Below are 57,671 nucleotides of genomic sequence, written 5' to 3'. Positions count from 1 at the left end.
CGGTGCGGGACGCCCCCGAGCTGCGTGGCCGTCCAGTGATTGTCGGCGGGGGGAACCGGGGTGTGGTGCTCTCCGCGACCTACGAGGCTCGGGCCTTCGGGGTGCGCAGCGCCATGCCGATGGCGCGGGCCCGCGGGCTGTGCCCCACAGCGGTGGTCGTCCCCGCCGATCACGGCCGCTACCGCGAGGTCTCCCGCGCGATCATGGACGTCTTCCGGGACGTGACGCCGCTGGTCGCGCCGATCTCCCTGGACGAGGCGTTCCTCGACGTGGGCGGCGGGCGGCGGCTGTTCGGCACCCCGGTCGACATCGCGCGGGCCATCCGCGGCCGGATCGCGACCGAACAGGGCCTGACCTGCTCGGTGGGGGTGGCGCCGTCGATGTTCGTCGCGAAGATCGCCTCAGCCCGGTGCAAGCCGGACGGCCTGCTGGTGGTGCCCCCCGACGAGGTCCTCGCCTTCCTGCACCCGCTGCCGACCGCGGCGCTGTGGGGGGTCGGGCCGCGGACGGAGCAGGCGCTGACCCGGTTGGGGATACGCACGATCGGCGACATCGCGCGCACGCCCGCCGACACGCTGCGGCGCGCCCTCGGAGCGGGCGCGGGCGGCCACCTGCACGCGCTCGCGCACGGGCGGGACGGCCGCCGCGTCGAGCCCGACGGCGTCGACGTGTCCGTCGGCGCCGAGGAGACCTTCTCCGCCGACCTGGCCGACCCCGAGCGGCTCGCCCGGGAGCTGCTCCGCCTCAGCGGGCGCGTCGCGGCCCGCCTGCGGGCCCGGGGCCAGGCCGCCCGCAAAATCTCGATCAAGGTCCGGCATGCCGACTTCAGCACCGTCACGCGGGCTCGTACCCTCGCCGAGCCGACCGACGTCACCTGGGTGATCTACCGCACCGCGGGCGAGCTGTTCGACGAGCTCAGGGCCACATCCCGCCCGCTGGTGCGCCTGCTCGGGGTGCGGGCGGCCCGGCTGTCCGCCGCCGGGCGGACGAGCCACCAACTGGCGTTCGACGAGCGGCCGTCAGGCTGGGCCGAGGTCGACCGGGCCACCGACGGCGCCCGCCGGCGGTTCGGGGAGGAGTCCGTCCGGCCCGCGTCGCTGCTGCCCGACCGCCCGCGGCGCCCGGCTCCTCCCCGTGAGTGGGGGCCCGGCCGAGTGTGAATCCGGTGTCCTGGAAGGCTCGAACGCCCCTGGAACGGCCGCGGCCACGATCACCGAACGGCATGATCGTACGATGAGCATGGCATGAACCCCGCTGGCCCGGGCAGGAGCCCAGTACGCCGAATAGCTCTGGTCGGAGTGGGTTCGAACCGGCTTGGACACAGCATGACCTGTTGCCTACCGCCTCGGCCCCGCACATGCCTATTCTTGGGTGTCAGGTTCCGTCCGGCGGGCCTGAAGGTCGTGGGAGGAGCGTCGATGCCGCTCTCGGAGAACGAGCAGCGCCTACTGGAGCAGATCGAGCGCGCTCTCGTCGAGGACGATCCCAAGTTCGCGAGCACGGTCCGGTCGACGAACCCCAGGACCTACCTCCTGCGGCGCGTGCGGCGCAGCGGGGTCCTGTTCGCGCTCGGTCTCGTCGTCCTGGTCGTGGGTGTGGTCCTCAACCAGGTACCCCTCACCGTGATCCTGGGGATCCTGGGGTTCCTGATGATGCTCTTCGCGGCACTGCGGGGGGCGGCCGACCTGCGTCGGATCAGCGGCCGGGGCAATGACGTCGGTCGTCGCCCGCACGGGTCGAAATCCAGGCCCGGTTCCGGCGGCCGGTCGCGCCCGGCGCGGCAGTCGTTCATGGAACGGGTGGAGGAGCGGTGGCGCCGCCGCTGGGAGGACCGTCCCTGATCGGGACCGCTCCCGGAGCCCGGCCAGGCTGAGCCCGGCGGTGAGCCGATCTCAGCCTGGTGGCTCACACGGGTTCTCGCTCGAGCCCGGTCTCGCTCGAGCCCGGTCTCGGCCGGGCTCGGGCTGGCGCGATCTCAGGCGGGCGGCTGCGGCGGGTGTGTCCGCCCGCCGGCGGAGGCACCGACCCCGGCCTCTTGGTCGTCGTCGGCGCCGTTGTCCGGCGGGTCACCGGCCCGGTGCCGGATGCGCCCGAGAACATCGCGCACCGGGATCTCCCGCGCCCGCTGCATCATCGACGGCGGGGCCACCGTCGCCATCGCGCGGCGGCCCCGGGGCGCGACCGACCACAGCACCCGGCGGGCCAGAGCCAGGTCGGCCAGGACGTCCACGCCCGGATCGGGCGCGGCCATCCTGGCGGGGGCGTAACGGGCCCGCTCCTGGGCCATTGCCATCCGGATCAGGGCCTGCCGGGCGGCGTCGACCTCCGCCGACCCGGCTTCGGGGCCGGCCTCGAGGTAGGCGATGAGCCGCTGCGCGCCCGAGCGCGGTGAGTCGCTCGTCCGCAGGTGGATGCCGAGGTCGGCGGCCACGTCGACCAACTCGGCCCAGGCCGCGTGCACGCGCGCGACTGCCTCGGCGTCCTGGCGGTCGGGGCCACCCGAGCCCATCCGGCGGCGCCGCAGCGCCACCCTGGACAGGGCCGGGATGCTGAGCAGGACCAGGATCCCGAGACCCAGCCCGACCCAGGGCAGCCAGGAGGGGGGGAAGGCGTCCTTGTGGGTGCCCGCGGCCTTGTCGTCGGCCTCGGCGGTCAGCTCCTCGGCCGCCCCGCCCTGGTCGTCGGGGACGGGCACCGCGCTCGGCGTCGGCTCGACGGCGACATCCCCGTTCCCCTGGGGGACTTCGGCCGGGTCCGGGCCGGTGGTCGGCTCGGTCGTCGACGGGGCGTAGTCCGGGGCCGGGGTCGCGCCGTCCGAGCGGCGGGTCGGCTCGAACGGGAGCCAGCCCAGGGTCGGGAACCAGACCTCGGGCCAGGCGTGTGCCTGCTTGTTGGTGATCACCCAGGTGCCGTCGGCAGCGCGGGTGCCGTGCGTGAAACCGATGGCCACCCGGGCGGGCAGCCCCAGCATCCGCACCAGGACGGTCATTGCGGACGCGAACTGTTCGCAGTACCCGCGCCGGCTCTCGAAGAGGAACTCGCTGAGCGCGCCGTCCTGGACGGTGGGTGCGCCGTTGAGGTCGTAGGTGAACTCCGAGCCGCGCAGGAAGTTCTGGATGGCGAGGACCCGGGCGTAGCCGGTGCTCGCGCCGGTGGTGATCTGGGCGAGCAGTGTCCGCAGCCGTGGGTCGACGTCCGGCGGCAGCTGAGTGACGACGTTCATCGACTCGGGCACCGGGCCGGTGGCGGCGGCGATCTGCTGCGCGGTGGGGTCGGGGACCGCCGCGCTGACGGTGTAGCGCAGCCCGGCGGTGGAGGTGCGGGTGGAGAAGACGGTGCCCGTCGGTTCGGCGAGGCGCCAGTCGCCGGCGAGCCCGCCGAAGTCGGTGGGAATGCCCGGCACGGGCAGGTAACGCTCGGCCATCTCGCCGGAGACCGCCACCGACGCGGTGGTCGAGATCGTGCGGACGCCCCGTTCCGGTCCGGGCAGGCCCTCGCTCACCCGGGCTTCTTTCGTCGCGTTCAGGGCCCGCAGGGTGAAGCGCTGGCCGTCGAAGTTCTCCAAAGCGGTGAGTCGCAGATACTGCGGATTGTCCGTGGTGACGCGCAGGAGCGGGATCTCGCGGTCGTCATGGAGCTGCTGGGAGAGCGAGACGATCGGCTGCACGACGCTCGCCGAGCTCGGGCCGTCGCCCGAGCGCCTGCCGCCGCCGTTGTCGATCACTCCGTGCCCGTCCAGGGAGGGCACCAGCAGTGGCACCGCCGCCGCGATCACCAGCGACCCGACGGCCACCCGGGCACCGAGTGATCCCAGTCCGTTGCGGATGACCCGGGGGGGCCGGTCACCGACCGGGTGGCCCCACCGGGTCACCATCCGGTTGCCGTCCAGCAGCATCAGCGCGACGAAGCCGACCGAGGCGAGGACGAAGGGAAGCGTGCCGACCCCGGCCGGCAGGACGGCGGCCGGCACGACGAACAGGCCGAGCAGCGGCAGGCCGGCCAGCGGGGGCCGGTCCACGACCACCACGATCAGGTCGACCGCCATGACGACCAGGTACACGGCGACGAAGACCAGGACCACCAGGCCGGGCCGTTCCGGCACCGGCACCGCGAGCTCGCCGATGTCGTGCTTGCCGGCCAGCGCCAGCTCGCGCAGCGCCGTCACGGTGGACGGCGTCGGGATCACGCCAAGCAGGGCGGTGTCCCGTGCGCTCACCCTGGTGAGGGTGGTGAGCAGGCCGATCAGGCTGAGGCAGATGCCGGTGGACGCCGGCAGCCGGAACAGGGCGCCGAGCAGCCGGCCCAGCACCGCGGTGCTCACGGCGACCGCCGTCGCGATCAGGACGGGGCCGAACCACCAGCCGAACCCGTCGAACAGCGGGGCCAGCGCGGCGCTGGCGAGTAGACAGGCCATCCCGCCCAGCGCGGCGGAGAACGGCCGTGGGGTCACCATCCGCGACCATTCGGTGGGGGGCCGCCTCCCGTGGTGGCGGGGGTCGCGGGCTCGTGGGGGGAGCCGGGCCGGTACAGCGGGCCGGTCGCGGTCGCGGGCGGGGGTGGTGTCGGGTCGGCGGGGGCCCGGTCCGCCCCACCCTCGGCGGGCGCCGCGCCGCGGCGGGCGTCCCGACCATGCGAGCCGCCGCCCGAGCTGCCGTTGGGCGAGCTGCCGTTGGGCGAGCTGTAGTGGGGGGAGTCGCTGTGGAGCGAGCCGCCGTTCGGCGCCGCGCCGGCCCGGCGGGCGGAGGCGTCGTGGTCCGCGCGGGGGGCGGACCCCGCGTGGGCGGCCGGACCGGTGCCCGACACGGACCCGTACGACACCCGCGCCATGCCGCCGACGGCGTTCCCGACGGCGAACCGGCGCCCGGCCGACGCGCCCGGACGGAAGATCTGCGGCCAGGTGTCGGCGAGGCGGGCCCCGGCACCCGCGACCAGGACGGTCCAGCCGTGCCTGGTCAGGGTGTGCCGGGTGACCTCCAGGTCGCCCCCGGCCGCCGGGGAGGCGCCCCAGCCGGCGAGATCCACCAGCACCGCGATGGCCGGGGCGTTGCGCGGCCGGGCACCCGCGATCATCGAGGCCGTCGCCTGGTCGGTGCGTCCGAGCACGACGACGACCATGCCGGAGTGCTCAGCCGAGCGCAGACTGGCCAGCGCCGGGCTGAGGGTGGCCGACGGGGTCGGCGCGATGACCGCCAGCTCGTCGAGCAGCGCGCCGACGGCGTTGCCGGGACCGGTCGCCGCGACACCGGTGTCGGCGATCAGCCGGACGCCGTAGCCGCTGCGGGCGAGGTTGACCGCGATCGAGCCGGCCGCGCCGACCGCCCAGGAGAAGGGGTCGTCCCGGTCCATCTCGGGCCAGGCCGTGTGCCGGGTGTCGAGCAGCACGGTGGCGGCGCCGGTCAGCGGCTGCTCGTCGCGGCGCACCATCAGCTCACCCAGCCGGGCCGTGGTCTTCCAGTGCACCTTGCGCAGATCGTCGCCGGAGCGGTACGGCCGTGTGGTGGAATCGTCCTCACCCGCCCGTGCCGACGAGCGGCGTACCTCGTTGTTCAGCGAGGACGAACCGACCAGCGGCGTCAGCGGCAGGCGCTCCAGGGCGGGCGCGACGATCAGCTCGTCCCGCCCCCGGAAGCTGCGCTCCAGCTCGCACAGGCCGAACGGGTCGGTCAGCCGGATCGTGAGCGGGCCGACCTGGTACCGGCCGCGGACCCCGGCGCGCAGCGGGTAGGAGAGGTCACGGGAGCCGCCCGGCTCGATCTGGTCCACCACGAAGCGCGCGCGGAGGCCGAGGTTGGGGGTCGTGTCCTCGACGAGCAGCACCGAGGACGGCAGCCGGGAGACGTTGTCCAGCCGGATCCGTACCGAGACGGTGTCGCCCGCGGTGACCCGCGGCGGCTCCAACCGGCGGGTGCAGGCCAGCCGGTAGCGGGTCCGCGCGACGAACCCGGCCGCGAACAGCGGCAGCGCGACAAGCAGGGCACCGACCGCGAGGAGGTCCTGCTCGCCGATGACCGCTGCCGAGGCCACGCACGCCCCGCCCGCGGCGAGGAACGAGCGGCCGCGGACCGTCAGCCCGCGTACCGCAGCGAGGAAGTCGCGCACGTGTCTCTAACGGCCACGTCGCGAGGGACGTGCCGGGTCCTGCCGGGCGATCGGGATCCGGGCGATCAGGTCGGTCACGATCCGGGCCGCGATGTCGTTCGTCGGCTCACCCGACAGCATGATCTCAGGATGCAGCAGCAGGCGGTGCGCCAGCACCGGGCCGGCGACCGCCTGGACGTCGTCCGGGAGCACATAGCCGCGCCGGCTGACCGCGGCGTGCGCCCGGGCCGTACGGATCAGGTGCAGCGTGGCCCGCGGGGACGCGCCCAGCGTGATCTCCGGGTGCCGCCGGGTGGCCCCGACCAGGTCGACGATGTACTGGCGGACCTCGCCGGAGACGTGCACCGAGCGCACCGCGTTCGCCAGCTTGGCGACCTCGGCCGCGGTGGTGACCGGGACGACGTTGGTCAGCGGGTCGCTCTGGCCGTGGTTGTCGAGCATCGCCAGCTCGGCGCCGGGCGAGGGATAGCCCATCGAGACCCGGGCGGTGAAGCGGTCGCGCTGGGCCTCGGGGAGCGCCCGGGTGCCGTCCATCTCGATCGGGTTCTGGGTGGCGACGACCATGAACGGGGCCTCGAGGCGGTAGGTGACACCGTCCACGGTCACCTGCTGCTCCTCCATGCATTCCAGGAGGGCCGACTGGGCCTTGGGCTCGGCCCGGTTGATCTCGTCGCCGACCACGATGTTCGCGAACACCGGGCCCGGCCGGAACTCGAAGTCGCGGGTGCCCTGGTTGTAGACGCTGACGCCGGTCACGTCGCTGGGGAGCAGGTCCGGAGTGAACTGGATCCGCCGCACCCGTGCGTCGATCGAGCGGGCGAGGGCCTTGGCGAGCATGGTCTTGCCGACGCCCGGCACGTCCTCGATGAGGAGGTGCCCCTCGGCGAACAGGACCACCAGAGCCGTGCGGACCACATCCGACTTGCCGTCGATGACGGTCTCCACCGAGCGGCCGATCCGGTCGGCGACCTCGGACAGATGATCGATCTCGCCCGCCGGGTCGCGCCAGCGCAGTACTCCCGGCTCCGTCACCACGGTGCGGGCCTCCTTCGGATCGCGTGTCCCGGTCGTCGCCCCCGGTGCGGGGATGTCGTGCGCGGGGGCACCGTCGCCGCCCTGGACGCCGCCCCCGGAAGCAACCCCGGAACAGCCCGGACATCATCCTGACGCGGAGCACTCCCCCACGAGTGTGACATCCATAAGGGGGGGTCCGGGAGGACTGGTCGGTGATGGCCGCCGTTGCGGTTGTGGCCGTGGGCTGCGGCCCGGTCGTCCGTACCCGGGCGAGGGGTCATTTGTTCCCTTTTTCGCCGCCTGACTGTCGTGTATCAACCTGGTTTGCGGCGATTTATACCAGCCTCCCTACGGAGCGCTTACCGCCCCCGAGCCCGGAGTGGGAGCGGTGGGGTGGAGCGGGGTGTCTTGGGGGTGTCGGGTGGGGGGGAGTGGGGTAGAGTGGCGCGCAGTGGGGGTGGGGAGCTCGCGGGTAGCCGCCGGCTGGTGAACCAGTCGTCGTCTGATGGTCACGGCGCGTCTCTCCGGGCCTGGCGGGGAGGCTCCGGTGTTTCTCGGCAGCCACACGCCGCGGCTGGACGACAAGGGGCGGCTGACTCTGCCTGCGAAGTTCCGCGAAGAGCTGGAGGGGGGGCTAGTGATCACGAAGGGGCAGGAACGTTGTCTCTACGTGTTCCCCTTGGCGGAGTTCACCCGCATCAGTGAGTCCCTCCGTACCGCTCCGGTCACCGCGAAGGCGCTTCGCGACTACAGCCGCGTCTTCTTCTCGTCGGCCTCCGACGACGTCCCCGACCGCCAGGGGCGGATCACCATTCCGCCGCCGCTGCGGGCGTACGCGGGGCTGGTCCGCGAGTGCGTGGTCAACGGCGCCAACACCCGGGTCGAGATCTGGGACTCCCAGCGTTGGGACACCTACCTCGCCGACCAGGAGGAGACCTTCGCCGAGCTGTCGGAGGAGGTCCTGCCCGGAGTCATCTGAGTCGTCGAAGGCGTCGCGTCACCATCCGGTCGTCTGTCGAGGTCTCCCCCCGCTCCCACCGGACACCACTTCCCCGGCGTCCGGCGGATCGAGCGGGGCGGGACCTGGGTGTACGACTCTTCCGGCCGTTCCCTTCCCGATGGCCGCCGGGGACGGCGTACCYGCCAACGCACCGGCGTGCCCGCCCGCATATCCGAAACACCAGATCCGACGAGCGGCCGAGGGGTTGGCAGTGGACGTCACGCACACGCCGGTGCTGACCGAGCGCGTGATCAAGCTGCTTGACCCCGCGCTGCGCCGTCCCGGCGCGGTCGTCGTCGACGCCACTGTCGGGCTGGGCGGTCACTCGCACGCGCTGCTCGAGGCCTTCCCGCAGGTCCACCTCATCGGTCTCGACCGGGACACCACCGCCCTCGAGCACAGCCGGCGCCGCCTCACCGGCCTGGGTGACCGCGTCGGCCTGAGTGACCGCGTCGACCTCGAGCACGCCGTCTACGACCAGCTGCCGGACGTCCTCGAGCGGCTCGGTGTGCCGTCGGTGGACGGTGTCCTGTTCGATCTCGGCGTCTCGTCCATGCAGCTCGACCTCGACGAGCGCGGCTTCGCCTACTCCCGGGACGCCCCGCTGGACATGCGGATGGACCAGGAGCGCGGCCCCACCGCGGCCGACGTCCTCAACAACTACGACGTCGACGCGCTGACCCGGGTGCTGCGGGAGTACGGCGAGGAGCGGTTCGCGCGCCGCATCGCCCGGGCGGTGGTGACCCAGCGCCAGGCCGCGCCGTTCACCACCTCCGCGCGGCTGGTGGACCTGGTCCGCGACTCCATCCCCGCGGCGGCGCGCCGCACCGGAGGTAACCCGGCCAAGCGCACCTTCCAGGCGCTGCGCATCGAGGTGAACTCCGAGCTCGAGGTGCTCGAGCGCGCGGTGCCCGCCGCCTTCGACGCGTTGGCCGTGGCGGGCCGCCTGGTCGTCCTCTCCTATCACTCCCTGGAGGACCGGCTGGTGAAGCGGGTGCTGATGCCGCGCTCGGTGCCTTCCGTCCCGCCGGACATGCCGGTCATCCCGGATGACGCCCGGCCGACGCTGCGGTGGCTGACCCGCGGCGCGGAGCCGGCTTCCGACACGGAGATCGAACAGAACGCGCGCGCCGGGTCTGTCCGGCTGCGCGCGGCGGAACGCACGGCGGCCGAACCGGGCCGCGCGCACAACCCGACCGGAGGTGTCCGATGACCGCTCCCGCGAACCCGCTGCCCCGCGGTCGCGCCCGTCCGGGTCATCACACGTCCGGCTCCGAGTACCACGCGACAGACCACGACGTGGCCGCCTACCCGGGCGCCGCGCACGACGCCGCGCACGACGGCACCGCGTACGCCTATGACGTGGCCGCGTTCGAGAGCACCGGCTACGACGACACGCCCTACGAGAACGCGCCCTACGACAGCGCTCCCTACGCGGACGCGCCCCACGAGGACGCGCCGTACGGCGCGTCCGGCTACGGCGACCCCGTTTATGACGACTCCGCATACGGCGGCGTCAATTACGGCGATACGGCCCCCGGCGAGCCGGCGGCCGGCGACCACACGCTCGGCGAGCCTGTGGCCGGCGAGCCCGCGTTCGGCGATTCCACGGCCGGTGACCTCGCGGATGCCGGGTCGCCCGTCGGGGAGCCCGCGTACGCCGACGAAGCCGGACGCCGCGCCGACCCGTCTGACGAGGTGGCCGTGCCCGGCCGTGCCCGTCGCCGGCCGGTCGCCGCCGGCGTGGGCGCGGTAGGCGCCGGAGCGCCCGCCCGCTCGTCCAGCGCGGCCCGTTCGTCCAGCGCCGCGCGTACGACCGCCACGCGCACGACCGGCGCGCGCACGACCGCGGGGCACACCGTCCCGTCCCGGCCCGGCGGCGCGCGCTCGGGCACGGGACGGACAGCCACCGGACGATCGGGAACGGGCCGGTCCGGTGCGGGACGTCGGCCGTCCGCGATGGCGGTCGGCGCGACCACGGTTCCCCTGCTCGACTCACCGCTGCGGCGGGGAGCGCGGCCGGGGCTGTCGGTGCTGCGGGTGCCCGCGCGGTCCACGGCGCCGCGCGGGCCGTTCGTGGTGCTGCTGCTCGTGCTGATGGGGGCGGGGCTGCTGTCGCTGCTCCTGCTCAACACGGCGCTGATGGAGAATTCCTTCCACGCCGACGAGCTCGAGCGGCAGTCCACCGAGCTGACCCGGCAGGAGCAGCAGCTGTCGCTCAAGCTCGACGAGCAGTCCGACCCGGGGCAGCTCGCCGCCCGCGCGAACCAGCTCGGGATGGTGCCCGGCGGCGTTCCCGAGTACCTGCCGGCCAACGCGCCGCTGCCGCCCAGGGCGCGCGTCCTGACCCGGGACGCGGGCAGCGGCATGCTGCTCGTCGTGGTCCCGGGCCCGTCGGCGGCTCCGGCCGGCGCCGGCGCGGCGACGGACTCCGCGGCCACCCAGTCCGGCGCCTCGGCTCAGTCGGGCGCCTCCGGCGCGGGTGGCACGTCCACCCAGCCCGCGGCTGGCGGCGAGGCGGCGGCTGGCGGCGAGGCGGCCGCGTCCGCCGCCGATCCGCAGGCCCGTACCGGTACCGACGGAGAGGCGGGAGCCGGTCAGTGAGCCAGACGACCCGCGGTCCGTCCTCCGGCCGCGGTCGGAACCGACTCCGTCTCGTCACGAACCCGCAGCCGGGGAGCCCGGACGCGCGGTCCGCGCGCCACGACGGTGACGACCTGCTCGATCCGTCCGTGCGCCGGTTCTCCGGCCGTGACCCGGACGGTGGCCGCGGCCGGGTGACCCCACCCCCCCGCGGCGGCGACCGACGTGGTGACGACCGGCGCGGCTACGACGCTGCCCGGCCTCGAGACGACCGGCGCCAGGACGCCCGCCGCCGCGACGACCGCGACGACCGCGACGACCGCGACGACCGCGACGAGCTTGACGAACAGACCTGGGACGACGACGCCGCTGAAGCCACGGAACGGGCGGCGCGCCGTCCCCGGCCCCGCCCCGCCGCGGCCGGACGGGAGCGCCGGGCGGCGACGGCCCGGGCGGGTCGGTCGTCCCCACGGGTGTCTCCGCTGCGCAGCGCGGCCGCCGGCTCGGCGACGCCACGTGAGCAGCTCCGCCGGGACCAGGCCGCCCGCGCCACATCCGCCCGTACGACCTCCGCCCGCGGAGCGGCCGGCCGGCGTAACCCGACCCGGGGGGCGGCCAGCCGGACGACGTCCGGGCGGGTCCCCCCCGTCCGGCGCCCGCATCCCTCGAGCGGTGGGGCGGGCCGCAACCGGGCCACCTCGATCCGCCGCGGCCTCGGGGGCACGCCGCCGCGGCCGCCGCGGCCGTTCGTCCTCGCCAGCCCCCGCCGCCGGGTCCGGGTGTCGGTGGTACTGATGATCGCCGTCCTGGTCGTGATCGCCGGCCGGCTCGCGCAGCTGCAGGGCTTCGCCTCGTCCAACTACGCGGAGCAGGCCGAGCAGCAGCGGCTGCGCAAGTCCGTCCTGCCCGCCGACCGTGGCATGATCACCGACCGGCACGGCGACGCGCTGGCGCAGGACGTCGAGCGCCGGGCCGTGTACGCGGACCCGTGGCTGATGAACGAGGCCCAGGTCGTCGACGCGGCGCGCAAGCTGGCCCCGCTGCTCGGCGAGTCCGAGAACACGCTGCGCAAGAGCATGACGTCCAACGATCCCCAGGTGCGGTTCGTGTACCTGGGCCGTCGCCTCGACCGGGCGGTCGGGGACGAGGTGGACAAGCTGGGCCTGCGCGGCATCGGCGTCCTCCCCGAGCGGGGGCGCTGGTACCCGTCGCTGACCCTGGGCGCCAACTTCGTCGGCTTCACCAAGCTCGGCGAGAACGACGCGATCGTGGGCGCCGGCGGCCTGGAGCTGGCCTACGACAGCGTGCTGCGCGGGACGGACGGGCGCCGCCAGATCGAGGCCGACCCGTCCGGGCGGGAGATCCCCTCGGCGCAGAGCGTGGAGAAGGACCCGGTCAGCGGCTCCACACTGCGCCTCACCATCGACAACTACATCCAGTGGGACGCCCAGAGCGCGATCGCCGAGGCGGTGCGGACCTCGGAGGCGGACGGCGGCACGATCGTCGTGATGAACCCGAAGACGGGTGACCTGCTCGCGATGGCCGACGCGCCCCAGTTCGACCCGAACAACATCACCTCCCGGGACATCGACGCGATCGGAAACCGCTCGACCGGCCAGGCCTTCGAGCCCGGCAGCGTCAACAAGGTCATCACCATGGCCGCGGCACTGGACCGGAACCTGATCGAGACGACGACCCCGATCACCGTGCCGCCGTCCATCGAGCGGGGCGGGGTGACGATCACGGACTCGGAGCCGCACGGCACCGAGCACCTCACCGCGGCCGGCGTGCTCGCCCGGTCCAGCAACATCGGGACGGTGCTCGTCGCCGAGCGGGTCGGCAACGACAACCTCGAGCAGATGATGCGCGCGTTCGGGCTCGGCAAGGCGACCGAGGTCGACTTCCCCGGTGAGGCCGCCGGCATCCTGCCGCCGGCCGCGGACTGGTCGGGCAGTCAGGCCGCGACCATCGCCTACGGCCAGGGCACCTCGGCCACGGCCCTGCAGATGGCGTCGGTCTACGCGACCGTGGCGAACGGCGGCATGCGGGTCGCCCCGCGGCTGGTGGACGCGATCACCGGCCCGGACGGGGTCACACGGCCCACCCCGCGGGCGCCCGAGCGCCGGGTGGTCTCCCCGGAGACCGCCTCCACGCTCACCCGCATGCTCGAGGCCGTCGCGACGACACAGGGCACCGCCCCCGCCGCCGAGGTCGCCGGGTACCGGGTCGCCGGCAAGACGGGCACGGCGAAGCGGTACGACCCGGTCAACGGCGGCTACGACGGCTACGTCTCGACGTTCATCGGCTTCGCCCCGGCCGACGACCCCCAGGTCGTCGTGGAGGTCGTGCTCGACCACCCGCGCAAGGGCTTCTACGGCGGCGAGGTCGCCGCGCCGGTGTTCAAACGGGTGATGAGCTTCGCCCTCACCACGCTGGGCGTGCCGCCGCCGGGGACCAGGCCCGAACCGCTGGTGCTCGACCTCGACCGCTGAGAACGGGCGAGAGCACCGAGGACGAGCAGGAGCACCGCGGACGGGGAAGGCACCGCGGACCGGGGAGAGCGTCGTGGACGGGCGAGCGCGGGACGTCGCGCGCCCGTCCACGACGGGGGCCGGGGGCCGGGAGCCGCCGCCGGTTTGGCCCAGGCTGTCCCGACACCTGCGCGTCGGCCCGGTGGACCACCGCCGTCCACGGCGCCCGTGCGGATCCCCCGCCTGCCCGCCCACTAAGGTCGTCCCCGTGACCACCCCGGCACTACGTCCGGCAGCGCCGTCACCGCGGTCGCTCACCGCTCTGCCCGACGTCCTCAGATCCATCACCGTCGCGCCCGGTCCGTCGGGCGGGGCGGCCCTCGCCGGTGTCGTCCTCACCGGCGTCACCCACGACTCGCGCGCGGTGCTGCCGGGCGACCTCTACGCGGCGCTGCCCGGCGCGCACGTGCACGGCGCCGACTTCGCCGCCGGTGCCGTCGCCGCCGGTGCCGTCGCCGTCCTCACCGACCCGGTGGGCGCCGCGACGCTGTCCGGCCGGCTCGCGGTGCCCGTGCTCGTCACCGACGACCCGCGCCGCGACCTGGCGCCGGCCGCCGCCTGGATCTACGGCGACCCGTCGAGCGCGCTGACCCTGCTCGGGGTCACCGGCACGAACGGCAAGACCACCACCGCCTTCCTCCTGGACGCCGGCCTGCGCGCCGCCGGGTACACCACGGGCCTGCTCGGCACGGTGCAGACCCGGGTCGCCGGAACGGTGGTGCCCTCGGTGCGCACGACGCCCGAGTCCGGCGACCTGCAGGCGCTGCTCGCGACGATGGTGGAGCGGGGCGTCGGGGCGGCGTCGATGGAGGTGTCGAGCCACGCGCTGGCCCAGCACCGGGTGGACGCGCTGCGCTTCGCCGGCGCCGCCTTCACCAACCTCAGCCAGGACCACCTCGACTTCCACCCGACGATGGAGGACTACTTCGCGGCGAAGGCGGCACTGTTCGAGCCCGCCCGCAGCGCGGCCGCCGTGGTCTGCGTCGACGACGACTGGGGCCGCCGGCTCGCGGCGCTGCGCCCGGACGCGCGCACCTACTCGGTGACCGGCCGCCCGGCCGACTGGTGGCCGGAGGACGTCGTCGCCGGCCCGGCCGGCAGCGTGTTCCGCGCGCTGGGCCCGGACGGCGCGAAGGCGGACCTCTCGCTCGCCCTGCCGGGCCGGTTCAACGTCGCCAACGCGCTGGGCGCCCTCGCGCTGCTGGCCGCCGTCGGTGTCCCGCTGGAGGCGGCGGCCGAGGGCATCTCGTCGCTGCCGGGGGTCCCGGGGCGGATGGAGCGGATCGACGCCGGCCAGCCGTTCCTCGCCCTCGTGGACTACGCCCACACCCCCGACGCGGTCGAGACGCTGCTCGCCGCCGTGCGCCCGATCGTGACCGGGCGGGTGGTCGTCGTCCTCGGCTGCGGTGGGGACCGCGACCGCGCCAAGCGGCCGCTGATGGGCGCGGCCGCGGCGCGGCTGGCCGACCTGGCCGTGTTCACCAGCGACAATCCCCGGTCCGAGGACCCGGCGCGCATCCTCGAGCAGATGCTGGCCGGCGCCCGCGGCGCCCCTGGAGCGGGCGAGATCGTCGTGGAGCCGGACCGGGCGAGCGCGATCGCGCTCGCGGTCGGCGCCGCCGGGCCCACCGACGCCGTGATCGTGGCCGGCAAGGGGCACGAGAGCGGGCAGGACGTCGCCGGTGTCGTCACGCCGTTCGACGACCGCGAGGTGCTGCGCTCCGCGCTGCTGGCGGCGGCGAGCCGATGATCGCGCTGACTCTCGCCGAGGTGGCAGCCGCCACCGGTGGCCGGCTCACCGCCGGCGCGGACCGGTTGACCCCGGTCACGTCGGTGGTGATCGACTCCCGTCAGGTCGGCCCGGGCGCGCTGTTCGTCGCCCTGCCCGGTGAACGGGTGGACGGGCACGACTTCGCCGCCGGCGCGGTCGCGGCCGGCGCGGTGGCCGTCCTCGGCGCCCGGGAGACGGGCGTGCCCACCGTCGTCGCCGCCGACCCGGCGGCGGCGCTGGCCGCGCTCGCCGCGCACCTGCGTGACCTCGCCCCGGCGACCGTGGTCGGGGTGACCGGCTCGGCCGGTAAGACGACCACCAAGGACCTGCTGGCCGACCTGCTCGGCCGGCTCGGCCCGACGGTCGCCGCGGTGGGCTCGTTCAACAACGAGATCGGCCTGCCGCTGACCCTGCTGCGCACCGAGCCCGACACCGCGTTCGTGGTGCTGGAGATGGGCGCCCGCGGCATCGGGCACATCGCGACGCTGTGCGCGGTGGCCCGCCCGCACGTCGGGCTGGTACTCAACGTCGGGTCGGCGCACGTGGGGGAGTACGCCGACGGGCGGAACGGCATCGCCGCGGCGAAGGGCGAGCTCGCAGAGGCGGCCACCGGCCTGGTCGTGCTGAACGCCGACGATCCGCTGGTGGCGGCGATGGCCGGCCGCGCCGGCGTCCAGGTGGTCACCTTCGGCCGCGTCGCGGCGGCGGACGTCCGCGCCGAGCGCGTCGAGGTGGGCGGCGACGGCCGGGCCGCGTTCGACCTGCTGGCCGGCGGGGAGCGCCACCGGCTGCGCCTCGGCCTCGTCGGCGCGCACCAGGTGGCCAACGCGCTGGCCGCCGCGGCGGTGGCGACATCACTCGGCCTCGCGCCGGCCGAGGCCGCGGCGGCGCTCGAGGAGGCCCGCCCGCGCAGCCGCTGGCGGATGGAGGTGACGACCACCGCGGACGGCGTGGTCGTGCTCAACGACTCCTACAACGCGAACCCCGAGTCGATGCGCGCGGCCCTGACCGCGCTGATGGACATGCGGGGAGCGGGGCGGGCGTGGGCGGTGCTGGGTCCGATGGGCGAGCTCGGCGCCGACGCGGAGGCCGCGCACGACACCCTGGGGCGGCTCGCCGCCGGGCTGGGCGTGTCACGGCTGGTGGCGGTCGGCGCCGGGGCGCGCCGGGTGCATCAGGCGGCGGAGCACGAGGGCGCCTGGGCCGGCGAGTCGACCTGGGTGCCCGGGGTGGACGAGGCGCTGGCGCTGCTGGCCGCGCAGGTCCGCCCGGGTGACGTGGTTCTGGTGAAGGCGAGCCGGTCGTTCGGGCTCGAGCGGGTGGCCACGGGGCTGACCGCGGATGGTGGGGCCGGCCCAGCGGGCCGGCGGGACGGCGCCGCCGGCGCCGCGATCGAGGGGATCGAGAACACGTGGAACACGGTGGGACACTCCGGCGAACCAGGCGTGCGCGGGTGACGCTCGCGTGAGAGGAGTTCTCTTCGCGGCACTGGTCGCGCTGGTCATCTCCCTGCTCGGCACCCCGTCGGTGATCCGCTTCTTCCGGCGGCAGGGCTACGGGCAGGAGATCCGTGAGGACGGGCCGTCGAGCCACCTGACCAAGCGCGGCACGCCCACCATGGGCGGCACCGTCATCATCCTGGCCACCCTCGCCGGGTACTTCGTCTCGCACCTGGTCACCGGCATCGGCTTCACCGCCTCGGGCCTGCTGGTCCTGATGGTGATGACGGGCCTGGGCCTGGTCGGCTTCCTGGACGACTACATCAAGATCCGCAAGCAGCGCAGCCTGGGGCTGACGGCCCGGACGAAGTTCGCCGGCCAGGCCGCGGTCGCGCTGGCGTTCGGGCTGCTGGCCGTCCGGTTCAAGAACGACAGCGGGCTGCTGCCGGGCTCGACGTTCATCTCGGTCGTGCGCGACACCGGGTTCTCGATCGGCCTGATCGGCTTCCCGCTGCTCGCCTGGATCATCATCGCCGCGACCTCGAACGCGGTGAACCTCACCGACGGCCTGGACGGCCTGGCCGCCGGCACGTCCGCGATGGTCTTCGGCGCCTACGTGGTGATCTCCTTCTGGCAGTTCGGCAACGTCTGCGAGGCCGGGGCGCTGACCGAGGGCTGCTACTACGTGCGCGACCCGCTCGACGTCGCGTTGGTCTCCGCCGCCGCGATGGGGGCCTGTTTCGGCTTCCTGTGGTGGAATGCCAGCCCGGCGAAGATCTTCATGGGGGACACCGGCTCGCTCGCGCTCGGTGGGGCGTTCGCCAGCATCGCGATCGTCAGCCGCACCGAGCTGCTGCTGTTCGTGCTGGGGGGCCTGTTCGTCATCGAGACGCTGTCGGTCATGATCCAGGTGGCGTTCTTCAAGGCGACGAAGAGACGGGTGTTCAACATGGCGCCCATCCACCATCACTTCGAACTCGCCGAATGGCCGGAGACGACGGTGATCATCCGGTTCTGGATCGTCTCCGGCCTGGCCGTAGCGTTCGGCCTGGGCCTTTTCTACGCCGAGTATCTTTCCCACGGGGGCGGTTGACCATGAGTACTTCCGCCACACCGGTGCCCGCGGGCGCGGTGCTCGCCGGCGCTCAGGTCACGGTCGTCGGAGTGGGCGTCTCCGGCGCCGCGGCGGCCGGTGCGCTGGCGGCCCGCGGCGCCCGGGTGGTCGTGGTGGACGCGGCCGACGGCCCGGGCCAGCGCGCCGCCGCCGAGCGGCTGCGGGCGGAGGGAATCGAGGTCCGGCTCGGCGGCCTGCCGGCCGAGGCCGGGGCGGCGTCGCTCGTCGTCACCTCGCCGGGTGTCCCACCGGACACGCCGCTGCTGCGGGCGGCGGAGGCCGCCGGGGTACCGGTGTGGGGCGAGGTGGAGCTCGCCTGGCGGTGGCGCGGGCTGTCCCGGTGGCTCGCGGTCACCGGCACGAACGGCAAGACCACCACGACCGAGATGCTCGGCGCGATGCTCGTCGCCGGGGGGCGGCGCGCCACCACAGCCGGCAACATCGGCACGCCCATCGTGGCGGCCGTCGAGACCCGGCCGCCCTACGACGCGCTCGCCGTCGAGCTGTCCAGCTTCCAGCTGCACTACACCTCCACCGTCGCCCCGCGCGCGGCGGTGATCCTCAACGTCGCGCCGGACCATCTCGACTGGCACGGCGGAGCCGACGCCTACGCGGCGGCGAAGGCGCGGATCTGGGCGGCCCCGCACACCGTCGCCGTTGGCAACGTGGACGACCCCGTGAGCCTGGAGCTGCTGTCGCGGGCGCCGGGCCGGCGGGTCACCTTCGGGCTGGACCCGAACGCCACCCCACGGCCCGACCTGACCGTCGTGAACGGGTACCTGGTCGACCGGGCCTTCTCCGGCGGGCGGCTGATCGCCGTGGCCGATCTCGGCGCGGCCGGCCGCTCACCCGGGCGGCGCCCGCCCGCCACCGGCATCACCGGCGGCAGGGTCGGCGGCGCCGTGGCGGGTGGCACCCGGGCCGGCGCGGCCGGGACCGGCGACGGGCCGGGCCCGTTCGGCGGCGGCCAGTTCCGGGACGACCGCTTCCCCGGCTTCGCCACCGGCACTGAGCTGGGATCGCACAACATCGCCAACGCGCTGGCCGCCGCCGCGCTGGCCCGCGCCGACGGGGTGGACCCGGCGGCCATCGGCGCGGCGCTCGCGTCGTTCCGGCCCGGCGCGCACCGCAACGTCACCGTCGGCCGGCGCGGCGGCGTCCGCTACGTCGACGACAGCAAGGCCACCAACCCGCATGCCGCCGCGGCGTCGCTGCGCGCCTACCCGTCGGTGGTGTGGATCGCGGGCGGTCTGAACAAGGGCCTTGAGTTCGACGATCTCGTTGTCTCGGCCCGTCACGGGCTGCGCGCGGTGGTCCTGATCGGCCAGTGCGCCGACGAGGTGGCCGCGGCTCTCGCCCGACACGCCCCCGATGTCCCCGTGGAACGGGCCGCGGGCATGGACGATGCGGTGGAGGCCGCCGCGAAGCTCGCGGCACCGGGCGACACCGTGCTGCTGGCGCCCGCGGCGGCGTCGATGGACATGTTCCGTGACTACGCGGAGCGCGGCGACCTGTTCGCCGCGGCCGTGCGAGCGCGGGGAGGCTGACCGCCGGCGCTCTCCCTCCCAGCGCGGCACCGGAGAGGGGGAGCGTGAGTGAGCGCATGACGGGTGCGCGAACCACCGGAACGGGGACGGCCGTCGCCGGGTCGAGGCCCGCGGGGAGCACCGGCCCGGGAACGACCGGCGCGGGCGGGGCCGGCGCGGCGGGCTCCGAGGCCGCCACCGGCGCGGGCGGCGCCCGCGCCGCCGGCGGGCTGCGCCCCGGCACCGGCGGGCCGGAGGCCACCGGGGCCAGGCGGGGCTGGGTCGGCGACCCCCGCACGCCCGTCCTCGACCGCCCGCTGGCCTCGTACTACCTGCTGCTCTCCTCCGCCGGCCTGTTGCTGCTGCTCGGCCTGGTGATGGTGCTCTCGGCGTCCGCCCCGCGGTCCTTCCAGGACTTCGGCTCGGCCTACACGCTGTTCCTGCGGCAGGCGACCTGGGCCGGCATCGGCATCCCGCTGCTGCTGGTCGCGAGCCGCCTGCCGATCCGGGTCTTCCGGGCCGCCGCCTACCCGTTGCTGGGCATGACCGTCCTGCTGCTGATGGCGGTGCTCGTCCCGGGGATCGGGCACGTCGAGAACGGTTCGCGGCAGTGGATCCCGATCGGCCCGTACACCCTGCAGCCGAGCGAGTTCGCCAAGATCGCCCTCGTGCTGTGGTGCTCGGACGTCCTCGTCCGCAAGCGCCGGCTGCTGGTCAACTGGAAGCACCTGATCATCCCGGTGGTGCCCGGCTTCCTGTTCGTCGACCTGCTGCTCATGCTCGAGCCCGACCTGGGCGGCTCGATCTGTGTCACCGTCGTCCCGCTGGCGGTGCTCTGGGTGATCGGCACCCCGCTGCGGATCTACGCCGGGCTGCTCGGCGGCATGGTCGCCGGCGCCAGTGTCCTGGCGATCAGCGCGCCGTACCGGCTGGAACGACTGATGTCCTTCCGGGATCCCTTCGCCGACCCGAACAACACCGGTTTCCAGGCCGTCCACGGCATCTACGCGCTGTCGTCCGGTGGCTGGTGGGGGGAGGGGCTGGGCGCCTCCCGGGAGAAGTGGCCGGATCTGCTGCCCGCCGTGCACACCGACTTCATCCTCGCGATCATCGGCGAGGAGCTCGGGCTGCTCGGGAGTCTGGTGACCGTCACGCTGTTCGGCGTGCTGGGCTACGCGGGCCTGCGGATCGCGCACCGCGCCGACGACCTGTTCATCCGGCTGGCCGCCACGGCGGTCACCGCCTGGATCATCGCGCAGGCCGTGGTGAACATGGGCGCGGTCGTGGGAATCCTGCCGATCACCGGGGTGACCCTGCCACTGGTGTCCTTCGGTGGATCGGCGCTGCTGCCGACGATGGGCGCGCTGGGCATGCTGCTGGCCTTCGCCCGCCGCGAGCCGGATGCCGTCGTCTACCTCGCGGCGCGCGCCGAGGCGCGCCGCGCAGGGCGTGTGGGGCGCGCTGGTCGGGGGTGGCTGCGCCGCCGCCGCGCCGCGCGGGCCGAGACTCCCGAGGCGGCGGTCTAGAACGGTCGAGCTCGGCCCCCCGGAACGGCGGTCCGAGCGGCCGCGCCGAGGCGTCCGTGTGGTCGGCCGATCCGCCCGCGTGTTCGGCCGACCATGTTGCGTGCGCGCCGCCGCGATGTGGAATCGTCAGGGCCGATGTTGCGAAGTGTGCTGCTCGCCGGCGGCGGAACTGCCGGCCATGTGGAACCGGCCCTCGCGGTCGCCGACGCGTTGCGCGCGGACGACCCCAGGATCCGGGTGACCCTGCTCGGTACCGAGACCGGGCTGGAGGCGAAACTCGTCCCGGCTCGCGGCTACGAGTTGGCGACCGTGCCGAAGGTACCGATGCCCCGGCGCCCCTCGCCGGCGCTGCTCACGGTGCCGAAACGGCTGGCCGCCGCCGTCGGCGCGGCGCGCGCCACGCTGCGCGAGGTGCGGGCGGACGTCGTGGTGGGCTTCGGCGGCTACGTCGCCGTGCCCGCCTACGTGGCCGCGCGCCGTTTGGGGGTGCCGATCGTCGTGCACGAGGCCAACCCGCTGCCCGGCCTCGCGAACCGGCTGGGGGCGCGGCTCACGCCGTTCGTGGCCACCTCCTACCCCAGCACCCCGCTGCGCGGGTCCACCCTCACCGGGATTCCGCTGCGCGCGGAGATCCTCACCCTGGACCGCTCGGGGCCGGCGGCGCGCGCGGCGCGGGCCCGCTACGGCCTGGACGCCCACCGCCCGACCCTGCTCGTCTTCGGGGGGTCGCAGGGCGCCCGCTCGCTGAACATCGCGATGGTCGGCGCCGCGCGGGAGCTGACCGGCTCGGGCGTGCAGGTGTTGCACGCCACCGGGCCGAAGAACTACGAGGAGGTCGCCGCCGCGCTGCCCGCCGGGCTGGCCGCGCCCTACCGGGCGGTGCCCTACCTGGACCACATCCCCTCCGCCTACGCGGCCGCCGACATGAGCCTGTGCCGCTCCGGCGCGATGACGTGCGCCGAGCTCGCGGCGGTCGGCCTGCCGGCGGTGTACGTACCGCTGCCGCACGGCAACGGCGAGCAGCGCCGCAACGCGCTGCCGACGGTGGAGGCCGGCGGCGGGCTGCTGGTGGACGACGCCGAGCTGAGCCCCGGCTGGCTGGCGGCCAACCTGCTCCCGGTGCTGACCTCGGCAGAGCGACTGGGGAAGATGTCCGCGGCCTGCGCCGGCACGGGCCACCCGGACGCCGCCCGCGCGATCGTCGCGATGATCCGGCTGGCCGAGCCGACCCGCAGGCGGGCCCGGCCGAGGCACGCGGCGAACTGAGCGACCGTGGCCAGCGCCTCCCCGCCCACGCCGCGCCTGAGCCCGCCGCGCCTGAGCCCGGCGCGCGTGGGTCCGACGCACGCCCGCGCGCGGCACTGCGGCAGGATGGCCACGTGACGGCGCGAGATCTCCCGGAGGGCTGGCGGCGGGTCCACCTCGTCGGCATCGGCGGGATCGCCATGAGCGGTCTGGCGCGGCTGCTGGTCGCGCGGGGCGCGACAGTCACCGGCAGCGACGCGGTCGAATCCCGGCGGCTGGCGTCGCTGCGCGCGCTCGGCATCCCGATCACGGTGGGCAACGGCCCGGACAGTTTCGACGCGTCGCGGCTCGACGGGGTCGAGCTCGTCGTCGTCGCGCCCGCGGTGCCGACCGACGACCCGGAGCTCGCCGAGGCGCGCCGGCGCGAGCTGCGCGTGCTGACCCGCTCCGCCGCGCTCGCCGGGCTGATGGCCGGGCACCGGGGCGTCGCGGTCGCGGGCTCGCACGGCAAGACCACGGTGGCGATGATGCTCACCGCCGCCCTGCAGGCCTGCGGTGAGGACCCGACATTCGCGGTCGGCGGTGATCCGGGCGAGGCCGGTTCGCACACCCACGCGGGCAGCTCCGAGCTGATGGTCGTCGAGGCGGACGAGGACGTCGGCGCGTTCTGGCAGCTCCAGCCGTACGGCGCGGTGCTGACCGGGGTGGCCGCCGAACATCTCGACCACTACCGGACGATGCCCGCGCTCGCCGCCTCGTTCGCGACGTTCCTGCGCCGGGTCGACCCGGGCGGCTTCCTGGTCGCCTGCGTGGACGACACGGCCGGCTGGGCGCTCGCCACGGCGGCGGCCGATCACGCCGACCGGTGGCGCCGGGCCGGCGGCCCGGACGGGCGCCCGGCGGACGCCGCCGCGCACAGCACCACAGGCGGGCAGGGCACCGCGGGCGCGGGCCGGCCGTGGCTGACGGGGTACGGGTTCGGGCCGTCGGCGGACGTCCGGCTCGTCGCCGAGGAGATCTCGATCGCGGGCACCAGCGCGGAGGTCGTCGTCCATGGCGTCCGGCTGGGCCGGCTGTCGCTGCGGGTCCCCGGCCGGCACCACCTCCTGGACGCCGCGGCGGCCCTGGCCGCCGGGATCGCCCTGGGCGCCCCACCGGCCGGCCTGCTGGCCGGGCTGGCCGAGTTCGCCGGGGTCCGCCGCCGCTTCCAGCCGCTCGGGTCGGCGGGCGGGGTGCGGGTGGTCGACGACTACGCCAACCACCCGGACCGGGTGGCCGCCGCGGTCGAGGCGGCGCGGGCGGCTGCCGGCGGCGGCCGGGTCGTCGTCGCGTTCCAGCCGCACCTGTACAGCCGCACGGCCCTGCTCGCGGACCGGTTCGGTGCCGCGCTGGGCTCGGCCGACGCGGTCGTGGTGATGGACGTCTACGGCGCCGGGGAGCAGCCCGAGCCGGGCGCGGGTGGTGCCCGGGTCGCCGCGGCCACCCGGGCCGGGGCGGCGCGGGTCGTGTACGAGCCGTCGTGGTCGGCCGTCCCGGGCGTGCTGATGGATCTGGCGCGGCCGGGCGACCTGGTCATGACACTCGGCGCCGGCGACGTGACGCAGGTCGGCCCGGAGCTGCTGCGCCTGCTGGCCGAACGGTCGGCCCTGCCGGGCTGACCCAGGCCCCCAGCCCCGGTCTGATGATCCATCGCAGAAGTGTGGCGGCTGGGTGAGTCCATGGACTCACCCAGCCGCCACACTTCGTCTCGAAGCGCTGCCGGCCGGGGGCGGTCAGCGCAGCGCGGCGAGGACGACGACCGGGATCTCGCGGGTCGTCTGTTCCTGATGGGTGCGCAGCCCCGGCATGCCGTCCACCAGCGCCGCGTACAGGCGCTCGCGCTCGGCCCCGACGGCGGTGGACGCCTCCGCGTCGAACCGGTCGGCGTCCAGCTCCACGGTGACCTTCGGGTGCGCCAGCAGGTTCCGGTACCACTGCGGGTGCGCCGCGGCGGCCATGTTCGTGGCGTAGACGACGAGGCGCCGGGTCGGGACGTCCCGCTCCGGGCCGTCCGGCCTGGCGTTCAGGCTGTCCGGCGTGGCGGGCGGGCCGGACGGCGTGGCGTGGGGGCCGTCCCGAGTGACGTTCGGAGCGTTCGGCGGGGCGTCAGGGGCGCCGTGCGCCGGGTGGCCGTCCACGACGTAGCCCAGCGGGGTGGTGTGCGGGCGTCCGGTGCGCTCGCCGACGGTTGTCAGCAGCAGGAGCCGGGAGCCGGACAGGGTCTTCTCCAGCCTGCCGCCGTTGGCCCGGTACTCGGCGATCACCGCCTGGTTGACCACCCTGAAGTCGAACCCGCGGCTGCGCGGGTCTCGAGTTTCGGTCATCGTCGGTCCTCACCCTTGCCGTCGGGGCACCCGCCGGGAGGGGGGAGTGTTCGTTCACCGGAGAATGTCACGCGGCGCAGTCAACCACCGACTCCGCTCACTGCCCCGCAGGGTCAGGCCGGCAGGCCCGTCGCGTCCTGGTCGCCCGCCCGGCTGCTCCCGGAAAATGCGTCGGTGCCGCCGGCGGCGAGCAGGTCCAGCAGGCGCGGGCCGAGCGTGGTGATCGTTCCGGCGCCGAGGGTGAGCAGCATGACGCCGTGCGTGCCGCCGGCCGCCGCGTCGCCGAGGTCCCCGCGGCCGCCGAGATCGGCGAGGTCGGCGACGAGCCGGCCCGGCAGGTCGGTCCAGGCCACGTAGCCGGCGGCGGCCGGCCGCCTGATCCGCCCGGCGAGGTCGGACGCGTGCAGGCCCAGGTTGTCGGTCTCGCGCGCGGCGTACACGTCGGTCACGTAGACGCGGTCGGCGTCGCCGAAGGCCGTCGCGAAGTCGTCGAGCAGCGCGGCGAGGCGACTGAACGTGTGCGGCTGCGCGACCGCCCAGACCTGCCGGCCGGCGGCGCGGTCGCGGGCCGCGCGCAGGGTGGCGCGGATCTCGGTCGGGTGGTGCGCGTAGTCGTCGACGATCTCCACGCGGGTGCCGCCGGGCGCGCTCGCCCGGCCCACGACGTCGAAGCGTCGGGCCGCGCCCGCGTACGTCCCCAGCGTCCTCAGGGCGTCCGTGGGCGGCACCCCCAGCTCGGCGGCCGTGGCGAGGGCGGCGAGGGCGTCCAGGGCGATGTGGGGGCCGGGCAGCGCCAGGGTGAGCTCGCCGACCCGGTTCCCGTCGCGCAGCACGGTCGAGGTGGAGCCACCGCCGGGCAGTGGGACGTAGTCCACCGCCCGCCACGTCCGCCCGGGGGCGAAGCCGTAGTCGACCACCCGGGCCCGCGGCGCGTCGGCGCGCCGGTCGGGCTCGGCCCGCCGGTCGAGTTCGGCGAGCACCGCGGCGACGCCGGGATGGTCGCCGCAGACGACCAGCCGCCCGCCCGGGCGGACCCGGGCCGCGAAGTCGGCGAACACCGCGCGCACCGAGGCCTCGTCCGGGAAGAGGTCCGGATGCTCCCACTCGACGTTGGTGATCACCGCGAGCTCCGGGTCCAGCCCGGCGAACGCGCCGCCGTACTCGTCCGCCTCCAGGACGAACACGTCGCCCCGTCCGGTCACGGCGCTGCCGCCCAACTGGGCCACATCGGCACCGATGACCGCGGTCGGGTCGACGCCGCCGGCCGCGAGCACCAGGGTCAGCATCGCCGCGGTGGTGGTCTTGCCGTGTGAGCCGGCGACCGCCACGAGCCGGTAGGGCGCGGTCAGCTCCGGCAGCCAGTCCGAGCGCCGCCGGACGGGGATGCCGAGCTCGCGGGCGGCGATGATCTCCGGGTGGTCGTCACGCAGCGCGCTGGAGGCCACGACGACGTCCGCCGCGGACAGCTCGGCGGCCAGCGCCGCCGCGTCGGCGGCGGGACCGACCCGGACGGGGACCCCCAGCTCACGCAGCATGGCGACCCGCGGTGAGTACTCCTGGTCGCTGCCGGAGACCTGGCCGCCGGCGGCCAGGTGGATCTGGGCGAGGGGTGACAGCCCGGCGCCGCCGATGCCGAGGAAGTGGACCCGCCGGGCCCGCTCGGGGCGGTCGCGGGGATCGGGGACGACGGGCGGCGGCGCGGCGGCCGGGCCTGCTGGGGCGGCCGGGGCGTCGTCGGAGTGCGGTCCGGTCACGCCACGCAGTACACACCACAGGGCAGGGGTTCGGCGGAGGTGCCCCGGGCGGGCCGGGACCGGTGTGACGAAGGGGACGCGAATCCCATCCGTGTGACGCGCCGCCAGCGTCCTTGACCACCGACGAAGCCGTGCCTACTGTCCGATCCACAGTCGGAAGTTGACATAACTGTAACCGTCTAGCTGACGGTGAAGGTTGAGGCTGCTCGGCTGCTTCCCCGCTCCAATCGGTCGTAAGACCGCGGGCTAACGGAGCCGGGGAGCCCCCCTGCTCGCCCACCGACGCCGCTGGAGGACCGACACCGCATGGCAGCCCCCCAGAACTATCTCGCGGTCATCAAGGTCGTCGGGATAGGCGGAGGCGGCGTAAACGCCGTCAACCGGATGATCGAAGTCGGGCTAAAGGGTGTCGAGTTCATCGCCATCAACACCGACGCCCAGGCGCTGTTGATGAGCGATGCCGACGTCAAGCTCGACGTCGGCCGTGAACTCACCCGTGGCCTGGGGGCCGGTGCCGACCCGGAGGTCGGCCGCCAGGCCGCCGAGGATCACCGCGAGGAGATCGAGGAGGTCCTCAAGGGGGCCGACATGGTCTTCGTGACCGCGGGTGAGGGCGGTGGCACCGGCACCGGTGGTGCTCCCGTCGTCGCCAACGTGGCCCGCTCGCTCGGCGCGCTGACGATCGGTGTGGTGACGCGCCCGTTCACCTTCGAGGGCCGCCGCCGCGCGACCCAGGCCGACACGGGCATCGACACCCTCCGCAATGAGGTTGACACCCTCATCGTCATCCCGAACGACCGCCTGCTCGCGATGACCGATCGCGACATCAGCGTCCTGGACGCCTTCCGCAGCGCAGACCAGGTGCTGCTCTCCGGTGTCCAGGGCATCACCGACCTCATCACCACCCCTGGTCTGATCAACCTCGACTTCGCCGACGTCAAGACGGTCATGTCGCACGCCGGCAGCGCCCTGATGGGCATCGGCCGGGCACGGGGTGACGACCGGGCCACGGTCGCCGCCGAGCAGGCCATCGCCTCCCCCCTGCTGGAGGCCAGCATGGACGGCGCACAGGGCGTCCTGCTGAACATCTCCGGTGGGTCCGACCTCGGTCTGTTCGAGATCAACGCCGCGGCCGAGCTGGTCGCCGACGCGGCCCATCCCGAGGCGAACATCATCTTCGGTGCGGTGATCGACGACGCCCTCGGCGACGAGGTGCGGGTCACCGTGATCGCCGCCGGGTTCGACACCGTGCAGGACCGACGGACCCGCACGCTCGCCACCCAGCGCCGACCACCGGGGCCGGGCGGCGCGGCCGGCGGCCCGCCGCAGCCGGGGGCCCCCGGCCAGCCGGCGGCCCAGCCGGGCTCGGGCGGCGCGCCGAACACCACGGCGCTGCCGCCGATCCCGAACGTGCCGGCGCCGCCACGGCCCGCGCCGGCCCACTCGACCTACCTGCCGCCGACGAGCCAGCAGGTCGGGCACTACGTGCCGGACCCGCTGCCCGACGACCGCGCCCCGAGCCAGGCCGGCGCGCCGGCGGTCGGGTCCGCCGGCGACCAGCGGCCCATGGGCGGGCCGCCCCGCCGGGAGCACCCGGACACGGTCGGGGAGGGCGGCTACGCCCGCTCCGCGCCGGCTGCCGGCGCCCCGGGTACCGGGCACCCTGCTCCCGGGCACGCTGCTCCGGCCCACGCCGCGCCGGCCCATGCCGCCGCGGCCCAGGGCATGCCCCGCGCCGGGCTCGGGCACGCCGGGGCCGCTCCCGGCGGGGCCCCGGGCGCGCCGGGAGCGGCCCCGGCCGGCGGGGCTCCGCCGCAGGCCGGGCGCGGCCCGGAGCCGGCTCGTCCCGGCCCGCGCCCGACCTACCCGCCGCGCCGCCCCGTCCGCCCGGTGGCCGACGACGACGAGCTGGACGTTCCGGATTTCCTCAAGTAGGCGGCGATGCCCGTCCTGGTGACCTCGCGTGACGGCGGCACGAGCATGCCGCCGTACGCGGGGCTCAACCTCGGTGACCACGTGGGTGATGATCCGGAGGCGGTCAGCGTGAACCGGCGGCTGCTCGCGTCCCGGGTCGGCCGGCCGGTCCAGTTCATGCGGCAGGTGCACGGGGCCCAGGTGAGCCTGGTGCGGGCACCCGGACCGCCGCCCGAGGCCGACGCCATGGTCACCGACGCCGCCGGCGTCGCGCTCGCGGTGCTGGTGGCCGACTGCGTGCCGGTGATGTTCGAGTCGCCGGCGGCGGTCGGCGTCGCGCACGCCGGCCGCCAGGGGATGGCGGCGGGCGTGCTGGCGGCCACCTTGAAGATCTTCGACGAGCTCGGCGTCGACCGCTCGTCGATCGACGTCACGCTGGGCCCGGCGATCTGCGGGCGGTGCTACGAGGTGCCCGCGGACATGCGCGCCGACGTCCAGCGGCGGGTTCCGGGCAGTGGGTCGGAGACCCGCGCGGGCACGCCCGCGCTGGATCTCCGGGCCGGGCTGCGCGCCCAGCTGGCGACGGCCGGCGTGGGCCGTGTTGTGCTGTCCGATCGTTGCAGCGCCGAGTCGGGGGATCTCTACTCGTACCGCCGCGACGGGCGGACCGGGCGGTTCGCCGGCCTCGCCTGGCTGCCATGAGCGGCCTCGAGCGCGAGGTGGACCCGCGCCGGCTGGCCGAGTTGCGCGAGCGGCTGACCGTCGTCCGTGACCGGATCACCGTGGCGGCCCGGGACGCCGGCCGCGACCCGGCGGAGCTGACCTTGATCGCCGTCAGCAAGACCCGACCCGCCGAGGACGTCCTCGCGCTGGTCGCGCTGGGTGTCCGCCACTTCGCCGAGAACCGCGAGCAGGAGGCCGGGCCGAAGACCGAGGCCGTCCGGCTGGCGCTGGCCGCCGCCGCGGCGGGCGGCTCGGATGAGCACACGATGTGGTCCGATGATGACCGTTTCCGGGAATCGAGTCCATTGGCCGACACGTCGGGGGCATGGCGTCCATCACGTGTGGATCAGGGTCCGACCCTCGGGCCGGCCGCCGGGCCCGATGTGCCGGTCTGGCATTTCGTCGGCCAGCTCCAGCGCAACAAGGCCCGGGCTGTGGCGGGCTGGGTGCACTGCGTGCAGTCGGTGGACCGAGCGCGACTGGTCGAAGCCCTTTCCCGGGCGGCAACGGCACGTGGTCGTCAGATTTCAGTGTGCATACAGGTCAATCTGGACATTACGGAGCCCGTCGGTGCACCGGGTGCACCCGCGGCGCGAAATGCCCTGTCTACCAGGGAAAGCGAGCCCACCGCCGGGGCTGTGGACGGTGCTCGCGGCGGGGCCCTGCCCGCGGACGTACCGGCGCTCGCCGAGCTCGTCGCGGGCTCCGAAGGGCTTGTTCTGACGGGTGTGATGGCTGTCGCGCCACGCGGAGCACCCGCCAGGCCGGCCTTCGCCCGACTCCGTGAGGTAGCCGACCGACTTCGTTCCGAACATCCCGCGGCGACGCTAGTCAGTGCAGGGATGTCCGGTGATCTCGAGGATGCGGTCGCGGAGGGCGCGACACACCTTCGGATCGGCACCGCTTTGTTCGGTGAACGGCACGGTGTCCCTTAGAGTCGCGCCCATGGGGCTCGGTCGCAGGGCGATGGTCTACCTCGGGCTCGCCGAGGAGGACGAGGACTATCTCGACGACGACTATGACGACGGCGGTCACGACGCCGTCCGAGGCGCCGTCCGGGACGATCGGCGGGCCACGCTCGACCCGGTGCCGATTGACCGGTCGGTCCGCCGGATCGATGCACGTGAGGAGCCTGTCGCCATGCCGCGACGCCCACCGGTGGAGCATCTGCGACCCCCCGTGCCGACGCCGATGCGCCGCGTAGCGCCCGTCGAGGAGCCCCGGCCATACCGGATCACGACGCTCCAGCCGCGTAGCTACAATGAGGCCCGTCAGATCGGTGAGGAGTTCCGGGACGGGACTCCCGTTATCATGAACCTCACCGAGATGGACGACGTCGACGCCAAGCGGCTGGTCGACTTCGCCGCAGGGCTGATCTTCGGGCTCCGTGGCGACATCGAGAAGGTGACCAACAAGGTCTTCCTGCTCTCGCCGCACAACGTCGAGGTCACCGAGACAGACAAGCGACGCATCCGCGAGGGTGGGTTCTACAACCAGTCGTAGTAACCAGTCGTAGCCAGGGCAAGATCATCCAGTAGGGTCGTCACCACTTCCCCTCGTCCTCCCGGGAGAGAGCACCATCAGCGCACTTGGAACTCTGCTCTTTTGGGTGCTGACGGCCTACCTGCTGCTCCTGATCGCTCGGTGGGTCATCGACCTGGTGCTCGCGCTGAGCGGCTCCTTCCGGCCGACCGGCCCCCTGGTCCTGCTCTTCGAGATCGTGTACACGGCGACTGACCCTCCGTTGCGATTGATTCGGCGGTTCATTCCGCCGTTGAGGGTAGGTAGCGTTGCGCTTGACCTCGGGTTCCTGCTTCTCTTCATAGTGATCGTCGTTTTGCAGAGCTATGCGCAGAGGCTGTGACTGAGGTCGTGTGCACACCGCGAGTGCGGGCAAGGCAGACTGCCCGCAGACCGCCCTCTCTTCGGGGAGCGGCGATGCCGCACGAGGAGGCAACGTGGCGCTGACACCGCAGGATGTTCAGAACAAGGTCTTCAGCCCGACGAGGTTCCGCACGGGCTACAACGAGGACGAGGTCGACACCTTCCTTGATGAGGTCGAGGCCGAGCTGACGCGACTGCTCGACGAGAGCAGCGACCTGCGCAGGCAGCTCGACGAGGCCCGCCGGTCCGGCGGTGGCGGTCCCGGTGTCCCGGCACAGATCCTCGACGAGAACCAGCAGCTGCGCCGCCAGCTCGAGGAGTCCCGCCGGCAGCTGGCGCAGGCGCAGGCGCAGGCCGCGCAGGCGGCCCAGGCCGCCCGCGAGCGGCCCCCGATGCCCGCCGGCCCGCCTGGCGCGGGTCCGGGTGGTCCGGGTGGTCCGGGTGGTCCGGGTGGTCCGAATGGACCCGGCGTGCCCGGTGGTCCGCCGGTGTCCGGTGGCCCGACGGCGGTCATGCCCGCGCTGGTCGGCGGGGGCGGTCAGGCCCCGGCCCGCACGGGCCCGGGCGCCGGTGGCCAGAACGACGCCGACATCGAGCAGCGCGTCGCGCGGACCCTCGTGCTCGCCCAGCGGACCGCCGACGAGGCGCTGCGGGAGGCCCGCGCCGAGTCGGAGCGGGCCCGCCGCGAGGCGCGCGCCGACGCCGACCGGATCCTCGGTGAGGCCCGGGCGCACGTCGCCGAGCAGCTCGGTGGGCTCGAGGACGACAAGCGCCGCCTCGAAGGCCAGGTCGAGCAGCTCCGCGCCTTCGAGCGCGAGTACCGCACGCGGCTGCGCGCCTACCTGGAGATGCAGCTGCGTGACCTCGACGGCATGCCCACACAGCCGGCCGTCGGGCCGGGCATGCCGGCGCGCCCCGGGCTCAACCCCGGCGCGCCGACACCCACCCCGGCCCCCGCGAGCGTCGGCATGGCGCAGACCGGTGGCGGCCAGCCGCCTCAGCCCCAGCACGTGGGAGCGCAGGCGTTCCAGGGCGGCCCGCAGATGGGCGCCGCGACGCTGGCGCGGGAGAGCAACGGTCACGGCGGGCGCCCGGATCTCGACCCGGGCCGCCGCGACGCTCCGGGCATGCAGGAGTTCTAGGCCAGCATGGTGATGATCAGCGGCGCCCTGGTGGTGATCGCCGCGGTGCTGGCCGTGCTCGGCCTGTTCGGCGCGGCCACCTGGTCGTACACGTCACTGATCGTCGTCTGCCTCGCCGCGGTGCTGCTGCCCGTCGCGGCTGTGCGGCGCGCTGGGAAGAAGACGCCAGCCTAGCCCTCGCTGCGCTGCGCTGCGCGGAACCACGGCTGTTGCCGCCGCGCCCGCGCCGGCGGGGTCTCCACCGGCGCGGGCGAGAAGTTCGGGTGGCCGTCAGCCAACCGTCGGCGGCGCGGGGGCCGTCCTGGTCAGCGCGAAGGTCAGGCCGAGCTCCGCGGATGATCCCCGGTGCCATGCCGGCTCCGCCGTCTGCTCGACCGGTGCCTCCTGGAACACTGTGGCCAGGATCTCGTCGGCGACGGTCGCCGCGTGCTCACGCAACGCTGCCGCCGTCTCCTCCTTGGCGGCGGCCCAGCGCAGCTCGACCCGGTCGGTGATCTCCAGCCCCGCGGCCCGCCGCGCGTCCTGCAGGACGCGCACCACGTCGCGGGCGAGCCCGGTCCGGGCCAGCTCCGGGGTGACGGTCAGGTCGAGGGCGACCGACAGGCCCGACTCACTCGTCACCGACCAGCCCTCACGCGGCGTCTCGGTGACGATCAGATCCTCACCGCCGAGCTCGATGCGCTCGCCGTCCACGGTGACGGTCAGCCGGCCGTCCACCGGTGCCCCGGCGGTGGTGACGGCGGCGGCGACCGCCTTCGTGCGGTTGCCGAAGCGCCGTCCCAGCGCCCGGAAGTTCGGCTTCACGCTGATGTCGACGAGGTCCGAGGTCGCGGCCTCGACGGCGACGACGTTGAGCTCCTCGGCGATCTGCGCGTGCAGCTCCGCCGAGAGGTCGTCGAACGCCGAGGAGCCGACCACCGCGCGCGGCAGCGGCTGACGGGTGCGCAGCCCGCTGGCGGCCCGGGCCGCGCGGCCGAGCTCGACGATCCGGCGCACGAGGTCCATCCGCTCGGCCAGGCCCGGCTCGACGAGGTCCGCCGGCAGCTGCGGCCACGAGGCCAGGTGCACCGAGTCCGGGGCGCCGGGCAGGATGCCGGCGAACAGCCGGGACCACAGCCAGTCGGTCAGGAACGGGGTGAACGGCGACATCACCCGGGTCAGGCCGTCCAGGCAGGTGTAGAGGGTGGCCAGCGCGTTCGGGTCGCCCGCCCAGAAGCGGCGGCGGGAACGCCGGACGTACCAGTTCGACAGGTCGTCCACGAAGCGGGCGATGCGGCGCCCGGCGCGCAGCGCGTCGAAGCCCTCGAGGGCGGCGTCCACCTCGGCGACGGTGTCGGCGAGCTCGGAGAGCGCCCACCTGTCCAGCACCGGGCGTTCGGCCGGGGCCGCGGCGCCCTCGCCCGACCCGTCGGCGCCGGTCGGGCGCCAGTCCGCCGCGCCCGCGTAGAGCGCGAAGAACGACGCGGTGTTCCAGTAGGTGAGCAGGATCTTGCGGACGATGTCCTCGATCGACTCGTGGCTGACCCGGCGGTCCGACCACGGTGAGCCGCCGGCCAGCATCAGCCACCGGACGGCGTCCGCCCCGTGCCGGTCGAACAGGTCGAACGGGTCCAGCACGTTGCCGACGTGCTTGCTCATCTTGCGGCCCTCGGCGTCGAGCAGCAGGCCCAGGCACAGCACGGTCTCGTAGGACGACCGGTCGAAGACCAGCGTGCCCACGGCCATGAGCGTGTAGAACCAGCCCCGGGTCTGGTCGATCGCCTCGCAGATGTACTGCGCCGGGTACTGCTTCGCGAACTCGTCGGCGTTGCGGTGCGGGGCGCCCCACTGGGCGAACGGCATCGCGCCGCTGTCGTACCAGACATCGATGACCTCGGGCACCCGCCGGGCGGTCTCCCCACAGGTGGGGCACGGCAGGGTCACGTCGTCGACGAACGGGCGGTGCGGGTCGAGCGTCGAGTGGTCCGTGCCGGTCAGCTCGGAGAGCTCCGCCAGCGAGCCGACGCAGGTCAGGTGGGACGGGTCGGCCTCGCACCGCCAGACGGGCAGCGGGGTGCCCCAGTACCGGTTGCGGGACAGCGCCCAGTCGACGTTGTTGCGCAGCCACTCGCCGTAACGGCCCTCGCGGATGCGCTCGGGGTGCCAGTCCGTCCGCGCGTTCTCGGCGAGCAGGCGCTCGCGGACGGCCGTCGTGCGGATGTACCAGGACGGTAGCGGGTAGTAGATCAGCGGCGTGTGGCAGCGCCAGCAGTGCGGGTAGCTGTGCGTGTAGGTCGCCGCCCGCCACATCAGGCCCCGCGCGGTGAGATCCGCGGACAGTGGCGCGTCGGCGTCCTTGAAGAACAGCCCGCCGACCAGCGGCACGTCGGGCAGGAAGCGCCCGTCCGGCCCGACCGGGTTGACGACGCCGAGGCCGTTGGCGCGACAGACCGCGAGGTCCTCGGCGCCGAAGGCGGGTGCCTGGTGGACGAGCCCGGTGCCGTCCGTGGTCGTCACGTAGTCCGCCAGGACCACCGAGTGCGGGCGGGCGGACGTCCCGGCGCCCCGGCCGACGGCGGTCTTCCCCGCTGCCTCCTCGAAGCGCTCCAGCGCGATCAGCTCGAACGGCCGGGCGTAGCGGGTGCCGGCGAGCTCGGCGCCGGTGAAGCGCTCGACCACCTCGGCGCCCTCGCCCAGGGCCGCGGTCAGCAGCGGCTCGGCGACGACGAGCAGTTCACCGCCGGCGGCCCGGGCCAGCACGTAGCTGACCTCGGGATGGACGGCGACCGCGGTGTTGGAGACCAGCGTCCACGGGGTGGTCGTCCACACCAGCAGGTGCGCGCCGTGCTCGGCCAGCCCGTGCGGGCCCTCGACGACCGGGAACCGCACGTAGACCGACGGGTCGTCGGTGTCGCTGTAGCCCTGGGAGACCTCGTGGTCGGACAGCGGCGTCTCGTCCCGGGGGCAGTACGGGGTGACCCGGAAGTCCTCGACGAGCAGGCCCTTGTCGAAGATCTGCTTGAGGGACCACCAGACGCTCTCGATGTACGAGGTGTCCATCGTCCGGTAGGCGCCGTCGAGGTCGACCCAGTAGCCCATCCGCTCCGTCATCGCGGAGAAGTCGGCCACGTGGCGCAGGACGGACTCGCGGCACCTCTCGTTGAACTCGGCGATGCCGTAGTCCTCGATGTCGCTCTTGCTGGTGAAGCCGAGTTCCTTCTCGACGGCGAGCTCGACGGGCAGGCCGTGGCAGTCCCAGCCCGCCCGGCGGGGCACGTGGTAGCCCTTCATCGTCTTGTAACGGGGGAAGAGGTCCTTGAAGACCCGCGCCTCGACGTGGTGGGCGCCCGGCTTGCCGTTGGCGGTCGGCGGGCCCTCGTAGAACACCCACAGCGGCCGGTCTGCGCCGGCCTGCAGCGAGCGGTGGAAGACCTTGGAATCCCTCCAGCGCTCCAGCGTCTCGCGCTCGAAGGCCGGAAGGTCGACCCGCGCGGGCAGGGGGCGGAAGGCGGGCGTCGGGGCGTCGGGGGTACTCATCGTGGCTGGTCTCCGTCGGCGGTGGGGCACTCCGGCGGAGGGACGACACCTCGCCGCACACCGGCATGGGCCGGTGGCGGCACGAGGTACCGCGGTACCACCCTCCTTGCGCGCCCGGGTGCGCTCCGCGATCTCTCGTGGACGGCGACCGGGCGGCCACTCTTGTCATGCGGCGGCGGCCGGATCTACTGGGGGCTCACAGCCCTGTTCTCCCGGCGGCTCAGGGTGATCTTCACGGCGCGCTGGCCACCGGGCTCGCACCGCCCCCGGCTCGCTGCGACTGCGCCTGCCGCTACTCGTCCCGTCAAAGCCTTTCCGCGCTTCCAGCGTAGCCGACGGCCAACGGTGATCGCGGCCGCGGACCGCCGGCGGATCACCGGCACCCGTGCCCGGCACCGGACGGGCACTCAGGCCGGGTCTCGGGTCGCGTCTCGGGCCGGTGGCCGGCCGGCGGGCGGATGACCCGTGAGATCGCACCCGTACAGTGGTGTGTGTGGTGGCCGAGCCGGGGATGGACAAGGGCGTCCCGTACAGGAACACCCAGTACGGGAGCACCGTGAACGCCGGTGCGGCGGGAGTGGGTGCCCCGGGTGCCGCCGACGCGGGCGGCGGCGCCCCGAGCGGTGACGCCGCGGTCAAGCCCGGCCGTGACCGCCTGGTCACCTCGCACCGTGCGGTGCTCGTCGTCGCGCTGACCTCGCTGTGTCTGATCGTCCTGGACATCGGCACGAAGCTGCTGGCCGTCGCCCAGCTCACCGGGCGCGCCCCGATCGAGATCATCCCCGGCGTGCTCGACCTGCGCCTGACCCGGAACTCGGGGGCCGCGTTCAGCCTGGCCGGCGGGGCCACGGTCATCCTCAGCCTGATCGCGCTGGCGGTCGTCGCGGTGGTCGTGGTCACCGCCAGGCGGCTGGCCTCCATCGGGTGGGCGTTCGTCTTCGGCGCGATGGTCGGCGGCGCGCTGGGCAACCTGATCGACCGGCTGTTCCGCGCCCCCGGGCCGCTGCGCGGGCACGTCGTGGACTTCGTCCACATCCACCACTGGCCCATCTTCAACGTCGCCGACTCGGCGATCGTCTGCGGCGGAGTGCTCGCGGTCATCCTCTCCCTGCGCGGCATCGGCCTCGACGGCACGCGCCTCTCCGCCGCCCCGCCACCCGACCCCGGGTCAGCGGAGCCGGCCGGACCATCCGGTCCGGCGGGGCCGAGCCACGCCGGCGGTCCCGGGCCCGGTGACGCGTGAGCACGGCCGACACCGACCGGCGCTCGCTGCCGGTCCCCGACGGCCTCGACGGCATCCGCCTGGACGCCGCCATCGCCCGCATGTTCGGCCTGAGCCGCACGGCCGCCGCCGCGCTCGTTGACGACGGCCAGGTGAGCGTCGACGGCCAGGTCCGCGGCCGCTCCGACCGGGTCAGCGGCGGCGCCTGGCTGGACGTAGCCCTCCCCGCCCCGCCCCGTCCGCTCACGGTGGAGCCCACCCCGGTCGCGGGCCTGCGCATCCTGCACGACGACGACGACATCGTGGTCGTCGACAAGCCGGTCGGCGTGGCGGCCCATCCGGCCCCGGGGTTCACCGGCCCGACGGTCATCGGCGCGCTCGCCGCCGCCGGCTACCGGGTCTCCACCTCGGGCTCGGCCGAGCGCCAGGGCGTGGTGCACCGCCTGGACGTCGGCACGACCGGGGCGATGGCTGTCGCGAAGAGTGAACGCGCCTACACCCTTCTCAAGCGGGCCTTCCGGGAACGCGAGGTGGAGAAGGAGTACCGGGCGGTCGTCCAGGGGCACCCGGACCCGCTGCGCGGGACGGTCGACGCCCCCATCGACCGTCATCCCCGCCGGCCCGGCCTGTTCGCCGTCGTCGCGGACGGCAAGCCCAGCGTGACCCACTACGACACCGAGGAGGCGTTCCGCGCCGCCTCGCTGCTGTCGGTGCGGCTGGAGACGGGCCGCACCCACCAGATCCGGGTGCACATGGCGGCGCTGCGGCATCCCTGCGTGGGCGACCTCTCCTACGGGGCGGATCCGACGCTGGCCCAGCGCCTCGGGCTGACCAGGCAGTGGCTGCACGCCGCCCGGCTCGCCTTCGCCCACCCGGCGGACGGCACCTGGGTCGAGTTCACCAGCCCCGATCCCGACGACCTGGCCGAGGCGGTGAAGCGGCTGCGCGACCAGACGTGAGGACGCCGGTGCCGGCGGACCCCGGCCCGCCTTCCGCACAGTCCTCGAGCGAAGGCCCCGAGGCGGTCCGCGCGCCCGAGAAACCCGCGCCCGAGAAACCCGCGCCCGTTGAACCCGCGGACGACGCCGCGGCGGTGACCGCCTCCGGTCTGCCGCCGGCCAGCGGCCCCTCTGCCGGCGCCCCGCCTTCCGGTCACCAGCCTTCCGGCGAGGCGCCTTCCGGCGACCCGCCCGCCGAACACCCGCCCGCGGGCGGGTCGCCCGCCGCCGACGGTCCCTCGGGGGGCACTCTCTCGGTCGACGGTCCCTCGGGAGAGGACCCCCTGCGAGAGGGCATCCTGGACGAGGACCCCCTGGGCGGCTCTCCTCCGGACGACGGTGCTGCCGTTGATCCCTCAGCCGCCGATCCCGTCGATCCCGCGGATCCCACAGCATCCACCGGGTCCACAGAATCCGCCGGGCCCACGACGTTCGTCCGGCCTACATCGTCCGCCGGGCCCGCGCCGTCCGCGGGGCCCGCTGAGCCCGCGGGTGACGTGCCCGGCGACGGCTCCCCGCCGGGCGGGTTGGGACGCTCCGCGATCCGACTGCTCGACCGGGTCGACGACGCCGCCCTGCCGCCGGTCGGCCGGGTGCTGGAGTCGGTCGCCGGCCGTCTCGCCGGCGCACGCGACCGCCCTCGGGCGCGCCTGCGCCGCGGGTGGGCGGCACGCGGGGGCCCGTACGTCGACGGCGACGGCCCCCCGCCACCGGGCCGGGCCAGCGTCATCACCGGGCGCGCCCTCGAGGCCATCGGCCGGCTGCTCGTGCTCGGGCTGGTCGTGCTGATCGTCGTCGGTGCCGTGACCACGATGCTGCGCGGCGCCGATCCCTCTGGCAGCCATGCACCCGGCCCCGGCCCCGGCAACGCTCCGGCCGGGCCCGTCGAGCCCACGGTCACCGTCGGCCCGGCCGTGGGTGAGTCGCCCGCCACGTACGCCGCCGAGGCCGCGGCGAAGCTGGACGGCCTGACCCGGGCGGCCCCGGACGCCGACCTCTACGCCGTCGTCAGCCTGGCCGGCTACCGCACGCCGGACGAGATGCTGCAGATCTTCACCGCCTACCGCACGCTCGAGGTGTTCTTCGGCGTCCCGCCGGACGGGGCGGTGATGGCCGCCACCGTCCGCGACCCGGTCGCGGACCTCACCGCCGCCTTCGACAGCGAGGCCGACGCCGCCGACACCCGCGCGCACAGTGCCACGGACCCCGCCGAGGCCGAGCACGCGCGGCAGGAGGCCACGGCGCTGCGCGCGCGGTGCGGCTGCCTGTTCGGCGCGGTCGTGCGGGCGCCGGCGGCCCGGCTGGTCGACCTCGGACACATCGAGGGAGTGCGGGTCGTCGACCCGGCCCCGCCCGGCATCTCCCCGGAGACCGTGCGCTTCCTCCCGCTGCAGCCCGACCCGCGCTGAGCGGGCGCCCGCGGTCCCGGGTGCCGTGGGCCACGGGTGCTCCCACCCCCCGAGGTGCCCACCCGGCACGTTGGGGGCGGGCACGGCCGGGCGGCGGGGCCCCCGCCACGCCGCGCGTGGGGAGCCGCCGACCGCCGCGATCGGCCCGGCACGGCGGCCGTCAGGAGGGTCGTCTTCCACCGCCCCACCGGGACAGGGCAGGATTGCACCAGGTCCATGGGACGTCCACCGGTACGGCCGGGCGGCGGGGACCTGACCGGCGGCCGTGCGACGGACGGCCCGCCTGATGACGAAGGGGGCACTCGGGTGAGGTTGGCCAGGGGCACCCGGGAGGTCTTCGACGCGGAAAGCCTGCTCGAGGAGTACCTGGGACCACGCAAACGGGGACTGCGGTACGCGTACCCCTACTACGACGGGCTCGTCACCAACGGCGACCCGGACCTGCTGTGCACGGGTGACCTGCTGTCGCCCTGTCTGCTCGGTGTGAACGTGGACCTCGACCGGATGCACACGCTGACCGCGTTGACCCCGCTGCTGCAGCGGGCGCTGGACCGGCTCCCCCCGGGGATCGAGTTGATCGAGGCGGACGAGGTGACCCTCGACCTGGTCGCGGCCCTCTACGACCCGCTGGACGACCCCGACGTCGCGGACCGGGACGTCAAGGGCTCGCTGATCGCCAAGGTGCTGCACCGCAAGCGCCCGGCGCTGGTGCCCCTGTTCGACTCGAAGGTGCGGATCTTCTACCAGCACGAGGACTGTGTCCCCCCGTCACCGCGCGACGGCCGGTCGTGGCGGGAGTACATGCAGCTGCTCGTCCGCGCCATGCAGTACGACCTGCGGGAGAACGCCGACGAGTTCCGCCGGCTCACCGGTCTCGTGCCGCCGGGCGGCCCGGCGGTGACCCCGTTGCGCATCCTCGACATCGTCGTCTGGATGAGCAGCGCGGTCTGATCCCGTCCGGTCCGATGGCATGGCACGAGGCGGTGGGACGGGTGCTCTGGGTGTGTGACACCGCTGTCACGCGGGTGGTAGGTGTCGCCGGTGTGACGTCGGCGGCATCGGCCCGCGGCCTCCGCTCGGCGTGTCGGCTGCGAGAATGGCAGCCGTGCTGAGCTACGCCGTGCGTGGCCTCACCCGGCGGCACGGCGCCGGGGAGTGCGCCGTCCTCGCGAACGACCGGATCGACCTCGACGTCCGTCCGGCCGAGGTCTTCGGCGTGCTCGGTCCGAACGGCGCCGGCAAGACCACCCTCGTCCGCCAGCTCATGGGCCTGCTCCGCCCCGACACCGGCTCGATCACGATGTTCGGGCACGACGTCGTCAGCCGTCCCGGAACCGCCGCCCGGATGGCGGCCTACCTGGGCCAGGACGATCTCGCGCTGGCCGAGCTGCCGGTGGGCGTCGCGGTGGAGACGACCGCGCGGCTGCGTGGCCTGTCCCGGGCGGGTGCCCGCCGGGAGCGCGACGAGGTGATCGAGGAGCTCGCCCTGGGCGAGGTGGTGAACCGCCCGCTCGGCCGCCTCTCGGGCGGCCAGCGCCGACTTGCCTGCGTCGCGGCCACCCTGGTCGGCGAGCGCCCGGTGCTCGTGCTCGACGAGCCGACGACCGGCCTCGACCCGGTGGCCCGCCGTTCGGTGTGGACGGCGCTGGAGCGCCGCCGCTCCGCGCGCGGCACCACGGTCGTGCTGATCACACACAACGTGCTGGAGGCCGAGACCGTGCTGGACCGGGTGGCCGTGCTCGACGCGGGCCGGGTGATCGCCTGCGACTCGCCGGGCCGGCTCAAGGCGTCGGTCTCCGACGACGTCCGGCTGGACCTGGTCTGGCGGCACGACCCGCCGGTCGACGACCCGACCGTGGCCCGACTCGCCGCCACGGCGCGGGTGACCGGCCGCCGATGGACGACCCGGCTGGCCCATGCCGAGGCCAGGGACGCCCTCGGTCGCCTCACCACGGGGCCGGCGTTCGCCGCCCTGGACGACTTCAGTCTCGCGACTCCGTCGTTGGAGGACGTGTATCTCACTCTCGGCGGAACCTGCCGTGATCTGGAGCGGACATGACCCTGACGACTCCTCACCCCGCCACCCCCGCGGGTCCGGCCGGCCTGCCGCCCGCGACGGGTGTCGGGGTGGCCGCCGTGCCGTCTGAGGACCGCTCACCCGGTCGTGCGGGCGGGAAGACGGGCAGGCGGAAGGCCGGCAGGAAGGGCCGGGCAGCCGCCGGATCCGGCGGGGCCGCGGCCGGGGCCGCCGCCGAGGAGGCGCCCGTGCCGCTGCCCCCGCCGACCGCCTTCCCGGCGGCGGCGTCGGCCGTCTACCGGGGCCAGCTGGCCCGTGCCCGGGTGGCCCGGGTGCCGCTGCTGTTCGTCGCCGCGTTCCAGTCCCTGGGGATCATGATCCTGCTGCGGGGCATCGTCGACGTCGGCGACGACTCCGCGGCGGCCTCCGTCGTGGCCGGCTCGACGGTGCTCGTCGTGGCCTTCGTGGCGCTCAACCTGCTCGCGCAGCGGTTCGGGGCCCTGCGCGCGGCCGGGGCGCTCGACTACTACCTGACGCTGCCCATCCCCGGCGCCGCGGTGGTGCTCGGCACGGCCGCGTCGTACGCGACGTTCGCGGTGCCGGGCACGGTCGTCACCGTGGTGGTCGGCTCGCTCCTTTACGGGCTGCCGATGGGCGGCCTGTGGCTGCTGATCCCGGTGACGGTGCTCGCCGGGGCCAGCCTGGCCGGGATAGGCGCGGCGATCGGCCTGCTGGCGCCGAAGCCGGAGCTGGCCACGGTCGCCGGGCAGCTCGGCATGAGCGTGGTGCTCTTCCTCGGTGTGATCCCCGCCGACCGGCTGCCCGGCATCGGCCGGCTGGCCCGTGATCTGCTGCCCAGCAGCTACGCGGTGGACGCGCTCGCCGAGGGCTTCGCCCCGGCGGTGGACTGGGCGCATGTGACGGTCGATCTCGCGGTCTGCGCGGCGGTCGCGGCGGTGGCGCTCGTCGTCGCCGTGCGGTCGCTGCGGCACGCCGGCCGGTCCTGAGCGGGCATCCGGGCATCGCGGCCGCTTCGGTGGCGCGGCGCGGCCGTGGAGAAGGCGGGTACGGTCGACCCCCGGGCTCGGTGCCGACGGCGGTCGACTCACCCCCCGGGGATCCGGGTCGGTGGACCGGTACGGCAGGCGAGGAGACGGACGGGTCGTGGCAGAGTGGCCGGGCGACAGCCGGGGCGCGCGGGCGTGCTCCCGTCCCGAGGCGGAGCCCGAGACCGGCGGCATCGCCGAACCCCACGGTATGACCGAAGCCGGGGAGCCGGCCGCGTATCCGGTGGTGGAGCCGGCCGCGTACCCGGCGGTGGAGCCGCCCGCGGAGCCGGCGGTGGCGGAGCCGATCACCGGCCGGGTGGGGCTGCTCGCCGGGCTCGTGTGCGCACTCGCGATGCTGCTGGTCGGCCCGCTGCTGGGCCTGCTCTGGTCGGTCAGCGCCCCCCGGCTCGACGTCCAGGCGGTGCTCTCCGGCGCGATGTCGGTGTTCGGGGTGCAGAGTACGATCGACGCCTACTTCGCCATGATCTGTGCGGTCGCGGGGCTCGTGGGCGGGCTGGTCGCCTACCTGCGCGCGGCGGACGCGGGCTGGCCGGTGCCGATCGGCCTCGCCGCCGGCGGGATCGGCGGCTCGCTGCTCGCCGGCTGGGTCGGGCACCTGCGCCGCTCGGGCCAGGTGCTGGACGCGCTGCCGCCCAACGCCACCCCGCTGCTGCGCGACCTGGTCGACTTCCAGGTGCGGGCCACCGGGCTCTACCTCGTCCTGCCTGGTGTCGCGCTGCTCGTGCTGTCGGTGGCGCTGTGGGCGGGCGGCACCGCGCCCGGATGGCCCCGGCGGCGGCGCTGACCGTGCGCCTTCAGTGACTGTGCGCCTTCAGCGAGCGTGCGTGGTCAGTTGGAGCTCGGCTTGATGCGACTCAGCTCGTTCGAGCCCACGGTGGTGATCCGTTCCAGCAGGCCCAGCTCGCGGCGCAGCAGCGCCCGCTCGGCCCGGAGCCTGGTCGCGGCGTCGGGCGCGGCCAGCAGCCCCTGCCGCTCGGTGATGTCGGTAACCACGGCGGCAGCCACCAGGTAGGACAGCGCGGTCGGGTCCGTCGGCAGGTCGGGCAACTTGATCTCGACGGTGCCGCTCGCGGCGAGCCGCTCGGTGTACTCGCGCAGCAGCCGGGCCACCACCGCGGTGTTGGTGGTCGCGTCGGCCTCGTCACCGACCGGGTCCGTCATGAAGTCGACGTCCCCGACGAGGTAGGGGCGGTCGCCCTCGTCGACGGAGCGCACGCGGAAGCGCGGGCCGCCGACGGTCACGATGGAGAAGCGTCCGTCCGGGTGTGCCTCGACGCGGCGCAGCAGCGCCGCGCAGCCGACCTCGTGGATCATGGGGACGGCCGGGCCGACCTCCCGGCCTCGGCGGATGGCGACGACCCCGAACTGGCGGGTCTCGGTGTCGGGGATCTCGAGCAGCTCGCGGATCAGTACGCGGTAGCGTTCCTCGAAGATCTCCAGCGGCATCAGCAGACCTGGAAGTAGGACGGTGCCGAGTGGAAACAGTGGCAGGCGCTCACCCATCCGTCTCCCTCACCCCCTTCGCCGGAGCGTCACCGACCCGTTGCGCGGGCCCGTATGCTCCCAGCCTGTCCTGTACCGGCCGCCGCGTCCATCCGCGTTGGTGGTGGCGGCTGTCATGACGGGGGTGGTGGCGATCACGGCGGGGGAGCGGTTGCGCGGGCGCGAGCCCGCAGGACGGAGGACGCGGGTGCCTGATCAGAACCGCGACGGTACGTGGGGGACCGAGCGCGAGCTGCTCCTCGTACTGGGGCCCGATCCCGAGGCGGCCCGGGCCGTGCTCGACCTGGTCGCCGGCTGGGGTCAGGTGACGTCCCGGCTGCCACCGCGGCTCGCGCTCGTCGTGCTGCCCGCGGACCGGATCGGTGCGACCGGTGAGCTCGCCGGAGTCGTCGCCGTGCTCGAGGCGGACGTCCCGCCGGCGCTGCGCGAGACGCTCGCCCCCGAGGAGGGGCTGTTCGTCGACGGCTGGCTCGCCCGCGGCCGGAGCAAGCCGACCCGCCCGGGGGAGGGCCGGCGGTGGGACGATCCCGCCGCCCCGGGCGAGCCGCCCCGCTGACCGGAGTCTGACGGCCCGCCCCGCCGGTGGGTCAGAAGACGCGGCGCGGCGCCGACCACACGGCCGCGGCGCCCGAGCGGTACAGCAGGTACAGCCGGTTCGCGACCCGGGCCAGCACCTCGAGGTTCCCGTCGTAGTTGCTCTGGATCATCGAGACGGCGTCCACATGCCCGAGTTCCGCCGCGAACGGGCGGGGGCCGCTCCACACCGGGTCGGCGCGGTTGTTGTCGCGGAAGAAGTGGATCAGCCCGGTTCCGGCGGACGGCACCACGACCTCGAAGTTGCGCGCACCCGGGAACACGCTCTGAATCAGCGCCGGGTTGCCGGACACCCCCTCGGCGAAGATCCCGCCGGTGCGCCAGACGGCTGCCTGGTCGCGCGTCAGGTGCACCAGTCGGGTGCCGACCAGGGCGACGGCCTCCAGCATCCCGGCCCCGCCGCCCAGCGTCCCGTGGATCAGGCTGACCGCGTCGACCCGTCCCAGGTTGGCCGCGAACAGCTTCGGCGCGCTCCACGGGTAGCCGTAGACGTCGTGGTTGCGCCACATGTGCATGATGCCAACATCGGCGGCCGGGGCCAGCAGCTCGAAGTTGCCCTTGCCGCCCAGCCGGCTCTGCACCAGCGACGGGACGCCGCCGACGCCCTGGGCGAGCTGGACGGGCGCGCGCCACTGGAACGCCCCGGTGCTGTCCCGCCACAGGAAGAACAGCCGCGAGCCCACGCGGACGGCCACCTCCAGCGGGCCCGGGTTCGCCAGGGTGCTCTGCACCATCGTCACCGCGTCGACGCGGCCGAGGGCCTGCGCGGTCTGCCATGGGTCCCGCCACGGTGCGCCGGCGGCGTCGTTGTCCCGCCAGACGTGGGTGAGGCCGGCGTAGGCCGACGGCGCGACGACGTCGAAGTTGCCCCGCACGCCCAGGCCCTTCGCCTGGAGGAGCACCGGGTTGCCGCTCACGCCGTGGCCCCAGCCGAGGTGCGCGGGCGTGTACCGGCACAGGGCGAACGTGTTGGCGCGCATCAGGCAGTCGACCGGCGCCGGCGCGCAGGAGTCGCAGTTGCCGTTGGGTACCCCGTACCGACCCCAGCTCCCGCCGCAGTCGCAGCCGGCGCCGCCGTACTCGTCCGGCGCCCCGAAGATGTGGCCGGTCTCGTGCGCGAACACGCGGTCGATGTTGTCCGGGCCCCAGCCGTCGGCGTCGGCGGCGAGCACCATCCGCGGGCCGCCGATCGACGCGTAGGCGAAGTGTCCGAGCGGGTACTTCGTGACGAACGCGCAGTAGGCCCACCGGGTGCGCAGCCGGGCGCGCAGCGCCTCGACGTAGTCGTAGACACCGTCGAAGTTCGCCGCGTAGCCGAGCCGGCTCATCGTGGGGTCGCGCCAGAGGGCCTCGAGGTCGTTCGCGGACGGGTTGGCGGGGGTGGGCAGCCGGACGATCTGGATGTCGTAGCTGAACGTCAGCTCGGCCGCCGGGTTCTGCGTCGCGTACCAGGACAGGCCGTTCTGCACCTCGGCCACGATCTTCGTGCGTTCCGCGGCGGAGAGCTGCAGGGCCGGTGTCGGTCCCTCGACGAGGATGAGCCCGACCGCGACGGAGCCCTCCAGGTAACTGCTGAGCGCTCCGGCGGACGGCGCTCCGGCCGTGCCCGTCCCGACCGCGCCCGAGGGCGACCCGGTCGCCTCCGGTCCCGAGGCGTCCGATCCGAGCCCGTTGAGCAGCGAGCGCACGGTGGGTGCGAGCGGGGTGGCGCCTGGGCCCGCCGAGCCGCGCGGCGGGGCGATGTCGGTGCACGGCCGGTTCATGTCCCAGGGCGCGGCGTCGCGCGGGCGCGAGCGCTTGCGCCGGCGGTAGTCGTCCCCCGCGCGCAGGCGGAACGCCTCGACCCCGAGAGCCTCGGTGCGGTCCAGCCCGCCGGGCAGGCTCAGCGTCGACACGACGGTCCCGTCCACCGGGGTGGTGCCGGCGGAGACCCCGCGAGCGGTGGCCACGGCCGCGGTCGCCAGCGGCCGGCCCACCACCCGGACGCGGCCGTAGCGGTGGATGGCGCGCTCGCGGTGGCGGGGGTCCTCGGTCACGTCCTGGGCACCGGGGTCACCCGGGCCGCTCGGGCCGGAGATCTCGGACGGGCCGGCGTCACCGGTTCCGCCGGAGCCACCGACGTCGCCGGCGGAACCATCCGGGAGCTCACCCTCGGCGCCACCGGCGGCGTTTCGCGACAGACCGATCAGGCCGCGCCGCGCGTCGGCCTCGGGGCCGGGGTCATCCAGCGTGATGAGGATCCGCTCGTCGGCCGGTACGTCCCCCGCCATAGCTAATCGGGTGTCCTTTCGTAGAGAATGCTCTGCGGAGTTGTATCGCGTTGCGTCGACGTTGTTGTCGGATTCCTGGTGATGGCAGTGACTACCCGCGGCGCGAGCACGCGTGCTCGCGCCGTTGTCAGCTCTGTGCGCCGCCGAAGGCAACCGGATGTGTGCCGCCGGGGCCGTCGGGTGTTCCGCCGAAGACGACCGGTGTCCCGCCGAGGACGCCCGCGCGTGCCGCTGAGGGCGTCTGGGTGCGGGGCGCTACTGGGGCAGTCGCTGCCCGGGGTTGAACGCCGGCGGCGCCGGCGCCGCCGGGGGGCCCTGCTGCCAGGATGTGCCGACGGCGAGCCGCTCCGGCGCCGCCATGGCGTCGGCGACCTTGCCCATCAGCGCCTCCACCAGCCGTACGGCCTGCGGGGTCGCCAGGTTCAGGACGATCTCCGAATCCCCGGCGATCTGGAACCGTACCGACACGTCAGCCATTACTCGAGCTCCTTCTCCACGGCGTGGTAACCCCGTGCGGACGTCCTACGCCAGGGGTGACGTTACGGGTCATGCCGGGATGAAGTGACGGCACCCGGTCCGGAACCAGCGCGATGGTCACCGGTCGACCCGGCCGGCTGACCGTCTGCTGACCATCCGAGTAGGGTCGCGGGGATGACCTCCGTTGGTGCGACGGTCCGTGACTGCGTCTCCGTTCTCGAAGCATGCTTCCCGCCGGCCTGGGCGGAGTCGTGGGACGCGGTGGGCCTCTCGGTCGGTGACCTGGACGCCCCCGTGACCGACGTCCTGTTCGCGGTCGATCCGACGCCCGCCGTCGCCGCCGAGGCGGCGAGTGGCTCCCAGCTGCTGGTCACGCACCATCCCCTGTTCCTGCGCGGCGCGCACACGGTCGCCGAGACGACCGCCAGCGGGCGCGTGGTGGCGACCCTGGTCCGGGCCGGTGTCGCGCTGTTCACCGCGCACACCAACGCCGACGTGGCCGACCCGGGCGTCAGCGACGCGCTCGCCGCCGCGCTCGGCCTGCGCGAGGTCCACCCGCTGGCAACGGGATCGACCGGCGCGGGGGCCCGCGCCGACGCGCGGGCCCGCGGGCGGACCGACGCCGGCACCGAGTGCCGCGGCCTGGGCCGGGTCGGCGTCCTGCCGGCCCCCGAACCGCTCGGCGCCTTCTGCGAGCGGGTGGCGCGGGCCCTGCCGGCGACCGCCGGCGGCGTGCGGGCGACCGGTCCGGCGGACCGGCGGGTCCACCGGGTGGCCGTGTGCGGGGGAGCGGGCGGCGAGCTCGTCGGCGCCGCCGCGGCGGCCGGGGCGGACGTCCTGGTGACCGCGGACGGCCGGCACCATCACACCCTCGACGCGGTCGGCGCCCACCCGCTCGACGTCGTCGACGTGGCGCACTGGGCCAGCGAGTGGCCCTGGCTCGCCGGCGCCGCCGACCGGCTGCGCGCCGGCCTCGCGGCCCGGGGACGTACGGTGAGTACCTCGGTGTCCACACTCGTCACCGATCCCTGGCAGCTGCATGTGAGCGCCGCGCCCACGTGGCGCGAGCCCGCCACCGGCCTGCCAGTCCCATCCCATGCGCCCGGCGCACGCCGGGAAGAAAGGCTCTAGGCGAGGAGTCCATGAAGGCCGATCCCGCAACCCAGCTTCGCCTCCTCGACCTCCAGGCGCTGGACACCGCGCTCGACCGGCTCGCCGTGCGCCGCCGCGGCCTGCCTGAGCTCGCCACCATCGCCGAGCGTTCCGAGGCCCTCGACCGGCTCGACTCGGACATCGTCCGGGTACGGACGGAAATCACCGACATCGGCCGTGCCCAGCAGAAGCTCGAGAACGAGATCGAGCTCGTCCGCGGTCGCGCCGACCGCGACCGCGCCCGGCTCGAGTCCGGTCAGGTCGCCAACCCGCGCGAGCTGGAGAACCTGCAGGCCGAGCTCGCCTCGCTGGCCCGCCGGCAGGGCGTCCTCGAGGACGAGGCCCTCGAGCGCATGGAGGCCGTCGACGCGCTGGAGAGCCGGCTGGCCGGCCTGGTCGCCGAGCAGGAGCGGGTCGCCGCCGAGCGCCGGGCCGCCGAGGAGCGACGTGACGAGCAGTTCGGCGAGATCGACACCGAGGCGGCGAAGCGCCGCGCCGAGCGCGACGCCCTCGCGCCGGCCCTGCCCGAGCCGCTGGTCGTCCTGTACGAGCGGGTTCGCAGCTCCTCCGCCGGGGTGGGCGCCGCCGTGCTGGTCCGCCGCCGTTGCCAGGGATGCCACCTGGAGCTCTCCGGCGGGGACCTGCGCGCCGTGGCCGCCGCCCCGGCCGACGAGGTCGTGCGGTGCGAGGAGTGTCGACGCATCCTGGTCAGGACGGCCGAGTCCGGGCTGTGACCACCCGCTGACGTCACGCGTCCGGCCGCCCGCTGTCCACATCGCCGAGCGGCCGGTAAAGTCTTCTATCCCCCCGAGGGGTGACTCCCCTCCGAGGGTGGACGAGCCCCTCGCGGGAGCCGGCCGAGCAGACTCGCGGGAGCCGGACGAGCAGAGGGGAGTGGCGGCATGAGCGCTGGGCGCAGACTGGTCGTCGAGGCCGACGGAGGATCCCGCGGCAATCCCGGGCCCGCCGGGTACGGCGCCCTCGTCCGGGACGCCGGCACCGGCCAGGTGCTGGCCGAGCGGGCCGCCTCGATCGGCACGGCCACCAACAACGTCGCCGAGTACGAGGGCCTGCTCGCCGGCCTGCGGGCCGCCGCGGAGCTCGACCCGGGCGCCGACATCGAGGTCCGGATGGACTCCAAGCTCGTCGTCGAGCAGATGAGCGGCCGTTGGAAGATCAAGCACCCGTCGATGCGCCCGTTGGCGGCCCAGGCCGCCGAGATCGCCGCTGGGCTCGGGCGGGTCCGGTTCGTCTGGGTGCCCCGGGCCCGCAACGGCGACGCCGACCGGCTGGCGAACGAGGCGATGGACGCCGCCGCCGCCGGCCGGTCCTGGGAACCCTCCGTCCCGCAGTCGCCGGACCCGCTGCCGCACCAGGCGCCCACCACGCACCGGCTCTCCGGCTGGATGGCCCCGCCCGCTCCGCCGATCACCATGGTCCTGCTCCGCCACGGCCAGACGCCGCTGTCGGTGGAGAAGCGGTTCAGCGGAACCGTGGAGGCCTCACTCACCGACCTCGGGCTGGAACAGGCCGCCGCCGCCGCGGACCGGCTGCGCGGCGAGCCGTTCGACGCCGTGATCAGCTCGCCGCTCAAGCGCGCCCGCCAGACCGCGGACGCGCTGGGCCGCGACTACCTGATCGACGAGGACCTGCGGGAGACCGACTTCGGCGCGTGGGAGGGGATGACGTTCGCCGAGGTCCGCGAGCGCTTCCCGGACGAGCTGAACGCCTGGCTCGCCGATCCCTCGGTGCCGCCGCCGGGCGGGGAGAGCCTGCTGAGCACGGTCGCCCGTGTCGCGGCGGCCCGCGACCGGATCATGGCCCGGTATCCCGCCCGGCGCGTCCTCGTGGTCTCGCACGTGACCCCGATCAAGGGGCTCACCCAGCTCGCGCTCGCCGCCGAGCCGACCGTGCTCTACCGGCTGCACCTGGACCTGGTGTCGATCACCACCATCGACTGGTACTCCGACGGACCCGCGGTGCTGCGGGGCTTCAACGACACCCACCACGTCGCCCATCTGGTCATTCCCGGCGAGTAGGGCCCCCGGGTGCGCCACCCGGGGCACCGCTGGGAGCGACCCCGGTGCCGAGCCCGGGCTGCGCCCCCGCCCCGCCGGCGCGGACCGGGGTGCACGGCGCGACCTGGCCTTCGACGACGGCCGAGGAGATCGTGCCCGGGCGGCTCGGATCCGCCTCGTCGTAGCTGCCGACGATCACCAGTGACTGGCCGGGCTTGAGCGCACCCCGGGTGACCTCGAACGCGGTCGACTCCTCCGGCCCGGCGTCGACGGTCAGGACGGCGGGCTCTTCTCCGGCTTCGGCCGGGGCCCCCGCCTGGGTCTGCCCGCTCGGGTCCTGCCCGTTCCGGTCCCGCGCGCCGGATCCGTTCGGGTCGCCGCCGACCGCTCCCCGCTCGGCGGCGCCGGTCCCGGCCGGATCGGCGCCCTCGGCCACCGTGCCGGGCGCGGAATCCGGGGGTTGGCCGCCGTTCGAGACGCCACCCTCCGCCGGCGGCGTGACGTCACTGCCCGCCGGGGGTGCACCGCCGCCACGCAGCTGCTGGCAGGTCTGGCCAATCGGGACGAAGTCGACGACCGCGTTGATCCCGGCCGCCCGCAGGTCGGCCTCCAGCTGCTTGGCCTGGCGGAACTCGTTGATCTGGACCTTCACCGTCCCATCCGGCTCCTCGCTCAGCGCGTAGGCGGGGGATGCCGATCCCGGCAGCACCAGCGCGGCGGTCAGCGACACGGCGGCCGCGGCCGCCCCGACCACACCGAGACGCAGCACCCGGCGCCGGCGTCGCGGCGGCGTTCCCGGGCCGTCGACCCGCTCCAGGAGGTCCCGGCGCGACGGACGCGCGCCGTCCGCTCCCATTACCGCGTTCGATTCAGCGTGTGTGGGCGCGTTCGCGGTCCCGGCCGCAGCGGCGAACAGCCGCGCGCGGACCCGGGCCCGGCCCTCCGCCGAAAGCGGCGGCACGTCTGCGCCGAGCCGCGTCAGCAGGTCGAGGTCGTCGGTCATGATGGCTCACTCTCCAGAAAAGGACGGAAGTCGGAGCGGGTCGGGGCCGACCTGGCGGCCAGCGGATCGGCGGCCAGCGCGGCGCGCAGCCGGTTGCGGGCCCGGTGGATGCGCGACCGGACGGTGCCGACGGGCACGGCGAGGGCGGTCGCGATCTCCTCGTACCGCAGGTCTCCCCAGGCCAGGAGCAGCAGCGCGTCCCGCTCGCCGTCGGGGAGCTCGGCGAGCGCGCGGACCAGGGACTGGACGGTGGCGTTCGCGTCGACGCGGTCCGCGACCCGGTCCGCCGCCGCGGGCTCTGGCCGGTCGGGCAGCGCCCGCTCCAACACCCGCCAGCGCCGGGCCTCGGCCCGCCGGTGGCCCTGCAAGATCCTGGTCGCGATGCCCAGCAGCCAGGGCAGCGCGCCGTCCGGCCCGCGCGCCGGGTCGAACCGGGAACGCTGCTCGAAGGCGGCGACGAAGGTGTCGGAGACCAGGTCCTCGGCGAGGTCCGGCCCGGCCCGCCGGGCCAGGTACCGGTGCACCCGGTCACCGTGGCGCTCGAAGAGGTCGGCGAAGACCTCGGGCTCACGCACGGACCGCACGAGCAGGTCGGCGTCGGTCGGGATCACCGTCATGCCTCACCAGCTCGGTCGTCGCTGATGCCGGAATTCGCCGCCGGGTTTCCGGGTGGGTGTCTGTTCACATTACGTATTGGTCCGCCGCGCCGATCCGGTTCCCGCGAACGTCCACGACCGGGACCGAACGGCCTGCCGGGACCGAACGTTCCGGGCCGGGACCAGCAGAGACGGAGCGGTCGGACACGTGTGCGTACGGCCGCGAGGCCGATCTGTGTCCTTGCGTGGTACCTGAGGGTGACGGAATGCCTCCGGGCTCGCAGGATTCGGGACATGCGCCAAGCACGGGGGCCTTGGACCGTCACACCTCGGACAGCACCACCTCGGATGACACCGTCCCGGATCACGCCACTTCGGACACATCAGACGCCCGCCACCGTGCCACTCGGTGGATCCAGCGGAGCCGGTGGAGGAAACAGCGGAGGACGCAATCGATGGACGCCACCTCGCGGCGTCGACTCATCGCGGTCGGCGTCCTGTTCCCGCTGGACCTCCTCGTCCCGCGAGGTGGCGGCATGAGCCCGTCCAGCGATGTGCTCGACCACCTCGACGACAGGGTCGCCCAGCTCACCGCGGGTTACGAGCGGGCCCCGATCGGGGCGACCGCCGTCCACCTGCGCCGTCACCTCCCCGTCGTCCGCTCGCTGCTGCAGCGTGACGTCGTTCCGCAGGCGACGCGGCTGCGGCTGCACCGGGCCGCCGGCCGGCTCGTCGCCCTCTGGGCAGCCACCCGGCACGACCTCGGCGACCTGCCCGGCGCCGTCCTCGCCTTCGAGGAGGCATTCGTGCACGCGGCCGAGGCCCGCGACGAGGAGCTGATGTGCTGGGTGCGGCTGTGGCAGTCGTCGCTGGCGCGCAAGGCCGGCCGGCCGGCGGACGCGGTCGCGCTCGCGGCGTCGGGAGCTGCCCTGGTCGGCCGCGGGAGCCCGGCCGCGGCCCGCGCCGCCGCCATCGAGGCTCGAGCGCACGGCACTCTCGGTGACCGGTGGGCGGTGCACGAGGCGGTCGGCCGGGCCTGGAGCATCGCGGGAACACTGAGCGTCGAACAGCTCGGCCGCCCCGGGTTCTCGATCGACACGCTGCACGTGCTGACGCTGTCAGAGCTGTCGGCGGCCGCGTACGTCGAGCTCGGTATGCCGGGCGCGGCGAGCGTCTACACCGACGCGGCGATCCACCACCTGGACGCCGTAGGCGCCACCGGGCTCCGCTCGATGACCCGGATCGCCGCGGCCACCGCAGCGGCCAAGCGGCGGGACCTCGACCACGCCGTCGAGCTGGTCGACGAGGCGCTGCGCATCTCCCGCCACCGCCCGAGCATCGTCATCGGCGGGCGCGCCGAGCGGTTCGTCGGCGAGGCCCGCGGCTACCTCGGATGGCACTCCCTCCTCGACGACCTCGACGAACGTCTCCGGACCTGGCGGCCGCCCCGCCTTACTACCTGACCCTGCGTTCTGTACTCACAGCCTTCCTTTGCGTGTTCCGGCTATGCCTCCTTGCCGGTTGAATTGGATCGATAATTTAGACGGAGTACAATTTCTGAGGAATGGACGGCGTGGCTCGCTGCGCCGTAGAACGTCATCCCCAGTTTGTCTTCCGTGGAGGAAAGTGTGGGTTTAGGTCGCGTCAGGACGCTGCCGGGGCTCACGGCTGTGGTCGTTGCCACCGGGTTGACGAGCTGCTCCCCGGGTTCGAGCGCCGGGAGCCCACGAGCCGCCTGTACCAGCCCCGGGGTGACGTCCGACCAGGTGAAGCTCGGTCTGGTGTACTCCGAGTCGGGCATGGGAAGCACCGCGATCGCCTCGGCCCGGTCCGGAGTGGACGCCAGAATCGGCCTGGTCAATGCTGAGGGCGGGATACACGGCCGCAAGGTTGTCTACGAGTGGCGTGACGATACGAACACGCTCGCCCAGAGCGCCACCGTCACCGAGGAACTTCTCCGGGACGAAGGGGTCTTCGGTCTCGTGACGGTCACCACCGCCCTCGGTAGCTCATTGGAAAGCCTCGCGGCGCAAAAGGTTCCCGTCGTCGGCTTCGGTCTGCAGTCCTGGGCCGAATACCCGAACCTGTTCTCCGACATGTACGAGGCTTCCCCTGAGACCGTCGGCCGCTACGTCCGGGCCAACGGCGGCAGCGGGGTCGGCATCCTGACCACGGGAACTCCGGCGTCCACGGTGGATGCCGTCACGTGGTACAGGACCGCGTTCCAGTCGATCGGGCTGACCTCGACCGATGCCATCTCCTACGCCCGCGGCAGCGACAGCCCTGCCAGGGTGGTTCGGGAGCTGGCCGCTGCCGGCGCCGACGCGCTGATCGGTTTCACGACCCCTGAGGACATGGCCGACGTCGTGCAGGCCGCCCGCGCGGTGAACCTGCGACTCGCCACCACCGTCTCGTTCACCGGCTACGACAGTGCGGTGCTACCCGTGCTGGGACAGGAGCTCGCGGGTGTCTCCTTCCCGGTGTACTCCCGTCCTTTCGAGGTCGGCGGCGCCGCCATCGACCGCTACCGCGCGGCGATGACCCGCTACGCACCCGAAACCGTCGAGCCCGACCAGCAGTTCGCCCTGCATGCGTACGTCTACAGCGACATGTTCCTGCGTGGGCTCGACCTGGCCGGCGACTGCCCCACCCGCGAGGGCTTCATCGGCGCGCTGCGGAAGGTCACCGGCTACGACGCGGGCGGCCTGATCGAACCCGTCAACCCGACCACCAACAGCACGCAGCCGCTCAACTGCTATGCCTTCGTCCAGATCAATCCCACCGGGACCGCGTTCCAGGTCACCCGCCCCCGCCTCTGCGCCGACGGCACCGCCGGCTGACCGCCTGGGGTCCGCGTCGGCCGGCCTGAGGACAGGGGCGTCACGATCGCTGGCGCCAGGGGTGGCGTCGGCCCGAACCGCAGGCCGCGGGAGCCAGCCCGACGTCTGCCACCGGCCACGCCGGCGCCGCGGGAGCAGATCCGCTCCTGCGCCGTGGGTCGGGTGACGACCCGCCAGACGATCGGCGCCAGGACCGCGCGCAGTGCGACCAGGTCGCAAGCTGTGATGGGGCGGACGAGTTGGCCTGTACGCCGGGTTCTGTTCCGGGTCGCCTCGCGGCTTGCCGGTGACGGTCATCTATCTAGGACCGCCGTTGCCGACGGCCTCCAGCGGCCTACCCGCAGGCTCGGGCGAGCAGCCCTCAGACGCCTGCGCAGCCCGCGACCGTGACCGGCCGGGGCCTCTTGGCCTTGCTCCGGGTGGGGTTTACCTAGCCGCCCGGGTCACCCCGGGCGCTGGTGCGCTCTTACCGCACCGTTTCACCCTTACCGGCGCCATGACGGCACCGGCGGTCTGTTCTCTGTGGCACTGTCCCGCGGGTCACCCCGGGTGGGCGTTACCCACCACCCCGCCCTGTGGAGCCCGGACGTTCCTCGGCGGCACCCGGGCTCGCGCCCCGGTACCGACGCGACCGTCCGGCCAACTCGTCCGCGCTGCTCAGCATATGGCACTGGCCGTCCTAGACTTCGGGCACGGGGTGAGGCGGCGGGGGGAGCGACTCCCGACCGCGCGGCCCGACAGGTACCGATGGGTAGGGGGCGGGCGATGACGGCACCACAGCAGCCAGGTGGCGGGGGTGAGCAGCCGCGTCCGGTGGCCTCCGGGCCGGCCGCGGGCGTTCCGGTCGGAGGCCCGCCGACCTCCGTCCCGGGCTCGTACCCGCCGGCCGGCGCGGTCCCGCCGGCGCCGCCTGCGTCCGGTGCCGTTCCGCCGGCGGTGCCCGGAGCGGTTCCCGGCGCGCCAGGCACCGGGACCGGGCCCACCGGTCGCGGGGCCGGCCGGGCCGCCCGCCGGGGCGTCGCCTACTCGACCTACGCGATCACCGTGCTGGTGCTGCTGATCGCCATCGCGGTCATCGTGTTCGTGGTGAAGAACGACCAGCGGGTGAGCATCTGGCTGTTCGGGTCGACCCAGGTGATGTCGGTGGCCGCCGCGCTGGCCGCCTCCGCCGCCGCGGGGCTGTTGGTCGGGCTTCTGATCGGCGTGATCCCACAGATCAGGCTGCGCCGGCAGCTGCGCCAGCTCCGCCGGGAGGACCGAGCCGCCTGAGCCGCCTGAGCCGGCTGACCCTTCCGCTCCGCCACCCGGCCCGCCTCACCCGACAGATCGAGCTCGACCGGGTGAACCGGGCCGGGTGCACGGATCAGCCGATCCGCTGGTTCTGCCGGTGTGTTCTGCCGGCCGGTCGCGCCGGTCATCATGATCTGTCCGGGTTTCGTGGACTTCGCCTTCGCCTCGACCGGTGGTTCGTTACCGCCGATGCCCAGGCGAATACGAAGGCGATCAGCCCGGCGAATGCGGCGCACGAACGCTGATCTGATCCCGGCTCTGATCCCGCCTCGGATCTCGGCGGGAAATCCCGTGGGAACGGCCGGTCCCGCACACCGCGTACCGCACGACAGGCGCGCCGCCTTCACGTTCAAACGCGGGTTGTTTCGAACGCGCCGCCGACGGCTTCACGGTGATCGCCGCACCGGAATAGCTCAGTGGCCGCGGAGCACCCAGTCGTCGTAGTCCACGGCTTCCTCGCCGATGGTCGTGTCGTCGCCGTGGCCGGTGTGCACGACCGTCCCGGAGGGCAGGGTGAGCAGTTTCGCCCGGATGGAGCTCAGGATGGTCGGGAAGTCGGAGAACGACCGGCCGGTCGCCCCCGGGCCGCCGCGGAACAGGGTGTCCCCGCTGAACAGCACGGGGTCGCCGTTGATCTCCCCGAACAGGCTGAYGCCGCCCGGGGAGTGGCCGGGGGTGTGCAGCACGCGCAGGGAACCGCCCGGGATCGGGATCACCTGGCCGTCGCGCAGCGCCTCGTCCGGCCCGCGCTCGGGGTAGACCTGCCGCCACAGCACCGCGTCGGCCGGGTGCAGCGCGATCGGGGCGCGCACCCGGTCGGCCAGCTCGGCAGCCGCGTTGATGTGGTCGTTGTGGCCGTGCGTCGCGATGATCAGGGACACCCGCCGGCCGTCCACCGCGGCCTCGATGACGGACGGGTCGTGGGCCGCGTCGACGACGACCACCGACTGCTCGTCGCCGACGAGCCACACGTTGTTGTCGACGGTGAACGACTGGCCGTCGAGGGTGAAGTCACCGCGGGTGATCACCCGATCGATCCGCTGACCGCCGCTGACCGCCACAGGAAACTCCTCTCCGCGCCGGTTCGTGCACCGGTCGACCCGGGACGACCGTACCCGTCCGGCCTGCCCCTGAGGCACTTCGTCGGCCCGCTGTACCCGTCCGGATTCACCGGAACGGGAGGGCGCTCAGATCAGGACGACGCTGCGCAGCACGTCACCTCGCCGCATCCGCTCGAAGGCCCGCTCGACGTCCCCGATGCCGACCGTCTCGGTGACGAACGCGGCCAGGTCGAGCCGGCCACCGCGGTGCAGGTCGATGATGATCGGGAAATCCCTGGTCGGGAGGCAGTCGCCGTACCAGGACGACGCCAGCGAGCCGCCGCGGCTGAACACCTCGATGAGCGGCAGCTCGACGGTCATCGACGGGTCGGGCACGCCGACGAGCACCAGCCGTCCGGCCAGGTCGCGGGAGAAGAACGCCTGCCGGTAGGTCTCGGGGCGGCCGACCGCCTCGATCACGACGTCCGCCCCGTTGCCGTCGGTCAGCGCCCGCACGGCCTCCACCGGGTCCTCGTTCCGGGAGTTCACGACGTGGGTCGCGCCGAACCCGCGGGCCCACTCGAGCTTGCGGTCGTCCACGTCGACGGCGATGATCCGGCGCGCGCCGGCGACCGACGCGCCGGCGATGGCCGCGTCGCCGACCCCGCCGCAGCCGAAGACGGCGACCGTCTCGCCGCGGGTTATCCGTCCGGTGTTCACCGCGGCGCCGAAGCCGGCCATGACCCCACAGCCGATCAGGCCCGCCGCCTGCGGCGGAACGGCCGGGTCGACCTTGACGCACTGCCCGGCGGCCACGAGTGTCAGCGGCGTGAAGGCACCGATGCCCAGCGCGGGGGAGAGCGGGGTGCCGTCCTCCAGCGTCATCGGGTTGACGGCGTTGCGGGAGTCGAAGCAGTACCAGGGCGCCCCGCGCAGGCACGACCGGCACGTCCCGCACGGCGCCCGCCAGGCCAGCACCACGTAGTCACCCGGGGCGACCGAGGTGACCCCCTCGCCGACGGACTCGA

Annotated in this window: 47 protein-coding genes and 1 other RNA gene (2 of these 48 running past the window's edge); 34 read left to right on the top strand and 14 right to left on the bottom strand. The window is 74.4% G+C overall.

Translation table 11 applies throughout. The features are described from left to right. Nucleotides 1-1,160: the 3' portion of a DNA polymerase IV gene (gene dinB, locus BBK14_RS17575; RefSeq protein WP_071063829.1), read on the top strand. It extends 103 nt beyond the left edge of the window; only the last 1,160 of its 1,263 coding nucleotides appear in the window; its start codon lies off the left edge, out of view; its stop codon occupies nt 1,158-1,160. Nucleotides 1,161-1,418: 258 nt separating this feature from the next. Then, nucleotides 1,419-1,841 carry a DUF3040 domain-containing protein gene (locus tag BBK14_RS17570; RefSeq protein WP_020462585.1) on the top strand — a complete coding sequence of 141 codons (423 nt, stop codon included), beginning with the start codon at nt 1,419-1,421 and terminating at the stop codon, nt 1,839-1,841. A gap of 134 nt (nt 1,842-1,975) precedes the next feature. On the opposite strand, the gene BBK14_RS17565 is transcribed toward BBK14_RS17570, so the two are convergent. Genes BBK14_RS17565 through BBK14_RS17555 form a run of 3 tightly spaced genes read right to left on the bottom strand, consistent with a single transcriptional unit; the run spans nt 1,976 to nt 7,134 of the window. After that, nucleotides 1,976-4,453 carry a transglutaminase TgpA family protein gene (locus tag BBK14_RS17565; protein ID WP_071063827.1) on the bottom strand — a complete coding sequence of 826 codons (2,478 nt, stop codon included), beginning with the start codon at nt 4,451-4,453 and terminating at the stop codon, nt 1,976-1,978. Beyond that, on the bottom strand, nt 4,447-6,099 hold the full coding sequence (locus tag BBK14_RS17560; RefSeq protein WP_071063825.1) for a DUF58 domain-containing protein: 1,653 nt from the start codon (nt 6,097-6,099) through the stop codon (nt 4,447-4,449). Before BBK14_RS17560 ends, BBK14_RS17565 begins: the two co-directional genes overlap by 7 nt. A gap of 6 nt (nt 6,100-6,105) precedes the next feature. Further along, complete coding sequence (locus BBK14_RS17555; RefSeq protein WP_020462582.1) at nt 6,106-7,134, bottom strand: AAA family ATPase; 1,029 nt, start codon at nt 7,132-7,134, stop codon at nt 6,106-6,108. Between the two features lie 526 nt (nt 7,135-7,660). Here BBK14_RS17555 and mraZ point away from each other — a divergent pair. The 11 genes from mraZ (at nt 7,661) to BBK14_RS17500 (ending at nt 23,506) form a co-directional block, all read left to right on the top strand. Continuing rightward, nucleotides 7,661-8,092, top strand: a complete 432-nt coding sequence (gene mraZ, locus BBK14_RS17550) for a division/cell wall cluster transcriptional repressor MraZ (RefSeq protein WP_026239192.1) — start codon at nt 7,661-7,663, stop codon at nt 8,090-8,092. 232 nt (nt 8,093-8,324) lie between these two features. Then, nucleotides 8,325-9,326, top strand: a complete 1,002-nt coding sequence (gene rsmH, locus BBK14_RS17545) for a 16S rRNA (cytosine(1402)-N(4))-methyltransferase RsmH (protein WP_071063823.1) — start codon at nt 8,325-8,327, stop codon at nt 9,324-9,326. After that, on the top strand, nt 9,323-10,717 hold the full coding sequence (gene ftsL, locus BBK14_RS17540) for a cell division protein FtsL (RefSeq protein ID WP_071063821.1): 1,395 nt from the start codon (nt 9,323-9,325) through the stop codon (nt 10,715-10,717). Before rsmH ends, ftsL begins: the two co-directional genes overlap by 4 nt. Further along, nucleotides 10,714-13,188 carry a peptidoglycan D,D-transpeptidase FtsI family protein gene (locus BBK14_RS17535; protein WP_071063819.1) on the top strand — a complete coding sequence of 825 codons (2,475 nt, stop codon included), beginning with the start codon at nt 10,714-10,716 and terminating at the stop codon, nt 13,186-13,188. Before ftsL ends, BBK14_RS17535 begins: the two co-directional genes overlap by 4 nt. Before the next feature lie 247 nt (nt 13,189-13,435). After that, nucleotides 13,436-14,977, top strand: coding sequence for a UDP-N-acetylmuramoyl-L-alanyl-D-glutamate--2,6-diaminopimelate ligase (locus tag BBK14_RS17530; protein ID WP_071063817.1), 1,542 nt, complete (start codon nt 13,436-13,438; stop codon nt 14,975-14,977). Beyond that, on the top strand, nt 14,974-16,455 hold the full coding sequence (locus tag BBK14_RS17525) for a UDP-N-acetylmuramoyl-tripeptide--D-alanyl-D-alanine ligase (protein WP_071063815.1): 1,482 nt from the start codon (nt 14,974-14,976) through the stop codon (nt 16,453-16,455). The genes BBK14_RS17530 and BBK14_RS17525 overlap by 4 nt, the downstream gene beginning before the upstream one ends. 7 nt (nt 16,456-16,462) lie before the next feature. Next, nucleotides 16,463-17,530 carry a phospho-N-acetylmuramoyl-pentapeptide-transferase gene (mraY, locus tag BBK14_RS17520; RefSeq protein WP_071063813.1) on the top strand — a complete coding sequence of 356 codons (1,068 nt, stop codon included), beginning with the start codon at nt 16,463-16,465 and terminating at the stop codon, nt 17,528-17,530. Nucleotides 17,531-17,532: 2 nt separating this feature from the next. Then, on the top strand, nt 17,533-19,098 hold the full coding sequence (murD, locus tag BBK14_RS17515) for a UDP-N-acetylmuramoyl-L-alanine--D-glutamate ligase (RefSeq protein WP_071063811.1): 1,566 nt from the start codon (nt 17,533-17,535) through the stop codon (nt 19,096-19,098). 44 nt (nt 19,099-19,142) lie between these two features. Then, nucleotides 19,143-20,603, top strand: a complete 1,461-nt coding sequence (gene ftsW, locus BBK14_RS17510) for a putative lipid II flippase FtsW (protein WP_476739397.1) — start codon at nt 19,143-19,145, stop codon at nt 20,601-20,603. Between the two features lie 135 nt (nt 20,604-20,738). Beyond that, nucleotides 20,739-21,869, top strand: a complete 1,131-nt coding sequence (gene murG, locus BBK14_RS17505; protein ID WP_071063807.1) for an undecaprenyldiphospho-muramoylpentapeptide beta-N-acetylglucosaminyltransferase — start codon at nt 20,739-20,741, stop codon at nt 21,867-21,869. A gap of 113 nt (nt 21,870-21,982) precedes the next feature. Then, nucleotides 21,983-23,506 (top strand): UDP-N-acetylmuramate--L-alanine ligase, encoded by a 1,524-nt coding sequence (locus BBK14_RS17500; RefSeq protein WP_071063805.1) that lies wholly within the window; start codon nt 21,983-21,985, stop codon nt 23,504-23,506. A gap of 114 nt (nt 23,507-23,620) precedes the next feature. On the opposite strand, the gene BBK14_RS17495 is transcribed toward BBK14_RS17500, so the two are convergent. Together BBK14_RS17495 and murC are read right to left on the bottom strand one after the other, a co-directional pair. After that, complete coding sequence (locus BBK14_RS17495) at nt 23,621-24,211, bottom strand: nitroreductase/quinone reductase family protein (protein WP_071063802.1); 591 nt, start codon at nt 24,209-24,211, stop codon at nt 23,621-23,623. 113 nt (nt 24,212-24,324) lie between these two features. Further along, nucleotides 24,325-25,965, bottom strand: coding sequence for a UDP-N-acetylmuramate--L-alanine ligase (gene murC, locus BBK14_RS17490; RefSeq protein ID WP_071063800.1), 1,641 nt, complete (start codon nt 25,963-25,965; stop codon nt 24,325-24,327). A gap of 306 nt (nt 25,966-26,271) precedes the next feature. Between murC and ftsZ the strand changes: the two genes are divergently transcribed. The 7 genes from ftsZ to BBK14_RS38975 all read left to right on the top strand — a co-directional run bounded on the left by ftsZ (nt 26,272) and on the right by BBK14_RS38975 (nt 31,802). Continuing rightward, nucleotides 26,272-27,900 carry a cell division protein FtsZ gene (gene ftsZ / locus BBK14_RS17485; protein ID WP_071063798.1) on the top strand — a complete coding sequence of 543 codons (1,629 nt, stop codon included), beginning with the start codon at nt 26,272-26,274 and terminating at the stop codon, nt 27,898-27,900. Between the two features lie 6 nt (nt 27,901-27,906). Further along, nucleotides 27,907-28,581 (top strand): peptidoglycan editing factor PgeF, encoded by a 675-nt coding sequence (gene pgeF / locus BBK14_RS17480; protein WP_083391030.1) that lies wholly within the window; start codon nt 27,907-27,909, stop codon nt 28,579-28,581. Beyond that, a complete protein-coding gene (locus BBK14_RS17475; protein WP_071063796.1) occupies nt 28,578-29,537 on the top strand; it encodes a YggS family pyridoxal phosphate enzyme in 960 nt (319 codons plus the stop codon). Before pgeF ends, BBK14_RS17475 begins: the two co-directional genes overlap by 4 nt. 10 nt (nt 29,538-29,547) lie before the next feature. After that, a complete protein-coding gene (locus BBK14_RS17470) occupies nt 29,548-30,105 on the top strand; it encodes a cell division protein SepF (RefSeq protein WP_071063794.1) in 558 nt (185 codons plus the stop codon). 106 nt (nt 30,106-30,211) lie between these two features. Continuing rightward, nucleotides 30,212-30,466 (top strand): YggT family protein, encoded by a 255-nt coding sequence (locus BBK14_RS17465; protein ID WP_020462564.1) that lies wholly within the window; start codon nt 30,212-30,214, stop codon nt 30,464-30,466. A gap of 94 nt (nt 30,467-30,560) precedes the next feature. Beyond that, nucleotides 30,561-31,628, top strand: coding sequence for a DivIVA domain-containing protein (locus tag BBK14_RS17460; protein WP_071063792.1), 1,068 nt, complete (start codon nt 30,561-30,563; stop codon nt 31,626-31,628). A gap of 6 nt (nt 31,629-31,634) precedes the next feature. Beyond that, nucleotides 31,635-31,802 (top strand): hypothetical protein, encoded by a 168-nt coding sequence (locus tag BBK14_RS38975; RefSeq protein WP_165938600.1) that lies wholly within the window; start codon nt 31,635-31,637, stop codon nt 31,800-31,802. A gap of 96 nt (nt 31,803-31,898) precedes the next feature. Here the strand turns inward: BBK14_RS38975 and ileS are convergent, their stop codons facing one another. Beyond that, nucleotides 31,899-35,144 carry an isoleucine--tRNA ligase gene (gene ileS, locus BBK14_RS17455; protein WP_071063789.1) on the bottom strand — a complete coding sequence of 1,082 codons (3,246 nt, stop codon included), beginning with the start codon at nt 35,142-35,144 and terminating at the stop codon, nt 31,899-31,901. Nucleotides 35,145-35,640: 496 nt separating this feature from the next. Between ileS and lspA the strand changes: the two genes are divergently transcribed. The 7 genes from lspA to BBK14_RS17420 all read left to right on the top strand — a co-directional run bounded on the left by lspA (nt 35,641) and on the right by BBK14_RS17420 (nt 42,644). Continuing rightward, nucleotides 35,641-36,387: a signal peptidase II gene (gene lspA / locus BBK14_RS17450; RefSeq protein WP_373693934.1), complete on the top strand. Its 747-nt coding sequence runs from the start codon at nt 35,641-35,643 to the stop codon at nt 36,385-36,387. Then, the gene (locus tag BBK14_RS17445) at nt 36,384-37,325 is read left to right on the top strand and encodes an RluA family pseudouridine synthase (RefSeq protein ID WP_071063787.1); all 942 of its coding nucleotides are present in this window, start codon (nt 36,384-36,386) and stop codon (nt 37,323-37,325) included. Before lspA ends, BBK14_RS17445 begins: the two co-directional genes overlap by 4 nt. A 536-nt stretch (nt 37,326-37,861) precedes the next feature. Continuing rightward, nucleotides 37,862-38,773, top strand: a complete 912-nt coding sequence (locus tag BBK14_RS37115) for a hypothetical protein (protein ID WP_241831617.1) — start codon at nt 37,862-37,864, stop codon at nt 38,771-38,773. 306 nt (nt 38,774-39,079) lie between these two features. Further along, nucleotides 39,080-39,724: a DUF6308 family protein gene (locus tag BBK14_RS17435; RefSeq protein ID WP_020462558.1), complete on the top strand. Its 645-nt coding sequence runs from the start codon at nt 39,080-39,082 to the stop codon at nt 39,722-39,724. A gap of 145 nt (nt 39,725-39,869) precedes the next feature. After that, the gene (locus BBK14_RS17430) at nt 39,870-40,832 is read left to right on the top strand and encodes an ABC transporter ATP-binding protein (RefSeq protein ID WP_020462557.1); all 963 of its coding nucleotides are present in this window, start codon (nt 39,870-39,872) and stop codon (nt 40,830-40,832) included. Then, complete coding sequence (locus BBK14_RS17425) at nt 40,829-41,797, top strand: ABC transporter permease (protein WP_071063784.1); 969 nt, start codon at nt 40,829-40,831, stop codon at nt 41,795-41,797. Before BBK14_RS17430 ends, BBK14_RS17425 begins: the two co-directional genes overlap by 4 nt. Nucleotides 41,798-41,954: 157 nt before the next feature. Next, nucleotides 41,955-42,644 (top strand): hypothetical protein, encoded by a 690-nt coding sequence (locus BBK14_RS17420; protein WP_071063782.1) that lies wholly within the window; start codon nt 41,955-41,957, stop codon nt 42,642-42,644. Nucleotides 42,645-42,688: 44 nt separating this feature from the next. Here the strand turns inward: BBK14_RS17420 and BBK14_RS17415 are convergent, their stop codons facing one another. Next, on the bottom strand, nt 42,689-43,363 hold the full coding sequence (locus tag BBK14_RS17415) for an LON peptidase substrate-binding domain-containing protein (protein ID WP_071063780.1): 675 nt from the start codon (nt 43,361-43,363) through the stop codon (nt 42,689-42,691). A 187-nt stretch (nt 43,364-43,550) separates the two neighbouring features. On the opposite strand from BBK14_RS17415, the gene BBK14_RS17410 reads away from it, so the two are divergent. Continuing rightward, nucleotides 43,551-43,919 (top strand): hypothetical protein, encoded by a 369-nt coding sequence (locus BBK14_RS17410; protein ID WP_020462553.1) that lies wholly within the window; start codon nt 43,551-43,553, stop codon nt 43,917-43,919. A 31-nt stretch (nt 43,920-43,950) separates the two neighbouring features. Here the strand turns inward: BBK14_RS17410 and BBK14_RS17405 are convergent, their stop codons facing one another. Continuing rightward, nucleotides 43,951-46,227 (bottom strand): zinc metalloprotease, encoded by a 2,277-nt coding sequence (locus BBK14_RS17405; protein WP_071063777.1) that lies wholly within the window; start codon nt 46,225-46,227, stop codon nt 43,951-43,953. A 255-nt stretch (nt 46,228-46,482) separates the two neighbouring features. After that, nucleotides 46,483-46,704: a hypothetical protein gene (locus BBK14_RS17400; protein ID WP_020462551.1), complete on the bottom strand. Its 222-nt coding sequence runs from the start codon at nt 46,702-46,704 to the stop codon at nt 46,483-46,485. 174 nt (nt 46,705-46,878) lie between these two features. On the opposite strand from BBK14_RS17400, the gene BBK14_RS17395 reads away from it, so the two are divergent. The 3 genes from BBK14_RS17395 to BBK14_RS17385 all read left to right on the top strand — a co-directional run bounded on the left by BBK14_RS17395 (nt 46,879) and on the right by BBK14_RS17385 (nt 49,895). Then, the gene (locus BBK14_RS17395; RefSeq protein WP_071063775.1) at nt 46,879-47,835 is read left to right on the top strand and encodes a Nif3-like dinuclear metal center hexameric protein; all 957 of its coding nucleotides are present in this window, start codon (nt 46,879-46,881) and stop codon (nt 47,833-47,835) included. 11 nt (nt 47,836-47,846) lie between these two features. Further along, on the top strand, nt 47,847-48,590 hold the full coding sequence (locus BBK14_RS17390) for a zinc ribbon domain-containing protein (protein WP_071063773.1): 744 nt from the start codon (nt 47,847-47,849) through the stop codon (nt 48,588-48,590). A gap of 168 nt (nt 48,591-48,758) precedes the next feature. After that, nucleotides 48,759-49,895, top strand: coding sequence for a bifunctional RNase H/acid phosphatase (locus BBK14_RS17385; protein ID WP_071063771.1), 1,137 nt, complete (start codon nt 48,759-48,761; stop codon nt 49,893-49,895). Here BBK14_RS17385 and BBK14_RS17380 read toward each other — a convergent pair. Then, on the bottom strand, nt 49,879-50,877 hold the full coding sequence (locus BBK14_RS17380; RefSeq protein WP_071063769.1) for a hypothetical protein: 999 nt from the start codon (nt 50,875-50,877) through the stop codon (nt 49,879-49,881). The genes BBK14_RS17385 and BBK14_RS17380 overlap by 17 nt on opposite strands. Further along, nucleotides 50,874-51,494, bottom strand: a complete 621-nt coding sequence (locus BBK14_RS17375; RefSeq protein WP_071063767.1) for an RNA polymerase sigma factor — start codon at nt 51,492-51,494, stop codon at nt 50,874-50,876. The genes BBK14_RS17380 and BBK14_RS17375 overlap by 4 nt, the downstream gene beginning before the upstream one ends. A 434-nt stretch (nt 51,495-51,928) precedes the next feature. Between BBK14_RS17375 and BBK14_RS17370 the strand changes: the two genes are divergently transcribed. Then, nucleotides 51,929-52,936, top strand: a complete 1,008-nt coding sequence (locus BBK14_RS17370; protein WP_071063765.1) for an NsdA family TPR-like regulatory protein — start codon at nt 51,929-51,931, stop codon at nt 52,934-52,936. Nucleotides 52,937-53,143: 207 nt separating this feature from the next. Continuing rightward, nucleotides 53,144-54,313: an ABC transporter substrate-binding protein gene (locus BBK14_RS17365; protein WP_083391026.1), complete on the top strand. Its 1,170-nt coding sequence runs from the start codon at nt 53,144-53,146 to the stop codon at nt 54,311-54,313. A 231-nt stretch (nt 54,314-54,544) separates the two neighbouring features. Here BBK14_RS17365 and rnpB read toward each other — a convergent pair. Further along, nucleotides 54,545-54,960, bottom strand: an RNA gene (gene rnpB, locus BBK14_RS17360) — RNase P RNA component class A. A gap of 118 nt (nt 54,961-55,078) precedes the next feature. Here rnpB and BBK14_RS17355 point away from each other — a divergent pair. Further along, entirely contained in the window at nt 55,079-55,582 is a 504-nt protein-coding gene (locus tag BBK14_RS17355) for a lipopolysaccharide assembly protein LapA domain-containing protein (RefSeq protein ID WP_071063760.1), read from the top strand. Nucleotides 55,583-56,016: 434 nt separating this feature from the next. On the opposite strand, the gene BBK14_RS17350 is transcribed toward BBK14_RS17355, so the two are convergent. Then, a complete protein-coding gene (locus tag BBK14_RS17350; protein ID WP_071063758.1) occupies nt 56,017-56,664 on the bottom strand; it encodes an MBL fold metallo-hydrolase in 648 nt (215 codons plus the stop codon). A gap of 126 nt (nt 56,665-56,790) precedes the next feature. Beyond that, nucleotides 56,791-57,671, bottom strand: partial view of an S-(hydroxymethyl)mycothiol dehydrogenase gene (locus BBK14_RS17345; protein ID WP_071063756.1) — the 3' portion only. It continues 220 nt past the right edge of the window; 881 of the gene's 1,101 nt are visible here — the last part of the coding sequence; its start codon lies off the right edge, out of view; it ends in the stop codon at nt 56,791-56,793.

Source organism: Parafrankia soli, assembly GCF_001854695.1.
GTDB lineage: Bacteria > Actinomycetota > Actinomycetes > Frankiales > Frankiaceae > Parafrankia > Parafrankia soli.
This window is presented reverse-complemented; position numbering and strand designations above follow the sequence as displayed.

Bases quoted from the DNA above. Each gene is read 5' to 3' on its own strand.
- BBK14_RS17470 (WP_071063794.1), top strand. From the start codon at position 29,548: ATGGGGCTCGGTCGCAGGGCGATGGTCTACCTCGGGCTCGCCGAGGAG.
- BBK14_RS17355 (WP_071063760.1), top strand. From the start codon at position 55,079: ATGACGGCACCACAGCAGCCAGGTGGCGGGGGTGAGCAGCCGCGTCCG.
- murD (WP_071063811.1), top strand. From the start codon at position 17,533: ATGAGTACTTCCGCCACACCGGTGCCCGCGGGCGCGGTGCTCGCCGGC.
- BBK14_RS17395 (WP_071063775.1), top strand. From the start codon at position 46,879: ATGACCTCCGTTGGTGCGACGGTCCGTGACTGCGTCTCCGTTCTCGAA.
- BBK14_RS17565 (WP_071063827.1), bottom strand. From the start codon at position 4,453: ATGGTGACCCCACGGCCGTTCTCCGCCGCGCTGGGCGGGATGGCCTGT.
- ftsL (WP_071063821.1), top strand. From the start codon at position 9,323: ATGACCGCTCCCGCGAACCCGCTGCCCCGCGGTCGCGCCCGTCCGGGT.
- ileS (WP_071063789.1), bottom strand. From the start codon at position 35,144: ATGAGTACCCCCGACGCCCCGACGCCCGCCTTCCGCCCCCTGCCCGCG.
- BBK14_RS17415 (WP_071063780.1), bottom strand. From the start codon at position 43,363: ATGGGTGAGCGCCTGCCACTGTTTCCACTCGGCACCGTCCTACTTCCA.
- murG (WP_071063807.1), top strand. From the start codon at position 20,739: ATGTTGCGAAGTGTGCTGCTCGCCGGCGGCGGAACTGCCGGCCATGTG.
- BBK14_RS17390 (WP_071063773.1), top strand. From the start codon at position 47,847: ATGAAGGCCGATCCCGCAACCCAGCTTCGCCTCCTCGACCTCCAGGCG.
- BBK14_RS17475 (WP_071063796.1), top strand. From the start codon at position 28,578: ATGAGCGGCCTCGAGCGCGAGGTGGACCCGCGCCGGCTGGCCGAGTTG.
- BBK14_RS17370 (WP_071063765.1), top strand. From the start codon at position 51,929: ATGGACGCCACCTCGCGGCGTCGACTCATCGCGGTCGGCGTCCTGTTC.
- BBK14_RS17425 (WP_071063784.1), top strand. From the start codon at position 40,829: ATGACCCTGACGACTCCTCACCCCGCCACCCCCGCGGGTCCGGCCGGC.
- BBK14_RS17405 (WP_071063777.1), bottom strand. From the start codon at position 46,227: ATGGCGGGGGACGTACCGGCCGACGAGCGGATCCTCATCACGCTGGAT.
- pgeF (WP_083391030.1), top strand. From the start codon at position 27,907: ATGCCCGTCCTGGTGACCTCGCGTGACGGCGGCACGAGCATGCCGCCG.
- BBK14_RS17525 (WP_071063815.1), top strand. From the start codon at position 14,974: ATGATCGCGCTGACTCTCGCCGAGGTGGCAGCCGCCACCGGTGGCCGG.
- BBK14_RS17570 (WP_020462585.1), top strand. From the start codon at position 1,419: ATGCCGCTCTCGGAGAACGAGCAGCGCCTACTGGAGCAGATCGAGCGC.
- BBK14_RS17495 (WP_071063802.1), bottom strand. From the start codon at position 24,211: ATGACCGAAACTCGAGACCCGCGCAGCCGCGGGTTCGACTTCAGGGTG.
- ftsZ (WP_071063798.1), top strand. From the start codon at position 26,272: ATGGCAGCCCCCCAGAACTATCTCGCGGTCATCAAGGTCGTCGGGATA.
- BBK14_RS17400 (WP_020462551.1), bottom strand. From the start codon at position 46,704: ATGGCTGACGTGTCGGTACGGTTCCAGATCGCCGGGGATTCGGAGATC.
- BBK14_RS38975 (WP_165938600.1), top strand. From the start codon at position 31,635: ATGGTGATGATCAGCGGCGCCCTGGTGGTGATCGCCGCGGTGCTGGCC.
- BBK14_RS17430 (WP_020462557.1), top strand. From the start codon at position 39,870: ATGGCAGCCGTGCTGAGCTACGCCGTGCGTGGCCTCACCCGGCGGCAC.
- BBK14_RS17380 (WP_071063769.1), bottom strand. From the start codon at position 50,877: ATGACCGACGACCTCGACCTGCTGACGCGGCTCGGCGCAGACGTGCCG.
- BBK14_RS17385 (WP_071063771.1), top strand. From the start codon at position 48,759: ATGAGCGCTGGGCGCAGACTGGTCGTCGAGGCCGACGGAGGATCCCGC.
- BBK14_RS17375 (WP_071063767.1), bottom strand. From the start codon at position 51,494: ATGACGGTGATCCCGACCGACGCCGACCTGCTCGTGCGGTCCGTGCGT.